Here is a 56993-nt window from a genome sequence, read left to right as displayed (position 1 = left end):
GATTTCAGCGCATCCGCTATTACGGTTTCCTGGGCAACCGCTACCGCAAGCAAAAGCTCGCCCGCTGCCGCGAACTGCTCGGAATGCAGCAATCCGATAGGCCGCCAAAACCGAAGGAAGGGCGCGATTATCGCGACAAGGTCGAGGAGCTGACCGGCGTTTCCCTGCGGGAATGTCCCTTTTGCCGTCAAGGGCAGATGGTGTGCATCGAGGTGCTCGCGCCCGTTGCGTCGCAAGACCCACCTTTTCCGGACACTTCATGACGGTCGGGCTTTTCCAATCATTGATCATTGTTCTTTCTATCTGCTAAGGTAGACAGCACGCATCCTATTATCACGCTTCCGACATCGGGCCTCCAAGCGCAGGCGTCGCCGGTCTTTCCGTCCGGAAAAACATGTCTCGATTAGAATATTTCGCCATCAAGACCGCATTCAGCATGTCCCAGAAGCCTCAGCGACGGCACTGTCCGCTGGGATGCAGCATCCAATTTCCATAGCAGCACCGGCGCGCTAGGCGGCTTCGTCCAACACGTTTTTAGCTTACCGGCGCACTCACAGCGGCGCACTTTGAAGCTTCGGTAACGCGCCGCCAATCTAAAAACGCTCTCTACTATGCCGACTTCTGGATTATGCCGACCATTGGCTCAAAACGGGCTCTGGCGGCGGTGATCGCTGCATCGGAGTCGGCATAATCACAGTGCCTCCAAAAATGCGAGAAGCTTGTCGTTCGGTCGAAAACGACCGGGAGTGGCGACCGTTGGAGCTGTCGCGGCCAGTGCGCGTTCCTTGATTCCCATATCCGCGTGTAGGTAGATGTGGGTGGTTTCGACCTGCTCATGGCCGAGCCAAAGTGCTATCACCGAGGTTTCAATTCCTGCCCGCAGCAGTCGCATCGCGGCGCTATGACGCAACACATGCATGCTGATGGTTTTCAGTCCCAACGACGGACAGGCGCGGGTGGCGATCTGAACGTATTTGGCGAGCCGATGTTCGACGGCGTCACGGCTGAGTGACGTCCCCGACTGGGTGACGAAAAGTGGCTCCGTCGGCTGACCAGCGCGCTCGGCGAGCCAAACACGCAGGAGGGCGACCATACCCGAGGTAATCGGTGTGATCCGCAACTTCCGTCCTTTCCCCATGCAACTGACATGGGCGCCAGTGCCGAGATGAACATCGCTGATGCGAAGGCCGATCAATTCTGACGCACGCAGGCCCGTTTGGGCCGCGAGCGTAAGCAAGGTATGGTCGCGCCGCCCGGTCCAGGTCGAGCGGTCGGGTGCGCGGAACAGCGCATCGAGTTCCGGTTCGATCAGGAAAGTGACGATCCTCCGGTCGAAACGCTTGCGTGGAATGGCAAGCACGCGTTCGATTATGGCGGCATGCTCGGGATGTCGAAGCGCTGCGTACCGGAACAGCGAACGGACGGCGGCAAGTCGAGCGTTGCGAGTGCGCGCACTATTCTCCCGCTGCTTCTCAAGATGGTCGAGGAAGGCGCCGATGAGCGGCGCATCAAGATCGTCGATGTCTAGCTTCGATGGTTCGACGTCTTTCCTCGCGGACGCGAAGACCAGCAGCAGCCGCAGCGTGTCCCGGTAGGCCGCAAGTGTATGGGGACTAGCTTGGCGCTGGCGGATGAGGCGTTCCGTGAAGAACGCTTGCAGGGTTGGGGCAAGTGCGGTCATGCGGCACCTCCGAGGTGCCGCTCCAAACGATCACCAACCAGCGTCAGCAACTCCGGCGCAGCTGAGAGATACCAGTATGTGCTGACAGGATCGACGTGGCCGAGGTAGGTCGACAACAACGCGATCCGGTTCCCCGGCTCCCGGCCATCTCGATATCCGTCAAGGATGGTATTGACGGCAAATCCATGCCGCAGGTCATGCAGCCTCGGACGGCATGAGGCAGAGCGCGGCTTGAGGCCGGCGACATCCACAATTTGACGAAAGACGGGCTGGACGCCCATGTAGCGGAACCTGGTGCCAACCGTAGTGACCAGCAGTGCCGGCGTATTCGACGAGTTTGCCGGACGGTCGTCTCGACGCAGATAATCAACCAGTGCAGCCACGGTGCTCGGATGCAGCGGCAATTGGCGAGACTTGCCGAACTTTGCGTTCCGAATGGTGAGTAGTCCAATGACGGAGTCAAAATCGTCGCGGTCGAGGCCGATCGCTTCCCCAACCCGCATTCCGGTCACTGCAAGCAAAGCGATCAATGTCCGAAATGTCGCCACTCGGTGCGGTGTCCGCAGCGTCCCGGCTGCGGCGATGAGGGCCGCGATATCCGACTCCGAATATAGGTAGGGGGTGGCTCGGCCTTTTTGCTGCACCAGCAAGTGTGTCGGGGGCACCTCGGTCGCGGGGTCGATCCCGCGCAGGTGTTTAGCGAAGCGGCGAACAACGGAAAGCCGGGCAAACGCCCAGGTTCGACCGCGCTTAGGGAGTGTCGCCCAAGCGAGCGCCGCCTCGGTTGTCAGATGATCTTCGCCGCGATCCTCGACGAAGGTGAGAAACTGACCGAGGAGCTTCTCGGCTCGATAGAGCTTAAAGCCGAGGGCGCGGCGAACCACAAAGTAGTCTGCGAGAGCCTTGCGGAGAGCGTTCATGCGACGACACCCGGCCAGGGGCGAGCGATCGACCGCAGAGCATCGCGATCGACCTTGGCATAGATCGATGTCGTAATGGCGTTGCGGTGGCGCAGGAGTTGTCCGATCTCGGGCAGCGATGCACCGCCGCGTAGCATCAGAGTCGCTGCGGTGTGACGCAGCCGGTGAGCATGGATCCGTTCAAAGCCGCACCGTTCGCCAGCGTGGCGAACAATCTGCGTTACCGCGCCAGTGGTGAGAGCGTGATGCGGAGCTGTGATCCGTGCAAACACCATTCGGCCTTGCGCGCTTGCGGGACGGCCGTGATGCAAGTAAGCCGCGATTGCTTCGCCGACATCTGCAGGTAATGGCAGTCGTTCGGAGCGATTGCCTTTGCTGTGGGCAATCACGATCTCGCCGCCTCGCCAATCGATATGCTCAAGTTGCAGTTTGGCGACTTCGCCTGCCCGCAAGCCCAGGCGAACAAGCATGGTCAGGACCGCGAAGTCACGACAGCCACTTCGGGTGCTGGTGTCGCAGGACGCCAGAAGGCGCTGCACTTGGTCAGCGGCCAATCCCTTCGGCAATCCGGTTAATCGCCGACCGGGAACGGTCGGTACCGCAGACACCAGTGACCGATCGATAGCGCCGTCGACGTAAAGAAAACCGAGTAGTGATCGAAGGGCCGACACCGTCAGCCCGGCCGTCCCAGGGCTCAGGCGAGGGCAGTTTGTCACCACAAAAGAAATGACGTCAGCCGCCGTCAGGCTTCGAAGGTCTAGAGTAAGGCCGTCCGGCAAGACCTTGGTTTGAAGGAAGGGGCGCATCAGTTCAATATACCGGGACGCTGACGCATTCCTGATGCCACGCTCAAGTATCAAGTAACCTCGGTATCGCGCCAGGGCCGCTTCAAGCACTCCGCTGACCGGGAGCGACGAAGCCGCCGGTGCGATCCCAAGACCGCGCAGGTAACCGAGGATCGGCTGCATCGCTCTGATAGAGCGAAGAATTTTGTCACCCGCTTCATGACGGCTGAGCTGAAACTGCCCTACTTCCTTTGCTCGTAGTTCCCCTACATCGAGCCCCTTGCTCACAAGCCAATTGCTCAGGCGGTTTAGCAGCAATAACTGAATGCGGGCCTGCTGTTGGCTATAGCCTTGTCTTGTCATGTGGTCGGCAAACCCGGTCGCGAATGCCGAAAGCGGACCCGAAACCCTAACTCGTGACAGATCAATCAACATGAAAGCCTCCCTTCAATTGGCAAGAGGGAGACTACACACCTGTGGGATCAATCGGATTATGCCGACTCCGACGCAGCGATCACCGCAGCCAGAGACAGTTCTGGGCCAATGGTCGGCATAATCCAGAGGTCGGCATAGTAAAGATTGCACATCGTTCAAGCTTCGGTCCGAGGATGGCGCGGTTGCCAGGCCAATTGTAGCAGGGTCGCCGGCGGACGCCGCCCCGCCTTGGCGCATTTACGGCAGCGCAGCCGGCTGGCGAGATCATGCACAAAGGTGGTCGGCGGATGCTTCATCGCCGCGAGGTCGACGTCGCTCGGCGTCTTGCACCGCGCGCAGCGGATCTCCAGCCAGGGAAAGCCTCCATTCACGGCCTGGTCGATGGTGGGCGATGGATCGATCGGCTCGCCGTCGCTCCACATCCGCTCGTTCCAGCTTTCACAGAGCAGCCTGTCGGCCTGCTGGATCATTGCCTCGCCCTTGCCCCGCGTCTCCGCCGATTGAGCCGCCAGGATGTTGGCCATCGCGCGTGCCTTGCCGAGCTCTTTCGCCAGAGCCTTTCGGTCGCCGCCCGACAGGAGCGTAGGGTGATACTTCGGGGCCATCCGGACATCCAGGCGCAAAGAGATCGGATCGGCGATATGGAAGCGGGTTACGGCGTCTCGAACGCCGGCCAGCACCCGTCTTCTTCATGCCTGCCGGTGCGCTGCTGGCAGGTGTTGTCGAGCAGCCGCTGCGCGACGTCCTTCCAGACCGCGTTGCCGCCATACAATCGGACTGCATCGGCAGTCTGGATTTCGACGGTCCGCTCGCAGCGGCGGCAGGAGACGCGCAATACGTGACGCTGAATTTCCGAAAGACGTCGCTGCCGAATCTGGGCCGGGGTCGCGCCGGCGCGAGGGTCTTTGAGGACCGATTCCCAGTATTCCGCCGGGAGGGGCGCATCTGGAGCAGCAGCGGAGGGGCTTGGCCTACGGGCGGCTTCAGCGGTCAGCTTTTCCATCTGCTTTGGGGTCGGCATGCGCCAGCTCGCGGGTCGGTCGGTCATTTCCGAATTAGAACATAAAGAGAACAAAAGTCGAGTCCGTCCAAGTGGTCGCGGAGAAAAAATCGTCCTGTTCAGAAGGCTGCAATGTCGGAACCAAGCCGGGCCATTCGTCTTGAATCCGGCATCAGTATGGAGTTCCCCGCCATGGCCCCCCGCGCGAACTGGAAAGGTTTTCTGCGCCTTTCCCTCGTCACCTGTCCGGTAGCGCTCTATCCGGCCACATCGGAATCCGAAAAGGTCTCGTTCAACCAGCTCAACCGGAAGACCGGCCACCGCATCAAATATGCCAAGGTGGATGCTGACACCGGCGAGGAGGTCGCCAACGAGGACATCGTCAAGGGCTACAAGGTCGACACCGACACCTTCATCGAGGTGACGAAGAAGGAACTCGAGAACGTCGCGCTGGAATCGACACGAACCATCGAGATCGACGAGTTCGTCAACCGCAGCGAGATCGACCCGAGGTACCTGATCCGTCCTTATTACCTGGTGCCGGACGGAAAGGTCGGCCACGACGCCTTCGCCGTCGTCCGCGAAACGATCCGTGAGATGAACAAGGTCGCGATCGGACGGGTGGTGCTGACCAACCGTGAGCACATCATCGCCCTCGAGCCGCTGGACAAGGGGCTGATGGGGACGCTGCTGCGCTATCCTTACGAGGTGCGTTCTGCGGAGGAATATTTCGACGATATCCAGGACGTCAAAGTCACCAAGGATATGCTCGATCTCGCCAAGCACATCGTCAATCAAAAGGCGGGCCATTTCGAGCCGGACAAGTTCGAAGACCAGTACGAAACCGCCCTCATCGATCTCATCAACCAGAAGCGCGCCGGTAAACCCATCACCGCGAAAGCGCGTCCCCGCGGCGAGAACGTGGTCGACCTGATGGACGCGCTGCGGAAGAGCATCGGGGGAGGCACGGCGGCAACGACAGAGGCGCCGAAGAAGTCAGCCAAGAAGGCGCGCAAGGCGGCGGCCGGGCAGAAGGAAATGCTGATGCCGATTGCCGGCAAGAAACCGGCCAAGGAAGCCGCGAAGAAGCCAGCGGCCAGACCGCAGCGGAAGTCAGCCTAGCGTGTCGTTCGGCATCCACTGACGCCAGACGGCCGTTACTTCGTGTCCGCGGCAGGGAGCGATATGGCTGCGCTGAAAACGATTTCCAGGAGATCGACGTTGAGCGCGGGCATTCTCGCATACCGCGAGGGCGCTCGCGGGCTCGAGGTTCTGCTCGTTCATCCCGGCGGTCCGTTCTGGCGCAAGAAGGATAATGGCGCCTGGTCCATTCCCAAGGGCGAAATCGATGCCGCTGATGGTCCGGAGCAGGTCGCGCGGCGCGAGTTTGCCGAAGAACTCGGCCCGAATGCTTCGATTGATCCACTCCAGCCGCTGGGGGAGATCCGACAGCGAGGAGGAAAGCGCGTCATCGCATTCGCCGGAGAAGGCCATTTTGACCCGGCTGCGCTGATCAGCAATACCTTCGATATCGAATGGCCGCCACGAAGCGGTCGACGGCAGAGCTTTCCCGAAGTCGACCGCGCGGAATGGTTCGATATCGAGTTTGCGCGGACGAAGTTGCTGTCCGGGCAGGTAGAGCTTCTCGATCGTCTTTTGGCGATCGCGGTTGAGACCGCCGGGAAATGACGTTTAGGATTGGAATCATTTCGGACACGCACGGCCTGTTGAGGCCCGAGGCGGAACGAGGCTTGACGGGTGTCAATCATATCATCCATGCCGGCGACATCGGGCGCCCCGAGATCGTCGACGCGCTTCGCCGGATCGCGCCCGTCACGGCCATCCGTGGAAACGTGGACAGCGGCGAGTGGGCCCGCGAATACCCCGACACGAAACTCGTGCGCCTGGCGGGAAAGTCGATCTACGTTCTGCACGACCTGAAGACGCTGCAGGTCGATCCCGGCGCCGGCATCGACGTGATCGTCTCAGGGCATTCCCACGTACCGAAGATCGACACGGTCGGCGGCGTTCTCTACCTGAATCCCGGCAGCGCGGGACGGCGGCGCTTCAAGCTGCCGATCACGCTTGCGACGCTTGAAGTCACGCCTGAGGGCATACAGCCGGAAATTCACGACCTTGGAGGCGACTGAACGCACCGCCGCGAAGGGATCGCTATTTACGCGAACGTTCTCGTTCGCGCACGACATCCTTCGCCCGCTTGTCGGACCTGAGTCCGAGGTAGATGGGCTGGCGCAGTTCGCCCTTGCCCGTCCACTCCGCGAACTTGACCTCGGCAACCAGCGAGGGCTTGACCCAGGTCGTGGTGGCCTCGTCCTTCACTTTGGCAGGAAATGGTGATTGAGGAGCCGTCAGCTTCACGAGCTTGGCATGGAGGTCTTCCAGGACCTTGTGGCTGAAGCCAGTGCCGACATGTCCGATGTAGCGCCATGCGCGGCCTTCCCGCACGGCGAGGACGAGGGCGCCGAAGAACGGCCTGGTGCGCCTGGGCGCCGTGAAGCCGGCGATCACCACTTCCTGCCGGTTTGCCGTCTTGATCTTCAACCAATCCGGGGTCCGGCTTCCGGACGAATACGCGCTGTCGGCGCGCTTCGCCATGACGCCTTCCAAACCCTTCCGCTCTGCCTCGGCGAAGAATTTCGTACCGTCCCCTTTGCGGTGAGCGCTGAAGGCGATCAGCTTGTCGCGCGGCAGAATCGCCTTCAGCCGCTTCTTGCGCTCGAGGAGAGGCTGCTTGCGCAAGTCCACTGCGTTCTCAAACATAAGATCGAAGGCGCAATACAGGAGCTTCGCTTCATGGCGCAGCGCGTTTTGAAGCAGCTGGAAATGCGAGAAACCGTCCTTTCCGATCGCGACGAGTTCGCCATCGATCACGGCGTCGCCCTTCACGCCCTCCAGCGCTTTGGCTACTTCCATATAGCTGCGGCTGATGATCTTGCCATTGCGGCTGTAGAGCGCAACCTTGCCCCGCCGGATTTCTGCGATCATCCGGAAGCCGTCGTACTTGTCCTCGAAAACCCAGCCGGGATCATCGAACGGCGCGTCGGTAAGTGTGGCGAGCATCGGCTGCAGGCGCTTGGGCAGGGTCGACGTCCGGCTCATTCGGGGCCAATCCTTAAGAGCAGGTTGCGAAATGCATGGACGTCCTCCAAGGATTGGGGAACGCTTCGAGGCCGCGTCGTGTTCCGCAGGCGTCGTGGCGTGCGCGACATTGACGATTGATCGGGGAGGGCGGATCAGGCCGATGGCCAGAAAACTGAAGACCTACCAAACTTCGCTGGGCTTCTTCGATCTGGCGATCGCCGCTCCGTCGATGAAGGCGGCTCTGGAAGCGTGGGGCGCAGACAGTAATCTCTTCCACCAGGGCGCGGCGAAGGAAAGTGACGATCCGGACGTCATTGCCGCGGCCATGGAGAAACCGGGCGTTGTTCTCAGGCGCGCCGTCGGATCCGACGGACCCTTCGGCGAACATGCCAAGCTGCCTACCGATCTTGGCGGTACCAGGCCAACGAAAGCCGCCCGCAAGTCGAAAGGTCCTGGGGCGAAAAGGCCTTCCTCTCGCCCCGTCGACAAGGCGGCGGAGCAAAAGGCCGCTCTCGCCTTCGAAAAGGAGCAATCGCGCCGCGAGCTTGAACGGGCGAAGGAAGAGGCCGCCAGGCGGAAGGAGCATGAACGCCGTCAGCAGGCGGTCGACAAGGCGCAGGCTGCGCTGGACAAGGCCGAGCAGGAGCACGCGAAGCAGGCCGCCGCCATCCAAGCCGATATCGAGACTCTTGAGAAGAAATCGCAAACCGAGCAAGCCCGCTGGGACAAGGAGAAGGCGCGATTGGAAGCCGCGCTGCGGCGCGCGCGGGGTTAGTTTCTGTGGCCGCACCCAAGCGTGAAGGCCAGCGACCCTTCGAGCGCTCATCGTTCGGGCTCTGGTACGCGTGCTGCGGCCTGGTTCACGGCGGCGCGGTCCCGCTGGTCCTCAGGAGCGAGCTCTATGACGGCTTGGTGTAGTTCGGCTGGAATCGTCAGTTGGCTTTCCAGGGGCTTGTTGGCCCACTGCCAGAAGCGGTCGAATGCATCCATCACAGGTCCTCCCGCAGGCCCCGGAAGAACGGGTGCCGAACCTTTCCCTCGGCCGACTTCGCGCGATACTCGATTTCGGCGAGCAGCTTTGGTTCGACCCAGATGCCCTTATGTGCGATCCGCTTGGTGTACGGCTGCGTCTTCCGGATCAGCGGCTTCAGTCTCTTCTGGAGGTCAGCGGCGGAAGTCTTGTCAAAGCCGTGGTCGACCTTGCCCGCATAGATCAGATCGTCGCCCTTGCGCCTGCCGACATAAATGCCGTCCCACTTCGTTCCATCGAGTGCGAAACCGGCAATGGTCAGCGTCTCCCGCTGGGCGCAGGTTTTCTTCACCCAATCGCTTGTACGGCCTTTGGGATAGGGACCGTCTCGTACCTTCGAGACGACACCTTCCAGGCCGAGCTTGCAGGCGTGTGCGAACATCTCGCGTCCCTCGATCTCGAAGCTTTCGCTGAACTGGACGTCGGTGCCATCGACGATCTTCCTCAGTTCGGCTTTCCTCTGGATCAGCGGCAGCTTCCGAAGATCGCGGCCATTCAGGTAGAGCAAATCGAACGCCACAAGCATGATGCTCGTCGACTTGCCCTTGAGCTCGTTCTGCAGGACCGAGAAGTCGGTAGTGCCGTCGGCGGCCGGTACCACGATCTCGCCGTCCACAACGGCCGAGTTCGCCTTGATCCGCCAGGCGTCATGGGCGACCTTCTTGAAGCGATGCGTCCAATCATGGCCGCGCCGGGTGAAAATCTTCGCCGCCTCGTTAGCCAGATGGACCTGAACACGGTAGCCGTCGAACTTGATCTCATGAATCCAGCGCTCTCCGGACGGCACCTTCTCGATCGAGGTGGCCAAGGCCGGTTCGATGAAGCCGGGGAAGGGCGCCTTAACGCCAAGGGCCGCCGGTTTTTGACGCTGAAACGCCACTGAAGCACTCCACGCTACACCGATTCAAATTGGCACAGTTTGAATCGTTCCGGAACCTGCGAGTCCCTGTTGCGTTGCATCGATCTCACAACAGGAGGTACCCATGGCGGCAGCGAAGAAGACGAAGACGGCGCGCGGGCGAAAACAGGACCGGGCGCGTGTGGCGGGCGGCCAAAAGTATGAAGTGGGGTATGAATCCAAGAAGACAGGACGGTCGGCGTCAGCGGTCAAGAAAGCTGTCAAAAAGGTCGGCAACAGCCGGAAGCGCATCGAGAAGCGTCTCGAACGCTAGGTTATTGCTCACCTTGATCGTCCAGCGCGTTACCTAGACCTCGGGTGGGCATTCGGGGCAGGTATCGCCGATCGAGTCCAGGACCTCGGTCAGCGCGCCGGCGGCCGCCTCGGGCGAAAGGCTTGGTGGCGGATCCTGGCGGGCGATTTCGAACGCCCGCTCACGGGCGTGCGGATCTGCGCGGTCCTGCATCCAGCCGTGGTACGCACACTGGCGGATCGCGCCTGCCTCCTGCAGAACGGCTATCGCCCATCCCCGTACCGTGCGGATCGCCGTCCGCCTCTCCTTGGTCATCAGCATCAAGATCGCTCCTCCGCGAAGGACGAATCCTTGCAGCCCTCGATTCGTTCCGGCTGCTAACACAGAGCAGGGATTCAAATCGTCGGGGCAGCTGCTTTTCCACGTGTTCCGCCGCCCTGTGTAAAACCAGCCACGCAGCAATCTTGTCTTCCTTGTCCGCGTCGCGCATGACGACTTTCAGCGCCTCGTCTGGCAAAGGGCGCTGCAACGCCCTTTGCCTCATCCCAAGGGGCGCGCCGGGACGAAATTTACGCGCTTTGCCGGCTGAACAGCCTGCCATTCAACGCGACCGGCGAAGTTTTAAAGAATGACGGCGTCTGGAAGGTTTATAAATTCACTTGGCAGATGGACGCGATTCTGTTCTGGGCTCGCTTCAAGGGACGTTGGTTGCGCGGCACGGAGTTTCATTTTCCCGAGCGGCCGGAGAACCTGCCGGCACTGAAGCCACTTGAGAATTGGCCAAAATCCGATCCGCGAGATTTGCGGTAGCTACAAGGTCGTTGGAATGCGTCGAACCTCTGTCGCATTGATTCTCGCCATTCTGTCGAGCGTGGCCTTGGCTGACGATTTTGCCGGACAGGCCAGCGTGATCGACGGCGACACGTTGGAAATGCATGGAGTGCGCATCCGGCTTTGGGGTATCGATGCACCGGAGAGCAGTCAGCTGTGCCGCGGCGAAGACAGCTTACAATATCGTTGCGGTGCGCAGGCCGCGAACGACCTTGACGCCTTCATTGCCCGCCGTCCCGTCAATTGTGTTCCAGTCAGCCTCGACCCGTATGGCCGCACGGTCGCGACCTGCTCGGTCGCGGGCAAGGATCTCGGTGAATGGCTTGTACGCAACGGTCTTGCGCTGGATTGGCTCCAATACTCGAAGGGCAGGTATCACGAAGCTCAGCGCGAGGCTGAGCGCGCGGGCCGAGGACTCTGGAAGGGCAGCTATGTCGAGCCGTGGCTCTATCGTGCATGCATCCGCGCAAGCGGAAGGCCGTCCGCCTGTTCGGACGATGCAAATGCCCATCCTTGAGGTGATCCCAGCAAGGCGCCAATCCACAAGGTGGGTTGGCCAATCACCGCACTTGGGCAGGTGGCTCTGGCGCGGTTTGGGCGACTCACGCTACCCATCATTCCCAATCTCACTGCACAATGGGAATGAAATGGTTGCAGCCACCCGTGAATTGCCGGCCTCTGGTTACTTGCTTGAAGTGGACGGCCGGCTCAAAGCCGAATTTACAACCAGAGACGGCGCCAGGGCAGGTGGCGAAGAACTAAAGAAGCGTTTTCCCATGCTTCAGATCAGGATTTACGACGCGCAGACAAATGCGCGCGAGGAAATCTAGGTCCTCCGACTCAAACCTTGGTGGAGTTCTTCCGCTTGCGCGCGTGCGGCTCCGCCGCATCGGGCTCTCGGTGCACCGAGCCGCTTTGCGTCTCGGCCGTCCGGCTTCGATCCCTCGCGCAAGAGCTGCGGAGCTCCTCGCCGGGGGCACTCGGAAAAGGGGCCCGCCGTCATGAAGTATGCCGGCGTCGCTATCAATGCCCCGTTCCCGGGTACCCTTTTAACCGGTCTCGTCGCTGCACTCGGTCCCGCGTGCCGCCTTCGGCGTCGCTATGCTCACGCTCCTGCGGGTGCCATTTTCCGTTGAGGCGATGCGCCCTTGGCGCACGCCTGGTCGGGGCCTCCGGCCCTGCACGTCAATACCAAGTCCCATGAAGAGTCGGACGAAAGGCAGGCCGCCCCGCAGATTTCGCATTCTCTCACTTGGAGGCCTGAGAGTAAGAGTGCCGCGCGGTTTTGCCGTGACGGGTTACAGGCTGCGAGAGAGGCTCGCGGCGCCCGTCGCGGAGATCCGCGATGTCCAGACACTATCCTCGGGCGCGTACCGGTGAGGACCGGAGGAGCCTTTATGACGAAATCACCAACAAGATCATCGCCGAGCTGGAGGCTGGCCGCGTGCCGTGGGTGCAGCCTTGGGGCACCGCGGCGGCGAAGGCGCCTTTGGCCATGCCGAAAAGCGCAGCGACCGGCCGTCAATATAGCGGAATCAACATTCTAATCCTCTGGGGGGCCGCGACTGAGCGCGCTTTCACAGGTCAGAGCTGGCTTACATTCCGCCAGGCGCTGTCGCTCGGTGGTCACGTCCGCAAGGGCGAGCGCGGCACGACCGTCGTCTATGCCGACCGCTTTGTGCCGGTCGACGAAAAGCGCCGCGCGAGCGAGAACGGTGAGGAAGCGCAGCCAGTTCCATTCCTCAAGCGTTTCACAGTCTTCAACACCGATCAGTGCGACGGCCTGCCTCCAGAGATCGCAACGACGCCGTCGCCTCCGCCTCCAAGCTTGATCGAGCCACGGGTCGAGCATCTGATCAAGGCGACCGGCCTCGACTTCCGCATCGGCGGCAACCGGGCCTTCTATATGCCTGCGGAAGACTATGTGCAGGTGCCTCCACCGCAGGCCTTTTTCGAACCGATCAATTGGCATCGAACGGCCTTGCACGAGCTGGCGCACGCCAGCGGCCATCCATCGCGTCTCAACCGTGACTTGTCGGGCAGCTTTGGTACCAAGAAGTATGCGTTTGAGGAGTTGGTTGCGGAGATCTCGTCTGCGTTCGGTTGCGCGTCACTCGGTATCGTGCCCACGGTGCGACACGCCGATTATATCGGCTCGTGGCTTGACGTGCTGCGCGAGGACAATCGTGCAATTATCCGGGCCGCTTCCCAGGCCAGCAAGGTCGCGGACTACCTTGGCTTTCTCCCAGAACCAGTTGTCGACATGATGACGGAGGATCAGCAGGCGGCGTGAGGTTCTGCCCGGTAGCCGCGGGCACAAGAGTAAGAAGGGCTGGGTCGTTTCCGCGACGGGTTGGACGCCGAGAGAGAGGCTCTCGGCTGCCCGTCATGGAGAATCGATATGACGAAGACTGTCCAAAAGATCACGCTGTCCCCCTCACGTGACATTCCGTTCAACAAGCTGGTCCTCAGCCAGTCCAACGTCCGGCATGTGAAGACGGGCATCTCCATCGAGCAACTTGCCGAAAGTATCGCGCAGCGTACGCTCCTGCAAAGTCTCAACGTGCGGGGGGTTGTGGACGCCAAAGGCAATGAGGCCGCCATGTTCGAGGTGCCGGCCGGCGGCCGGCGCTATCGCGCGTTGGAACTCTCGTAAAGCAGAAGCGCATGGCGAAGACGCAGGCGGTTCCTTGTGTCGTGCGCAAGGGGGGCATTGCTGAAGACGACTCGCTTGCAGAGAATGACGAGCGCTTAGGGCTTTTAGGTTCTGCCAACAACTTGTCCTGTTAAGTTCGCGGGCCTGTCATCGTCATCACTCATATTCGCGGGCATTCGAGGAGGGCACACAGACGTCCGGGTCAAGCGTTCCCGCAGTGTAGCGAGGACAACGCTTGACGCGGCGGCGACACCACAAACTAGTCAAATGGTTGCAGGCGAAGTCCTGCAACCCTGCCACGTGGCGAACGGGAGAGCGCGAGGGGAACCCCTCGCATTCAAAGAGAAGAGTGCGCCGCAGGCGCTCCGCTTAGATAACAACCGGTTCGGGAAGCTGTCTTCTTTGTTGCTGTACAGGGAGTTGCGCCCAGCGCGGTGTCCTTTGCCGTTTCGAACGGCTAGGACCAAAGAGGACAGTATGGTGCGGATCATCAAGGCGGCGATGGGCTATGCCGCAATCCCAGCCGGGTTTCCTATACTGGTGTCGGAACGGATGGCGATTATTGAGCCGGCATTCGCCTGGCTGATGGAGCTGGCTACGATTCCGGGCCGCTCGCATGCGGCGGAAACGATACGGACCTATTGCGAGCACCTGCATGATTGGTTCGACAGTCTGGAACAATCTGGTCTCGACTGGCGCGCGGTGAGCGAGGCGGAGATTGCGGCCTGGCGCAATCGCATGCTGTCGCAGCCGAGTCCGCATACGAAGCGGCCATATGCGCGGTCGACCGTGAATGATCGGGTTCGTACGGTCTGCCGGTTTTATGCCTGGGCGCAGGGACGCGGCTGGATCGAGGCCTTGCCGTTCCACTTTGTCGACGTGCGGGTGGGCCCTGGCCGGCGACAATCGTTCCTTGCGCATGTCGATGCGCGCCATGTCGTGGCGGCGAACATCCTGACAGTCGCCGAGCATGAGCGCTTGCCGCGACCATTGCGGGTCGATCAGTTGCGCCGGATCTTCGCCCAGTTGGAGATGCCCTACCGCCTGATGGCGGAATGGGCGCTGGCGACGGGATTACGGCGCAAGGAGCTTTGCGGCTTGGCTGTCTTCCAGGTCCCGGAGACGGCACATCTCGATGACGAGGACCATCCGCTGGTCGGCGTGCCCTTGACGATCACCAAGGGCGACAAGCCTCGCACGATCTACCCACCGATCCGCCTGGTTGATCGCACGCAACGCTATATCAACGAAGTGCGCACGCCGCAGGTTCGAGCATTGCGTCGCCAACGGTCGGATTATCGACCACCATCGGCGCTCTTCCTCAATCTTCAGGGAAATGCGATCCGCAAGAGCCGATTGACGGCGGTGTTTGCGGAAGCCTTCCCGGCCGCCGGTGTGGCGGGTTCGCTGCATTGGTTGCGCCATACCTTTGCGATGACCATGCTGGTGCGATTACAGCGACAGGCATCAATCACGCCTGACCTCAATCCGCTGAAGATCGTCCAGGTCCTGCTGGGGCACAGTTCGATCCAGAGCACGGCGATCTACCTGCGCTGCGTCGAGCTGAATGCCCGGGAACTCGCCGACAGCATCGACTATCTCTACGGCGAGTTGATCCCCGATGACCGGTAAGCGTGAGCGTATCGACCGGCGTCTATCGGCTGCGTCACCGATCGTGCTGGAGCAGCCGGCCGATACCGTCGCCGTCTTCCGTGACGGTTGGGGCGAGGTCGCAAAGCGCTACGATCTCGGCAAGCTTGGTTTGCCGACAGACATTGCGATGCTTCTGGCAGACGCCTTCCGCAATCATCATGCCGCATCGAGTTCTGAAACGCTGCGTCATTGCTGGATGGCGCTGCGCATCTTCGCGCGCTTTGCGGTGGAGGACGGGCATGTTCTTTCTGCCGGGGATCTGACCACCGCAATGGTCGGGCGCTATGTCGCCTGGCTGGATCAACAGATCGCGGGACAGACGAACAAGCCCTGGTCGAAGGGGTCGCGGGCGAATGTGCTGATGCAGCTGCGCCAGATGATCGACTGGACCAAGCGTCGGCATCCAGCCCGGTTGCCCGGGCGCATCGACTTCCCCTGGCGGGCCTGGCCGAACCGCAATGCCGATTCCCGCACACGCCTTGGCGGAGACGACCTTAAAGCCATTCTTCGCGCTTGTTACGAGGAGATCGACGAGGCTTGGGAGCGCTTCGAAACGGGGCGAAGGATCCTCGCCACGAGCGGACCGGTTGATGGTGTCGATGCTGAACTTTGCGACCTGATCCGGGCGCTCGCCCGGGTGAATGACGGGGTCCTGCCATCGCGCACTCTCGCGATCCGAAGCCAGGTCAACATACCGGCAGTCGCGCGTCATGGAGGACTTCGTCATCTCGGTGGCTATCTTCACCTGACCGGAGAAACGGTCGTTGCCTTCTTCATCGCCCTTGCGATCCAGACGGCAGGCAATCCGGACGCGCTGCGGCTGATCACACGCGAATGCCAGGTGGCGCATCCACTCGATGAGCATCGCGTCATCATCGAGTGGGCCAAGCCCCGGGCCGGACGGATGATTAAGCGCGCGCAAAGACGATCCTTCGATCGCCATCGCCGGTATGCCGCGCCGAACCTGATCGACAGGCTGTTGGCGATGACGGCGCCACTTGTATCTCGAGCCGGCCGACAGGATCGAAATCGTTTGTTCCTGGTGAAGAGCGAGAAGAAGGACACAGTCACGCTCATTCCCGAGGCGACATTGTCGCACGCCGTGAAACCGTTCGTCAGCCGTTCGAACGCTCGGATCGCCATCTGGAATAAGGCAGCACCCGAACGGGCACGGCCTTTGCTGCCGGAGTTTGCCGCCGTGCTGCTTCGAGGCAGCGTCGCCACCGAACATTACAAGGCATCCGGCGGCGATATCGTCGTGACACAGGACGTGCTCAATCACGCTCGCGTCGACACGACCGAACTTTACATCAAGGGGCCGCAGACGCGCCGTGTCCAGCGCGAGGCCATCGCCAGATTGCAGGACCTGATGCTCGGCTGGATTATCGGCAGGGAGACCGACACCGGGGATCATCCGGCGCGCGAGCGGATTGCCCTGGGTGCCAACGCGAGTGCCCCGTTCAGCCATGATTGTCTCAATCCGATTGCGGGGACGTCACCCGGCTCGATGGCTGGCAGGGTCTGCCGGCACTTCGGCGGATGTCTGCGCTGCCCTGGACTGGTCATCCCGATCGACGCGGAACACATGGCGCGCGCCAGACCTGATCCGACCATCTCGACGGATACCGCCCGGGCGGCAACCGGAGTGACTTCTCGCTCGACTGGGGCTTTATCCTTGCTGACGACAGCCGGTTCAGCGAACCGCACTGGACAGATTGGCGAGAGGCGGCAAAGCTGTTCCTGTGGAGCCTGAAGCTGGACCCGCCGCCCGGCCGTCGCAATGTCCATGAGGCAACCATCGTCTCCGTCTTCAAGGATTTGCGGATACTGATCCGCTGGATGGCAGCGCAAGGATATCGGCGCTTCGTCGATCTCGATCGCGACGCTTGCGAGCGGTTCTTAGCATCGATGGCGACGCGCCCGGGCAAAGAGATGGATAAGCCCCTGAAGTCGGGGACGTTGCAAAAATACGCCAACCTGCTGACACGTCTTTACCTGCAGGGGGCGAAGTTCCCGGAAGTGGCGATCGCTGATCCGTTCCCGGGCATTGGGAAGCCTGTGCTCCGTCATGATCGCGGTTGGCTGCCCTATACGCCCGATGAGATCGCCGTCCCGCTTGTCTCGGCAGCGTTGCGACTGATCGGAGCCCCGGCTGATGATGTCATCGCGTTGCAGACGCTGGCGCAGACCGTTTATGACGATGCGCTTGCGCAGGGGATCAGCCAGACGAAGGCTGGCTTCATCGTGACCGACGCGATCGCCGCGTTCACATTCTCGACGTTACCCGGCGAGGACGCGCCATGGCATGCCGCACCTGTCAGCAGCACCAAGCAGGTGCGGTATCTTGTCGATCGCATCTACGACGCCTGCTTCGTCGTCATTGCCTATCTGATCGGCGCCCGGGTCTCGGAGATTATCGGGCTTCAAGTCGGCTGCATCGAGCAGCATCCGTCAGGTGATGGCAGCGAACGCTTCGCCTATCTCGTTGGCCGGATCTACAAGACAGCACGCGGCGCTGATGGCGAGGCCCATCGCTGGGTCGCGCCGCCGCCGGTCGAACGCGCCATCCTGGTCATGGAACGGGTGTCGGCCCGCTTGCGCGCCCAAAGCGGGCGGCCCGATCTCTTTCTGGCGATGGCCAGCAACGGCCTTATTGGTCCCGCCGCCCGGATTAATTTGCCCGTCGTCTCCGCGATCATATCGCGGTTGAACAACCAGTTGGCGCCGTTCATCGCTCTGCCGCATCATGAGGGTGAGCCCTGGCATCTGAACACGCATCAGGGCCGAAAGACCTTCGCCCGCTTCGTCGGCAAGCGCGACCGGACCGGCCTGCATGCGCTTCAGGCGCACTTCGGTCATGTCACCCGTGCGATGACCGATCGCGGTTATGTTGGGACCGACTTCGCTCTCGACGATCTTATCGATCGCCATGCTCAGGAGGAAACGCGCGCCGCCCTCGAAGAGGTGCTGACGGCGACAGCGCTTGGCGGCAAGGGCGGGCGGATGATTGCCGCTCGCTCGCAGTTCCGGGGACGCACGCGTGACGGCGATGTCCAGGCCTATGTCAGCTTCCTTATGAAGGAGACCGACCTCAGGCTCGGGGTCTGTGACTGGGGTTATTGCGTCTACCGTGTCGAAACCGCTGCCTGCTTCGGCGACGAGCGGGGACCGAACCCTGTGCTGAGAACCGAAAGCACCTGTCTGTCCTGCGCCAACTTTGCCGTCACGGCCAGGCATAGGCCGGTCTGGCAGGCGCGCCGGGATCGCAATGCTGGCCTGCTCGATCACCCCGGGGCTGGACCCCATCAGCCGGAAAGTTGCCGAAACGCGCATTGCTGAATGCGATCGCATCCTCGGCGATCTCGATCACGGGAAGGATGGTCGCGATGGTGCGTAAATCCAGCGAGATGCCGGCGCTGACGCCGCACGAAAAACGCCTGCGCAACACGGATCGCAAGCTGCGGGAAGCTCTGGAGCGCCTGGTTAAGGGACTGCCCACACACCCGGACCTGCAAAAGCGATCCTACCGTCTGACCGTTGCCACGCTCGCACGTGAGGCGCGTGTCGGCCGCAACGCGATCTACACCAATCATCGTTCGATGATCGACGAGTTGCGTCGCGCCAGCGATCGCAGGATCGTCCCCGAGAAGCTGGCGGCCTGGGAAGACAAACTCGCCCAGCAGCGCGCTCTGATCCAGGTCTTGCAGATCGAGGAGCGGCGTATGGTGACGGAAAATGCCGTCCTGCTGAAGCGCATCCTCGAAGCCGAAACGGAGGTTGAGCGGCAGAAGCGTCATAATGCCCGCCTGATCACTGAGCGCGATCGCGCCATGAAGCCGGTGGCCCTCCCGCGCGGGCCAAAATCCTGACGTCGTTTACGATTGCCGGTTCGTGTCGCTGCGCTCGTCGAAGGACAATTGTCGCCCCATCCATTGCCTGCGACAATCATGCGCGGCATGATCTGCGGCATGCTTGACCCCTTCGATCCAGATAGCTTCATTGTGCGCGCCGAGGTTCATATCCTTGGCATCGAGCCCAAGATCAGCCGCACTCTCGAACTGCCAATCACTCTCAACCTCGCCCAACTCCACGAGGTGCTGCAGGCCGCCTTTGGCTGGACCGACAGCCATTTGCATCAGTTCAATATTGGCGGTCTTATCTATGGAGCCCCGGAGTTCGATGAGGACGGTCTGTCCGACAGCCGGACCTTCGAGGCGACCGAGGTCAGGATGATCGACCTTCACTTTCCCTACGATCCCGAGGAAAACCCTCTCACGATCCTCTACGAATACGACTTTGGCGATAATTGGCGTCATCTGCTGCGCTTGGAGCGAGTCGCACGCGAGGAGAGCGCCGAATATCCTCGCTGTATCGCCGCCGCACGCTCAGGACCTCCCGAAGACGCTGGTGGGCCTTCAGGCTATGCCAACTTCCTCGAGGCCTGGCTCGACCCCGACCATGAAGAACACAAAGCCATGCATCGATGGGCTGGCGGCAAGTTCCACCCGGAGTCCTGCAATCTCGACGACATCAACAAGGCTATCGCCAAAGCACTACGCTTATCAAAGGGCGACTATCGCTTCCGTCGAGAAAGCCATCGTGATTGACACCAAACGGCAACGCTTCAGCGCCAAAGATACACCCAAAATGCAAGGCGTAACCAGAAAGGTAAAAGAATCAACGCCATGCAGCTAACAGGACAGTTGACGCATAACCTAAGCGCTGCATCCGCTCGATCAGTTCCGAGCCTTCCAGACCTTGAGTGGCGCCGGATTATCCGACGAGGATATCGCTGCCCGGCACTTCGTGAGACCGGCCGTCGTGAAGCAACGACTCCGGCTGGCGTCCGTGTCGCCAAAGCTGCACGACGTCTATGCCGAAGACGGCATGACTCTCGAGCAGCTCATGGCCTTCTCTGTTACAGCCGACCACGCCAGGCAGGAGCAGGTCTGGGAGAACGTCAGCCGATCCGGCTATGACGAGCCCTATCAGATCCGGCGAATGCTGACCGAAAATACCGTGCGCGCGTCCGATCGCCGCGTTCAGTTCATTGGGCTGGATGCTTACGAGCAGGCTGGTGGCGGCGTTTTGCGGGATCTGTTCTAGCACGATGATGGCGGCTGGCTCCAGGACGTTGCGTTGCTGGACCGTCTCGTGACAGAAAAGCTCAAAGCCAAAGCCGAGACGATTGCAGCCGAAGGCTGGATGTGGATTTCGGTCGCCGTTGATTTCCCCTACGGCCACACTGAGGGTCTGCGCGAAATCGAGGGTAAACCTGTCGATCTCTCCCCAGAGGAGCAGACCACCATCGAAGCACTCAACTCGGAGCAAGCCAAGCTCCAATCCGATTATCAGGATGCCGACGAGTTGCCCGATGAGGTCGATCAGCGTCTCGGGGAAATCGAGGCGGCACTGGTCGCGTTCGAAGACCGGTCGATGATTTACGTTCCGGCCGAGATCGGCCGCGCTGGCGTCTTCGTCTGCATCGATTCCGAAGGCCGCCTCTCGGTGGATCGGGGTTACGCCCGGCCGGAGGACGACGTGTCGGCAGACGATCCTGATGTCGGGCAGGGCGCCGACACACAGTCGATCGAGGGGAAGGCGGCTGGCACTTCCGTCCAGCGCACGGTCATCGCGGTGGCTGGCGGCGCTACTGATACGGAAGAAGATGATGAGGACGGGACGAAACCTCTGCCGGATCGGCTGATCACCGAGCTGACAGCGCATCGCACGCTGGCGTTGCGGGATGCGCTGGCAGAAAATCCTGCGATTGCGTTCCAGGCGGTGCTGCACAACTTCGTGCTGACGGCTTTTTACCGGTTCGCATCGTCCGGGAGCTGCCTTGAGATCGGCCTTCGCACGCCGACCTTTCCGGCTCAAGCGCCTGGCTTGAGGGAAAGCGCGTCTGCGAAGGCGGTTGAGGCGCGGCATGAATCCTGGAAAGCACAATTGCCGACGGCCGAGAACAATCTCTGGGGCGCCCTCACAGCCCTCGATGGCGACGAACAGGCATTACTGTTCGCCCACTGTGCGTCATTTGCGGTCAACGCCGTCTATGAGCCGGCTAGCCGTTACAATCAGGGCCGCGTCTCCGCCCACGGCGTTCGCACGCGACTGGACCAGGCCAACGCCCTGGCACGTGCCGTCGGCCTCGACATGGTTCAAGCGGGGTGGAAGCCCTCCGTCGACAATTATCTCGGCCGGGTCACCAAGCCTCGCATTCTGGAGGCAGTGCGGGAAGCCAAGGGCGAGTCGTCGGCGCAACTGATCGACCATTTGAGAAGGCCGACATGGCCAAGGAGGCTGAGCGTCTTCTCGATGGTTCGGGCTGGTTGCCGGAGCCGCTGCGTCTTGTCGATCCCAATGCGTCGTCAGTGGAGCAGGAGAGCGAAGCGGGCCCGCTGCCCGAATTCCTCGGCGAAGACAAGGATCGGGACAACGCGAACGACGATGATCCGCAACAGGTCGACGCGGCTGAGTGACATCGTGGAAGGGACGGCTCCGGCCGTCCGGCAATTGCTTGGGGACCGGTGTGTCGCGCCGGTCCCCATTCTTATGGGCGAGGGCTGAGAGGGAGAGCCGGGCCGGAAAGGGTTTGAATCGCCGGGGTCTCAAGGAGAGCGACGGGCGGTTCGACCCATTCCTGCTCTCCGAAAGAACCTCTGTCATGACCGAATCTCTTGCCGGCGACGCTGCCACCGCGCCGCTCTCGATGCGCGCCGCTGCAACTCTCACCTCCGCCGCCGTCAGGGCCGCGCGGCAGCTCGTGATTGATCTCGAGCGCGGCCGTCGCATCGATGCCGCTGTCCTGCGTAGCGCCATGGAAGCTGCCTTCGGCGCTTCCGACGCCACGGGCGTCTGGAACTGGAAGACCGCCTATGATGTTTGCGAGGCGGCAACCGTTCTGTTCCTTCGCAAGTTTGGCCCGGCTATCCGTGTCAAGGCCGGCTCGACGGCCGCGATGCTGCCGATGCTCGCGAGAATCGCGCGCTGTCTGCCGACCCACACGCGGCGCTCGGAGGACATCCAGGCCCTTCAACAATTCTCGACGCCGATCCCGCTTGGGCTCGCCGCATGCACCGCGGCCGGCATCACGCCGTCCGATCGCGTTTTGGAGCCCTCTGCGGGGACCGGCACGCTCGCTATCTTTGCCGATCTTGCCGGCGGCGCCTTGGTATTGAACGAGCTGGCCGAGACCCGCGCGGCGCTGCTCGACCAGCTGTTTCCCAATGTTAAGGTCACGAGGTTCGACGCCGCCCAGATCGACGATCACCTCGAAGCGAGTGTTGTACCTAGCGTCGTCCTGATGAATCCGCCGTTCTCGGCACTAGCAAACGTCGATCGACGGATGGCGGATACGGCGCTCCGGCACATCGCTTCTGCCTTGGCGCGTCTTTGCGACGGCGGGCGTCTGGTCGCCATCGCCGGCGCAAGTCTTACGCCGGACAATCCGGCATGGCGAGATGCCTTCGTTCGCCTCCAGGAGCGCGGACGGGTGGTGTTTTCTGCCGCCATCGATGGCCCGGTCTATGCGAAACACGGAACGCAGACCGACACAAGACTGCTCGTGATCGACAAGCAGCCTGCCGCAGATCCGAAGGTCTTTGAGGCCTCGCTGGGTATGGCGGGCGATGTTGCCACGTTGCTCGACTGGGTGATCCAGCATGTGCCCCCGAGGCTGCCCATTGCCACCCCCGTCGTGGTCGACGTCATCAGACGCCCCGCGACGTTTCGGCCCGCCGGCGCCTTTGCACCCAGCCCATCGTCCACTTCGGGAGACAGCGCGCCAGAGGGCGTCGAACTCACCTACGAGACGGTCGAGTGGACGCCTCCGGAAGGCGCTCGACTCACCGATGCGCTTTATGAGGAATACGCGCTGCAGGCGATCCGTATTCCGGACGCGCACGCGCATCCGACCAAGCTCGTGCAGTCCGCCGCGATGGCCTCGGTCGCGCCGCCGAAGCCGTCTTACCGGCCACATCTGCCGGCCAACTTCGTGGCGGATGGCATCATGTCCGACGCCCAGCTTGAGAGCGTCATCTATGCCGGCGAGGCGCATTCCGAGTTTCTCGCGGGCTCCTGGACGGTGGATGCAACCTTTGATGTTGTGGCCGCCGCGCGCGACGATGCAGAAAGTGGCGTCCGGTTTCGCCGCGGCTGGTTCTTGGGCGACGGCACGGGCGCGGGCAAGGGACGGCAGGTCGCCGGTATCCTGCTCGACAACTGGCTCAAGGGCCGCCGCCGCGCGGTCTGGATCAGTAAATCCGACAAGCTGATCGAGGACGCGCAGCGCGATTGGTCCGCGCTCGGCATGGAGCGGCTGCTCGTGACGCCGCTGTCTCGGTTTCGTCAGGGCACGCCGGTCCGGCTTTCGGAAGGTGTCCTATTTACCACCTACGCTACGCTGCGCACCGACGAGCGTGGCGACAAGCTTTCGCGCGTGCGGCAGATCGTTGAATGGTTGGGCTCCGAATTCGACGGAGTGATCGTCTTCGACGAGAGCCACGCGATGCAGAACGCGGCAGGCCAGAAGGGCGAGCGGGGCGACCAGGCGGCCTCCCAGCAGGGGCGTGCGGGGCTCAGGCTCCAGCACGCGTTGCCGAATGCCCGCGTCGTTTACGTCTCGGCGACCGGTGCCACGACGGTCCACAATCTAGCCTACGCCCAGCGGTTGGGCCTTTGGGGAGGCACCGATTTCCCGTTCGCCACCCGCGCCGAGTTCGTCGAGGCGATCGAGGAGGGCGGCGTCGCGGCGATGGAAGTGCTCGCGCGCGACCTAAAGGCGTTCGGTCTCTACGCGGCGAGGTCTCTATCTTACGAGGGCGTCGCCTACGAGCTCATCGAGCACCAGCTCACGCCAGAGCAAGTACGCATCTATGACGCCTACGCCGGCGCGTTCAGCGTCATCCATAACAATCTTGATGCGGCAATGCGGGCCGCGAATATCACGGGCGAGACCGGCACGCCAAACGGTCAGGCCAAATCGGCCGCGCGATCCGCGTTCGAGAGCGCCAAGCAGCGCTTCTTTGGCCACCTCCTGACCTCGATGAAGACGGCGTCGCTGGTCCGCTCGATCGAACGTGATCTCGACGCCGGCCACGCCGCCGTCATCCAGATCGTCTCGACCGGCGAGGCGCTGATGGAACGCCGGCTCGCCGAGATCCCGACCGAGGAGTGGGGCGATGTCCAGGTCGACATCACCCCACGCGAATATGTCCTCGACTATCTCGCCCATTCCTTTCCGGTCCAGCTCTACGAGCCCTTCACCAACCAGGAGGGTAATCTTTGCTCCCGGCCCGTCTATCGCGATGGCCAGCCGGTCGAAAGCCGAGACGCTGTCGCTCGCCGCGACCGCCTCATCGAGAAGCTCGCCTCGCTGCCGCCGGTGCCCGGGGCGCTCGATCAGATCGTCCAGCGCTTCGGTACCGATATGGTTGCTGAAGTGACCGGTCGCTCGCGCCGCATCGTTCGCAAGGGCGATCGGCTGGTGGTCGAAAACCGACCCGGTTCGGCCAACCTCGCCGAGACCTCGGCCTTCATGGATGACGTCAAGCGTATCCTTGTCTTCTCCGACGCGGGCGGCACGGGGAGAAGCTATCATGCCGATCTCTCAGCCCGGAATCGCCGCCTGCGGGTCCACTATTTGCTCGAGCCCGGCTGGAAGGCGGATGCCGCGATCCAAGGGCTCGGCCGGACGAACCGGACCAATCAGGCGCAGCCGCCGCTTTTTCGTCCCATCGCGACGGACGTGAAGGCAGAAAAGCGGTTTCTCAGCACCATTGCCCGCCGGCTCGACACCTTGGGAGCGATCACGCGCGGCCAGCGGCAGACCGGAGGGCAGGGTCTGTTCCGGCCCGAAGACAATCTGGAAAGTCAGTACGGCCGTGACGCGTTGCGCCAGCTTTACACGCTGCTGGCGCGCGGAACGGTCGAGGGCTGCTCGCTTGAGAGATTTGAGGATGCGACCGGTCTGAAGCTCACGGATGCCAATGGGTTGAAGGACGAGTTGCCGCCGATCACGACCTTTCTGAATCGCTTGCTGGCGCTCACGATCGATCTTCAGAATATCCTGTTCACTGTCTTCGAGCAGCTGTTGACCGCTCGGATCGAAGGCGCGGTTGCCTCGAGCAGCTATGACGTCGGGCTGGAAACGCTCCGCGCCGAGAGCTTTGTCGTCACCGACCGGCAGACGATCTATACTCATCCGGGCACTGGCGCCGAGACCCGGCTTCTCACGATCACCCAGCGCCAGCGCAATCATCCCGTGAGCCTGGATGATGCTCTTGCTCATCTTTCCGATCCACGCTCCATCCTGTTGATCAATGAGCGCTCAGGACGAGCCGCGGTGCAGGTCGCGGCTCCGAGCTTCATGCTTGATCACGGGGAGATCGAGCAGCGCGTCCGCCTGATCCGGCCGATGGAGCAGCATAGCGTTCCCTTGAAGATGATGGCGGAAAGCCATTGGGTCGAGGCGGACCGTGAGCGTTTTGCCGCAGCCTGGCTGGCGAAGCTTGCCGAGATCCCCGAGTTCACGGAAAGCACGATCCACGTGGTGGCCGGCTTGCTGCTGCCGATCTGGAAGCGGCTGCCAAACGAGTCGACCCGCGTCTATCGGCTGCAGACCGACGCGGGCGAGCGGATCATCGGCCGCAAGGTCTCGGCTAGCTGGGTTGCGAATGTCCTTTCGGCTGAGGCGCCGGCGTTGATGCCGGACGCTGCCTTTGCCGCGCTCATGGAGGGGCGGACCGTCCTCGAGCTTGCGGAGGGGCTCCAGCTTCGCCGTGTCCGGGTGATGAGCGCACACCGCATCGAACTGTCGGGCTTCAACGACACGATGCGCGATCGCTTACGGGCTTACGGCCTCTTTGGAGAGATCATCTCCTGGAAGCTGCGCATGTTCGTGCCCACCGACCCGAGCGGCGTCGAGATCCTGTCGAAGATGCTCGACCGCTATCCGGTCGCGCGCATCAGTGAGCGGGAGGCCGCCTGATGCCCCGCAAGCCTTGCGAGCTAGCACGCCGCCTCGCGCGCGAGGCCGAGGCGGTGTGCCGACACTATCTCTCCAATGGCAAGCGGGAGGGGCGGTACTGGCTTGTGGGCGATGTCCACAACACTCCGGGCCGCTCGCTGTTCGTGCGGCTCCAGGAATCACGGAAGGGACCCGCGGGCAAATGGACCGATGCCGCAACAGGCGAGCATGGCGATCTCCTCGACATCATCCGCGAAAGCCTGGGCTTGCGTGAATTCCGCGAAGTCGCCGAGGAGGCGAGGCGTTTCTTGGGACTGCCTCGTACTGAACCGGAACTCGTCCCGAAACCCGTTCGTCCGTTAGCACCGGCTGGATCGCAAGAGGCGGCGAGACGGCTCTTTATTATATCGCAACCGATCGAGGGGACGCTGGTCGAGACATATTTGCAGCGTCGCGGGATCGCCCACGTGCACCATGGTGGCAGCCTGCGTTTCCATCCGCGTTGCTACTATCGGCCGGACGAACACCTGCCAGCCGAGACCTGGCCGGCGATGATCGCCTGCGTCACGGATCTCGAAGGCAGGATCACTGGCGTGCATCGCACCTGGCTCGACCCAGACGGCTTTGATCGCATTCGGCTGGGCAAAGCTCCGATCAATACGCCACGACGCGCGATGGGCGATCTCCACGGCAACGCGGTTCGCTTCGGCGTGGTGGACGACGTGCTCGCTGCCGGCGAGGGAATCGAAACCATGCTGTCGCTGCGCTACGTGCTGCCGAGCATGCCGATGGCGGCTGCGCTCTCGGCCAATCACCTCTCAGCCATGGTGCTTCCGACTGGGCTGCGCCGGCTCTACATCGCCCGCGATGTCGATGCCGCTGGCGATGCGGTGCACGCGACCCTCAGCCAACGCGCAGTGGACGCCGGCATTGAAGCAATCGCGCTGTCGCCCCGGCTGGGCGACTTCAACGAAGATCTGCATGTCTTCGGTCTCGATGCCCTCCAAGCAGCGTTGCGGTTCCAGCTCGTGCCAGAGGACGTCGTTCGCTTCCTGCATTCCTCGAGGGTGCCCGCGGAATAGCTCCCGGTGTTCGATCGACGTTGATGGGCCAGTCATAGGCGAGGCCAATACCGGAAGAGGACGCGAGCTCGGCCTTCTAGAGGGCGATCGGACGGCAAGCGGAGCGGGCCGGCAACGGCTGCGGCCGGCTATTTTCCGCCGCGCGCTAGCGATGTGAAGACACATTATTCGGTTGGCCGCGCGCTTTGCATCGCGAAGCAAAATAGCCGGCCTCCGCCATCCTCCGCTGCCGCTTCGGCCCTTTCGGGTTCTGGCCCGCTCCGCCCGCCGTCAGAGGATCGCCACGAAGGCCGCGATGGTCGCGGCCGATCCGGCAAAGGACCTCTTCCCATGACCGACCATGACGACATCGAACCGCCGCATGCATCTTCTCCGACCGACCACGTCATCACCGAACTCCAGCTCTTCGGCTATCGTCCCTTCGACGACCAGCCCGATCCAAGACCGCTCCCCGAGGGCAATATGATTGGCGGCGCCGTCGCTGATATCTTCGACGCCCTGGTCGCGACCTTGAGCGAAACGCGGCTTGAGCCGGACCTTGACGATCTGCTCTGGTCGACGGTCAACCTGTTCCATCGTGCCGTCGAGCGCGTCGAACGGCAGCTCGATAACAACGAACAAGCGCAGCATAAGAGCCAACGCGAGCAGAATGGCTCGGAGGTGCGATCTGTCGAACTCGAGCGCCTGACCGCCGAAGGCCTCACGCTAGTCGAACGCCGCAACTGTCTGGAACTCTTCCGCGACCAGGCCATCGAACAATTTGAGGTCAACACCGGCGCATCCTGGCGCCCGCGATCGGGATCATTGGTCAATCACCACACGCTCACCGCGGCAATGATCGACTCCCGCGACTTCATTGCCGCCAAACGCCGCGCCGAGACCGAGGTCTTGTTGCCACCAGGACCGAAAATCGCACTCACCGGCGGGCTCGACTTCAATGACCACAACCTCATCTGGGATCGCCTCGACAAGGTTCATGCCAAGCACCCCGACATGGTCCTCCTGCATGGCGGCTCTCCTAAGGGCGCCGAACTGATCGCCTCCAAATGGGCGACCAATCGCAAGGTGCCACAGATCGCCTTTAAGCCTGACTGGACGAAGCACGCCAAGGCGGCGCCGTTCAAGCGCAACGATGCGATGCTCGAACTCCTGCCGATCGGCGTCATGCATTTCCCGGGCACGGGAATTCAGGACAATCTCGCTGACAAGGCGAAGCGGCTCGGCATCCCCGTCTGGAAGTTCGGCGGCGCATGAGCGCCGTCTACTCGCCTCCAAGACGACCAAGATGGAGTTGCGCGCCGCAACTCCGCCTCGTTTCGATTTTACGTCCGAAGCCGCGCCGCGGTGGTGGTGGAGGCGCGACCAATACGTCTGTGCATTGGAGCCACCGCCATGCTCGCTCTTGGGCTTGTCCTCAACACGCTCGCCATCGGTTTGTTCTGCTGGCTGATCTTTGCGCTGGCGGTCTATGCCTTGCCGTTTTTCGTTGCACTCAGTGTCGGAATGTCGGCATTTCGTGATGGCGCGGGCGTCTTCGGCGCATTGCTTATCGGAATTGTTTCTGGCGCGCTGACGCTTGCCGCTGGTCAGCTCGCCCTTGCCGTTAATCGGTCCTTGACCTTGCGCGTCGCGATCGCAACCGTATTCGCGCTCCCTGCGGCGATCGCCGGCTATCATCTGGTGTTTGCCCTGTCGCAGATCGGGGTGCCCTCGCTGGCTTGGCGCGAGGCCTTCGCTTGCGCAGGTGCGGCTTGCATCGCCGGCACGGCATGGGCGCGTTTGACCCTTCCCGCGAGGACCCGCCCGTCGGAGTCGGCCGGGGTGGTGGAGAATACACCTCGACCAGTTCTTACAGCCGCCACGCACGAGCGATGAGGCTTCGTCGCCATCAGGTCCAGCAAGCTCGCACAGAGACCAGGTTGAACGAGAGGGCGTCGAGCTTGAGCGAAAGGTACCCGCGTTTCTCCTCGAAGCCTGCAAGCAAGCCCCACCAATCTCTGTCTGGCCCGCATAGCTGCGGTGGGGCGCGCCGCGCTCGATCATTTCTGCGGGGACGATACCGCCCTTTGCGGCAGATTGTTTCTCCTTCTACGCCGACCCGTACCGACCTCTTGCTCAGCACACCGAGATTCGCCAAGTCTTCTCCTTAAGATTGCGGTTCAGCACGCGGACGCACGTGGCCTCTTTGATGGCTTGATCTGGCCCAAGAGCGGCTGCGCCTCGATCGTCTGAGCCGCAACGCCGTTCGAGCGACTTTCTTCCCCTGGGCTTGCGCCCATTCCTCGCGAGACAAGAAAGTCGCTCCAACGGCGTCCTCCGCTGCGCTCCGGCCCGCCAGCGGGTGCGTCGCCGATCGTCTTCGGCCTTTAGATCGCCATCGAGGCCGCGGTGGTCGCGGGCTCGAAACACAAACAGGAGAAGTAACATGGCTAACATCGGTTCGTTCAAGAAGGTCGGTAACGAGTTTCACGGCGAGATCGTCACCCTGAGCCTTCAGACCAAGGGCGTCCGCATCGTCGCCGAAACCAACCGCTCCAGCGACAACGCGCCCAGCCACCGCATCTACGTGGGCCGGGCGGAGATCGGGGCAGCCTGGTCGAAGCGCTCCGAGGAGGGCCGCGACTACCTCTCGCTCAAGCTCGACGATCCCTCATTCAACGCACCGATCTACGCGAACCTGTTCGATGACGAAGGCGGCGAGGGGTACACCCTGCTCTGGTCGCGGCCGCGCAAGAACGGCGAGTGAGACTCGCTCTAAAGCCCCGCCCGAGTTGATCGGGCGGGTTCCTTTTGGAGCCTAAAGTCGAAAACATCAACGCTGCCGCTGCATCGGCGCAGTCGATTTTCGTGATTTCGCGTTCTTATCGGCGAGTGCTAGGGAGGTCACCGTGCTGCCAAATTCCGTCAGTTCCTCGACGAGATCGAGGCCGCTGTGCCGCGCGAACTCGACGTCCATCTCGTCATGGACGCCACGCATAAGTCCGCACTGATCCAACGATGGATGGCTAAAAGGCCGCGCTGGCACGTGCACCTGACCCGACCAGTTCGCATGGCTCAACCAGGTCGGACGCTTCTTCGCTCTCCTCACGGATAAAAAGATCAGGCGCGGCGCAGGCTTGCGACCCTTAGGCGAAGTCCTTCGGTGTCGTCGCTCCTCTGGGTGGCTGAACAGAGCCTTCAGCATAAGTGAACACCCTAGCGTCGCCGCCCTCCGGGCAGACATCACTTCGTTTATTGATCGACACAACGTCGATCCCAAACCGTTCCGATGGAGGAAGTCCGCCGATCACATCCTTGCCTTCATCGAACGCTTCTGCCGGTACAATGCCCCGACAAACACGATGTGACGTTGCGATCTTGTTCAGGACAGGGCCTTCTATTCCGCCGAACTGCCGCTCGATGCAGACCTTGAAGTCCGTGCCCATGCCTCTTGTGCTTCCGCTTCGGTCCTTGCTTGAGTGGAGGCTGAAAGCACGCGGCTGTCTGCACCGGACCGAGCATGCGCCGTCATGACAAGGCCCGCTGTCCACAGGCGGTCGGGAAAGTTCGGGACAAGGTGCGGCGTGAAATCCATCGAAGAAGGTGGCCAAGATGCAGGATTTAGCCGTGAACACGCACCTCATTGCATTAAGTAACATCACAGAGTTGTTATAGTCAGCTTGAGCAATCACGCGCGGTCGAAGAAAGCATGTTCAGGGGATTGATATCTCGGCGAATCTCGGAGCGTCGATCCTCATTGGGGTTCCCGTTCTAGTAGCTTTGCAACCGAGCGCAAGGTCTAGGCGAGATGGAAGAGGTATTTTGTACGAAACGCTCCACTGAAGCCGAGACACCACACTCAGGTGGGAAACGAGATTGTTTGTTCACTATGTACTGTGTTTGTCGGAGCAAATGCGCCCAAGTCTGCCATTGCGTCTGCTCGAGGTGGGGCACGACCACTCGGCGGGGAGTGAGCTGGCAAGCCAGCCTACCGCCCCGCGTGAACTGGGGAAAAACTTCATCTGGGGATGCCGGCGGGCTGAAGAGTAAAGCGATTAGATAATCTACGTGAATGGGCAGCGCCTGGGGTTGATCGCTACAGGAGGGGCACAGGCCGATCTTCTAATGAAAGCCAAAGCGGTTGTGGGCGTGAAGCTATCGGTCCGACTCTACTTCATCGAGAGCCTCATCTGGTGCTTGTAGTATGCTCATTCGGAAAACTGGTGCAAACTTTGCGCGAACGCGGCCCGTGGATTTGGATCATGCCTTAATTTCGCCGGGACGGTGAGATGAGCAAGTTCAGCCAGGAAAACGTACTGAGCGTCCATCACTGGACCGACAATCTCTTCAGCTTCACCACGACCCGGAATCCGTCGTTCTGCTTCCGTAGCGGTGAATTCACCATGATCGGGCGCAAGGTCGACGAGAAGCCGCTGCTGCGGGCCTACAGCCTCGCCAGCGCTCATTACGAGAACCGGTTGGAATTCTTCTCGATCAAGAGACCGGATGGTCCCTTAACCTCGCGTCTGCAGCATCTGAAGGAGGGTGACGAGATCATCGTCAGCCGCAAGGCGACGGGGACGCTGGTCATCGATAATCTCGAGGACGGGCGCAATCTGTATCTGATCGGCACCGGCACCGGGCTTGCGCCGTTCCTGAGCGTGATCAAGGATCCCGAAACCTATTTGCGATTCGAGAATGTCGTGCTGCTGCATGGCTGCCGCCGCGTCGCCGAGCTCGCCTATGGCGAGATGATCACGGACAAACTGCCGCGCGACGAACTGGTCGGCGACTTCGCGCGCTACCAGCTGATCTATTATCCGACCGTGACGCGCGATCGCTTCTATAACCGCGGCCGGGCCACCGATCTGATCGTTTCAGGCAAGCTGTTTGCGGATATCGAATTGCCGGAACTGGAGCCGCAGCATGACCGCGTCATGATCTGTGGCAGCCCCGGCTTGGTGCGCGATGCCCGTGAGTTATTGGTGGCGAAGGGCTTTGTCGAAGGGAATCAAGGCAAGCCGGCGCAATTCGTGTTCGAAAAAGAGCTCGCAGAACGAAACAGGTTCGTCTTCGGAGAAGGGGGGGCACATGAACCATGACGACAAAGTACGAACCGCCATGAAGCATCGACGATGACAGACGAAGAGCGCGAGCTAGAGCGCTGCAAGCAAGAAATTCTTCGTCTCACACAGCTGGTTGTGTTTCTCAAACGGCAGGTTGTGCAGCTTTCTGAAATCGTCTTACGCAACGTCGTAAAGAGCGTCGGGGGCGGAAAGTCGGAACGCTCGTGAGTCTGTGAGCGACGCTGAAGTAGCGCGCTGTTTCCCAGCAGCGTGGATCCCTCGCTTTGGGCGGCAGGGAGCGGCCCCGCCCTTGCGCTCATCGGGAGCGGGCTCTCAATTTTCAGTCGGAGGCGCGGTGCATATGAGGACTAATGTTCAACCGTGACGGTGACTTTGGCCTCAACTTGCGGCCTATCACTACGCTTTGCTTGTCCCGTTGTCCCTGTTGTGCAGCATTGGTCAACTTCTAACAGGGGCCAATCTTGAGCTTTCTCTTACCCGCGGATGAGAGAGCATCGGGTACGTTTTTTGATAGATTGCGCGCGCCAAAGCGAAAGAGTGGCGGAGCGATCAAGCGGAACCGCTAAGGGCCAGCCGGGAACATGGAGTTGCAATAAAGTCATCTCCTCTTATGCGGATTTGGCGAGACAAGGCTGGGGCGATTTTAAGTGAGTGCGGCCTGATTGCGGCCGGGATTTCTGCTACTGTTGGCCTTGCGCTGACTGTTCTTCACCAACCGCAATGTAGCTTGCAGTTCTTCACCTTCACCAAACTGTTCGACGCGCCAGCTCGAGAAGTTGGATCTCGTACCTGAACCCAGCAATAGTAGGAAAGGCGAATGACCGTCAGCAAGTATCAGTTCAGGCACGAGCTGCGGCTGTTGATCGACACGCAGATCAGCTCCTCGAGCACGTTCGAAGACTACGTGCTAGTCACACGGGAGCTGGAAAAGGCGAAGAACAGGCTGGAGCTGGACGCTGAGAAATTCCCGGACGAGGAGGTCGACGCCTGTGAATTATAGCGCCGGCCCGAGTGCTTAGCACTCGTTGATCAATCCTCGGGCGGAGGCTGTGTTGGAATGGTAAAGCCCGCCTTTAGGCAGCCTATTGTGACCATGGTCTTGAAGCCCTAATTTCCGGTCCTCATAGAAGAATTGCCGGGTAAACGGCTCATAAGCTTGCTAATTGGTGCGCAGTATAATCGCGAGATAGGCGCAGTGTGGTCAACGCGCTCCGAAGGAAGCGCGCGAATACCTCTCACACGAGCTTGACGATCCTCCTCGACGCGCCGATATACGCGAACCTGTTCGATGACGAAGGCGGCGAAGGCTACACCCCTAGGCGGAGCTTCGTGTTCAAGCCATGCAGCAACTGCCGAGCAACCGGAAACAAGCGTCTGGCCGAAGTCCTTTCATTTTTGCTTCGGCGTCTTGGTTCGCTCTTTGCAGAATTCCTCATCAGACAACACGAGATCGACGTGGCTAAGGCCTAATGTGCTCGCGAGTTCGAACAGCGTCGCTACCGTGGGATTGCGCCGGCCACGCTCTAAATCGCTGATGTATTGCTGAGTAAAGCCGGACGCCTCGGAGATCCGCGTGCACGCTTCACGTCGGTTGTGGCGCGCTATCACCGGCCGCGCCCCAGGACCCCCCTTTTATCAGCTTTCGGCGCAGCGGCGCGAACGATTGGCCTTGGCGCTGTGCGCGCTCGATGGGCACTTGGATGGCGCTTCTTATCGCGTCATCGCCGAAGTGCTGTTCGGCCGAAAACGCATCCCTGAACGCGCCTGGAAAACCCATGAGCTGCGCAGCCGGACCATCCGCCTGTTGCAAGCCGGCTTGGCTCTGATGCGCGGCGGCTATCGCGCATTACTGCATCCCTCATCTCGCAGGGAGTAGAGCAGGGGTGCCGAAAACCATCGGTCCATCTTCGACATCCCCCTGAGCACTCCTACTCCGTCATGGTGACCGTCGACGCGCGACCGAACCCGGTCGCGCTCCAGACGACCACGGAGCCTCGCAAATGCCCGATCCGAACGCCGGCTTGCCGCCGCGATACCTGCGCACGCCCGAGGCGGCGCGCTTTCTCGGACTGTCCGGTCGCACCCTCGAAAAGCACCGCACCTATGGCACAGGCCCGACGTACCGGAAGCTGGGCGGCCGCGTTGTGTATGCGCTCGAAGACCTGACGGCGTGGGTTGACCGCGGCGCCAAAACGTCCACCAGCGATCCTGGCGCAGGCACAGTCCTGCCCGCGAAACGGCACACGCCGATTCCGTATGCGGGCAAGGAGCGGCGCTGACCTATGCCCGACAGCAACTCAACTGTATCCGGGAGGCGGCGGTCAGAGCGCGACCAACTCGATCTGTTTCGCGCGCTTCCTGGCGATCTCGCTGCACGGGACGCGCAAGACTTGATGGCGTATCCGTTCTTTTCGCTAGCAAAGTCGAAGCGGATCGTCCCGATCGACTTCCGCGCAGGCACCATCACCATCCGTGTCGAAGCGGTGCCGGAACATGGCCTGGCCACGATCTGGGACGCGGACGTTCTGATTTGGGCTGCCTCACAGATTGTCCAGGCCCGTGATGCCGGGTTGAAAACCTCGCGCCTGATGTCCACCACCCCCTATGAGATCCTGACCTTCGTCGGCCGCGGCGGCACCAGCGTACGCGACTACGATCGCCTCAAGGCTGCGCTCGACCGATTGCAATCAACCAGCGTCATGACCTCAATCCGGCAACCGACAGAACGGTCGCGGCATCGCCTCTCCTGGATAAACGAATGGAAACACACAAGCGATGTGCACGGGCATGCCCGTGGGATTGAGTTGATCTTACCCGATTGGTTCTACACGGGCGTTCTAAACGAATCGCTCGTGCTGACCATTGACCGCACGTATTTCGATCTGACCGGTAGACTGGAACGTTGGCTCTATCGCCTCGTCCGCAAGCACGGGGGTCATCAGCATAGCGGTTGGAGCTTCGGGCTCGTGCACTTGCATGCCAAGTCCGGGAGCCTCGCGCCGCTGAAGCACTTCGCCTACGACCTGCGCCAAATCGTGCATCATCAGACCTTGCCGGGCTATCGGCTGGCTATCACACACGACCTGAATGGCGAAGAACGATTGAATTTCGCACCCGTCCAGATCGACCCGCCTACGCGGCGATTGCGAAAGCGTGGCCTTATCAGCCCTGCGGGGGATAAGCTGTGAATTCGCTCGTGTTATCAGGGACTGGAAGACTCGTGCCATCGGGGACCCGATCCGCGTGCTACCGAGGACCGAAATCGCACCTAAAACACTGCGACGCCAATCTTTCCAGCTCTCTTAACTTTACTAACGTACTGACACTAACGTCTTGTTGTGAATCAGTGCGTTGTGAACAAGTTAGCCGCGCGGGCAACGAGGATGCCTCATGCGCTTACTCTCTCACGCGCAAGACCTTCCTGCAATGCGATTCTTGTCACGAGCGCACGCGCGCGGACGCGATCGCGCGCAAAATCACGCGATCAGCAGCATCGTTGTCACCACCGCGTTACGCTCGTTCGTTTCCGTTGCGCCAGCTCGCTCGTCGAGGAGAACTCGCTAAGGTCCGTGGTTGGCACGGCCGCTACCACATGCCGGAATCTGGAGAATGGGCGGTCAGGCTAACCAGCGCCGTGCTTGATGGCTTCAAAAGTGTGCATGAAGCCGCTGGCAGCAAAAGTAGCGATCTCACCCAAATCCCCGTCTGGTTGGGAGACGCCGCTCCACCGTGGCGGAAGAAGCCGCTCGTGGAAACGGCCGGGTCGCGGAGGCCCTCAGGCCACCGCAGCGAGCCGGCCGCGCTTCACGCCCGCGCCAAACCGGAAGGTCGTGCCATCGATCCAGATCTTGTGCAGCAGCACGGCGAGCGCGCGCGCCACCGCGGTCGCCGCGCGCTTCAGCCCCTTCTTCCTGGCCAGCCGCAGGCCCCACAGCCGCAGCTTAAAACTCTTCGGAATGCGCGTGAGGATCGCGATCGCCGCCTCCTACGGGATCGCTCGCGTCAGCTCATCGCCGCATTTGAAGATGCTGCCGATCCGGTCGATCTGGCCGGATTGATAGCGCCGCGGCGTCAGCCCGAAATGGGCGCCAACATTGGTCGACTTCTTGAATCGCGCCGGATCATCGACGGTGGCGCGAAACGTCAGCGCCACGAGCGCGCCGACCGGGGGCACCGTCATCATCCGTCGCACCGCGCTGTCGCTGCGCGCAGCCACCAGCGGCAGGCGATGCAGTTTTGTCAGCAGCCGCATGGCGTTGCGGGCGTCGAACAGCGGGGCGACGATCGGTTCCAATTCTCTCTTTCCGGCCATGAGCTCGCGCACCCGCGCGTCAAAACGGCCGACCGAGATCTCGCCGACCTTGAGGCCGAACGGGCGCAACAGACCGCGGATCATGTTCTCCATGTCCAGCATCTTGCCGCGCATCGCCTTGCGCCCGACCAGCGGCGCGCGCAGCGGCTGTGCGCTCTCCGACTTGACATGAACCGTACGGAACCAACCGGTCCGCATCATCTGCGCAATGCCTTTGGCGTTACGGTCGGTCTTGTTCAGCATCGCGTTCAGCGCCGCCTTGGCGTGCCGGCTCTCGATGCAGATCACGGCGCGGCCCTTTTCGGAAAGCGCCGTGAACAGCCACGCGCTGTACGAGAACGCTTCCAGGCCGACGCGCTTGAGGTGGATTCCCCATTTCGCCAGGAACAGTTCGATCGCGTCCGGATCGGTGTCGAGTGTCGCTTCCTGGACGACGTTATCGTCGCCGTCCATCACGCAAACATTCGTTGCCTGCAGCGACACGTCGAGCCCTTCATAAAATTCCGTCGTTCAACTCTACCATTCTCCGCCGGAACGCGCCGCCCGTTCCGTTCCCGGATTGTCGCGAAGCAACATGTCCGCAATCCGGCCGGCGAGGGGGACACAAGTCACTACCTCGGAAAACCTGCAGTGCTTTCGATTCCTTCTAACGAATTGGAGCCCCGCCGATGTGATCCTTCAGCAGGATTGCTGCAAGCCTTCGGCGACACGATCCATCGAAGCGTCATTACAGTCGTCCTGCCGACGCAAAGGCTTCTCGCACGATGCGCGGTGATAGCCATTCTCGGCACGTCCAAAATCCCTCTCAACAATATGGAGCAGTCAGGTGAGCGACCTCACAACTGTTGAGCTGTTGTGGCTCGAGAAGCGCATCGAAAATCGAATCCGGTTCGGTAAACCTGCATCAGAGAAGATCGTTGATCATCACCGGCGCATTCTCTCGTTTTTGCCCGGCAGCATCTTCGCGTTCGTGCGCTGGACGTCCAACGACTTCGGAACCATCCTGTCTCGGATCGACATTTTACGCGCCGTCGCGCCAGGCCAGCGATACTCAACCGTGCCTTGGGTCAGCCCCGGCGGCGAAAGCCTGCTGCGATTAGCTGGTTGGCCAAAGGTCGAACGCGGTCTCCAGTTGATCGACTCCGTAGAGTCACTGGGCATCGATCCTGCCGATGCAGCCCCCGAGTATTGGCATCACGCCCACAACCGTCTTTCTGTCAACGAAAAGCCACGAGCTTATACCCGTGCACGCCACCAAGCGTGGCTCCATCGGCGCAGGATGGCACTCTGATGGAACGGTTGGGGAACATTCTTGCGATGTGTGGGGCCACAATGCTCGCGCTCTGGCCAGTCAACAACACCTCACCATTGTACATCTGGAATGCCTCGGACAGCGTGCCGATCGGGGTCTATCGCTTGCAAGAGGCCGGACCATTGTACGTCACTGAGCTCGTGGCGGTTCGAACGCCAGACCCGCTCGCGACTTTTCTCGATCTCAACGGCTATTTGCCAAGCGGCCTTCCAATGCTCAAGCGTGTGCTGGCGCTGCCCGGCCAAACCGTCTGCAGAACGGGCCTCGCAATCATCGTCGACAGCATACACATGGGCGAGGCAAGCGAGCGCGATCGTCGAGGCCGGCCGTTGCCGGTCTGGCAGGGCTGCCGGGTCATTGCTGAGGGCGAAGTGTTTCTCATGAACTGGCAGTCGGCGGACTCGCTAGACGGCCGATATTTCGGACCCCTGCCGAGATCGGCCGTCATTGGGCGAGCGCTCCCGGTGTGGACCAGAGAGAAGTGACAATGCCGGCTCTCCCCAGTTGGCCTGTCATTTCTCCATACGGCCGGTCGCAACATCGTTCCTCCGTCTCGGCCAGCTTCTTGAGAATAGGCGCGCATTGCCCCAGGATTAGGCGGCCTCAAGGCCGGCTGGGAGAAACTTTATGCTTGGCGGCAGTCCGCACAATGCGATGTGGGGCCACTGCTTGCTTTTTGGGAATTCTGCTGACGTTCGGACCGCCCTCGAGCGCCAGAGCGGAGGTCGCATCGCGCGCACCAACTGCGCACTCCATAACCCTGCTTCGTAGCGTTGCATACGCCGCGTTCGTGACCGAAGCCTCCCACCGGTTCGCGATCCCGGAGCGTTGGATCGATGCCGTGATGCAGGTCGAAAGTGGCGGTAATGCGCACGCCATATCGCCTCGAGGAGCGCTCGGGCTGATGCAATTCATGCCCGCGACCTGGGTCGAACTGAGCGCTCGTCACGATCTCGGTATCGATCCGTTTGATCCGCACGACAATATTATAGCTGGGGCAGCGTACATCCGCGAGATGCTCGACCGGTTCGGATGGGGAGGGTTTCTTGCAGCCTACAATGCGGGACCGAAGCGGTATGACGAGCATTTGGCGACAGGTCGATCGCTTCCAGAAGAAACGCAAACATATGTAGCCAGACTCGCAGCATTGATCGGAGTTGAGCAACCCAACAGCCGTGGTTCGGCCGCCAGACGCGTGGTCCTGTGGCAGCAAGCTCCAGTTTTTGTTGAGCGATCTGGCAGCTCGTCCGCTGCCGACAACTTTGCATCAGGAGTGCGCACAGTGAATCCGTCGAAGGCAGCGCCTAAAGCTGTTGCCCGTGCACTTGTACCTCGCGCGACGGGGCTGTTTTGGCATCGATCAATCAAGGTGGAGTCTCCATGATAGCAATCGGATTTGGTCGCATGGCCTCGAAGGTTCTCGCATGTTTGAGAATGGACGGGAGGAAGCAGGGGGGAGCCGACCGCCGAGGGCAGGATAAAAGCCGCAAGGTGCGGCCGGTCGGTTGTGCGAGAAACTGTACGGATTTCAATGATCGACTAAACATTGCGGCGACTTGGAGCAAAGTTCAGCTTTCCCCAAGGCGCTGTTCTTACACGGTTTTCGATGCCTTGCGGCGGCCGGAATGACGCGCGACGATGATCTTCGGATCCGTCCCGGCCGTATCCGTTCCACGCGCGCGCCCCGGACAAAGCCATTTCTGGCGCAGGTGCTCACAGCCGCTCAGAAGGCCGGCGGCCTCTCGCGAGGCAAGGATGGCCACGGCCGAAAGTTTGGACGCGGCCGCGCCGCGAGCATCGCTGCGGCACGGCTCCTCAACGCCCGCGGCCGCGGCGCTATGGTCAAGGCGCGGGTGGTGCGGCGGATGCGTTCGCCGGGCGCGTTGCGCAACCATATCGGTTACCTGCAGCGCGACGGAGTCACACGCGGCGTTGCTCCGGGCAAACTATTCGACGCTGCGGGGGATGATGCGGACGGTCGCGCCTTCGTCACGCGTTGCGAGGGTGACCGTCATCATTTTAGGTTCATTGTCTCGCCTGATGATGCTGGTGAACTTGCCAGCCTGCGTAGCTTCACCCGGGAGCTGATGGACCAAGCCTCGCGCGACCTTGGCACACGGCTTGACTGGCTCGCGGTCGACCATTGGAATACCGAGCATCCGCACATTCACATCCTCGTGCGGGGCCGTACCGATGACGGTGCCGACCTCGTCATCAGCCGCGATTATATCGCTATGGGCTTACGCGCCCGCGCCAGCGACCTTGTCACGCGCGAACTTGGCCCTCGTTCGGAGCTCGAGATCCGCCAGAGCCTTGAGGCGGACACGACAGCCGAACGCTGGACCAGGCTCGATCGGACGCTTGCCCGGGAAGCGGGGACAGCGAACGGCGTTATCGATTTGAGGTTCGAGCGGGAGGCCGGGCGCGATCCATTGCGGGAAATTCGGATCGGGCGGATGCGGACGCTCGAGCGGCTCGGCTTGGCGGAACCTGGGGGCCCCGCGGTCTGGGTTCTGGCCGCCGATGCGGAGGCGAGATTGCGCGCGCTTGGCGAGCGCGGTGACATCATCAAGCGGCTGCACAAAACCCTCACGCGGGACGGCGCCAGCCGCACCCCCGCATCCTGGGCACTCGAGGGCGAAACTCATGGCGAACCGATCGTTGGCCGTCTCATCGCGCGCGGGCTTGATGACGAGCTGAAGGGCACAGCCTTTGCCATTGTCGATGGGATTGACGGGCGCGTGCATCACGTGAAGCTTCCTGACGTCGAGGCGGCCGGCGATGGGCCGATCGGTGGGATTGTGGAACTGCGCCGGTTTGCGGACGCCCGTGGTCGAACACGGATTGCGCTCGCGGTTCGCTCGGAGCTCGTCCTGGACCAGCAGGTCGCGGCGGATGGTGCAACGTGGCTAGACCGGCAGCTCGTTGCGCGAGATCCTGCCGAGCTCTCGCGCAATGCGTTTGGCGCGGAGGTTCGTGCAGCACTTGAACGGCGCATCGATGTTTTGGCCGACCAAGGGCTCGCCCAGCGCGATGGTAACAAGGTCCGGCTAAGCCGCAACCTGATCGAAACCCTCCGCGATCGCGAACTCGACGTCGTCACACGACGTCTCATGGAGGAAACGGGGCTTCCGCACTCGTCATCTGATGTAGGTGAGCAGATTTCGGGGGTTTATCGTCGACGCCTGTCACTGGCCTCGGGGCGCTTCGCGATGATCGACAACGGCCTCGGGTTTCAGCTTGTGCCCTGGTCGCCTTCGCTCGAGCGGGAGTTGGGAAAACAGGTCAGCGGCATCGCCGGTCCAGGCAGCGTCGACTGGGACTTCGGGCGCAAGCGCGGCCTGTCGCTCTGACCTGAGGTCCTGGCGCTGCACTGCGCCCAATTGCAGGGCAGGGAAGACTTGATTGCCTCGCGTGGACTGGTCGAGGCGGAAAAATGGGAGAGGAGCGATAGTGAGCAGCGAATAGCGAATGGAGGGTCCACCGTTCTGGAACTATCTCTTCATCGCCTCCGGGTTCGCTCGACCTTGGTGGCGCTCGATCATCGGCTGGACGCAGCTGTGTGGAAAAATGCGCCGTTCACCCTTAGGTCGCTGAGACCCTCAACGGCTAAATCGCACAGCAGAACCCTTCGAATCTAGATGGCCATCCCGTGTAGTGGAAACGGCATGGGGGCCTTCGATCTTTGATCGGAAGGTGTCTGGCTGTGGCATGATGGCGGTGACGATACTTCCTTGCGTGCTGGTCTCGGATGCCGATGGTCAGATGCTCTGCAGAAGAATCCGGCGCTTCGCGCACCGACCACCAGAGTCCAGTTTGCTGGACCCAGTTGTGGGCGTGTCATCGAGCGGGCGAATAACGATTTCAACCTGCTCGATTTTGATCCGGAGGCATTCGCGCGAGGTTATCCGCGTAGGCAGGCCGGCGAGCAATCGGACAGCTCCGGGTCCGCAAGCCGGCTTTGACAGCGGATAGCCGAAGTGCAACTCGATTCGCGCAATGAAGATTTGGCAAACGCCAGTTCGCCTGTCCCGGTTTCCAGAGAGACCGCAACAGCTGACGTACAACATCCAAGCATCTGGCTGGCCAAGGGCATCAACAGGCGACCGGCTGGAGGAGGACTCGCTCGATACGATGTGCGGGAGTATCTAGATGACCGTCGGCCCGGCAGTGTCGTCCCGTCGGGAATAAGCTCCTGCCGGGACGCTCCCCGCATGATTCTTGTACTCCGCGACCCCGCCTCCCGCCGATTTAATCCGGGAACGCCCGCCTCATCAATAACGTGTTGTGGCACGCCGCAGGCTCTCTTGATCGCGCGCGCTTGACGGAGAGCTTAGGACAGACGCGAGCTAGCCTTCCGGGCATCTATAACCCGGAGCCTCGCTTCGCGAAGGCCGGCCGGTTCGCCCCGAGCGGCAGCACGGTACGAGTTGATTGTCTCATCACCCAAGCGCCTATCACGCGAAGCTGGTTGGGACGGTGCTTTGAGACGGCCTGTTCTACGCGAGGGATCTTTCTCGGCCCAAACGCGGCTTGCCGATCTGACCCGCCGATCCCTTCGCTAGGGCGCGCGCGACTACGAAAAGCATAAGCCTCTGATTGTAGCCAACAGGTCGATCGTGTCGATGTCGGCAAGCCATGTCTGCGACAAAAATCATCTGGCATCAGGTGATCCTGGTTTGCCTAATCGCGTTCACCTTCGCGTGGGCAGCGACCGAATGGACCGCTTGTCAGCTTGCGTTCCAGCCACAGCTTGGACCGGCCTGGTTCAGGTTAGGGACCTGGCCCGTCTACCAGCCGTTTGCCTTCTTCATCTGGTGGTTTGAATTCGACGCTTACGCGCCCACGATATTCCTCCAGGGGGGGGCCATTGCCGGGAGCGGTGGGATCGCGGCAGTCGCCGCCGCAATGGTGCTTTCGGTCTTGCGCGCGCATGAGGCTCGCGATGTCACGACTTACGGATCAGCGCGTTGGGCCGATACGCGCGAGGTCAAACGGGCGGGGCTGCTAGGCAACGATGGCCTTGTGCTCGGGCGTTTCGATGGTCGATATCTTCGCCATGATGGGCCTGAGCACGTGCTCTGCTTTGCGCCTACCCGTTCGGGCAAGGGAGTCGGCCTGGTCGTTCCAACTCTTTTGACCTGGCCGCGTTCGGTGATCGTCCACGATATCAAGGGCGAGAATTTCCAGTTGACCTCGGGATGGCGCGCGCGCTTTGGAGATGTAATCTTGTTCGACCCGACGAACGCGGCAAGCGCCGCCTACAATCCCCTTCTTGAGATTCGCCGTGGTGATTGCGAAGTACGAGACGCGCAAAATGTCGCGGATATCCTGGTCGATCCCGAAGGGGCGCTCGAGCGCCGCAATCATTGGGAAAAAACCAGCCATTCTCTGCTTGTCGGCGCTATCCTGCATGTCCTCTACGCTGAAGCTGACAAGACACTTGCCGGGGTTGCCAGATTCCTTTCGGACCCGTGCCGCCCGATCGAGGCCACCCTGAATGCGATGCTTGCGACCCCTCACCTTGGTGATCGCGTCCATCCCGTCGTCGCTTCAGCTGCGCGAGAGCTGCTCAACAAGAGCGAGAACGAGCGGTCGGGCGTGCTGTCGACCACAATGAGCTTCTTGGGCCTTTATCGCGATCCGGTCGTCGCTAAGGTCACCGCGCGGAGCGATTGGCGCATTCGCGATCTCGTCGACAGACCGCAGCCCGTTTCACTCTACCTCGTCGTGCCGCCATCCGACATTGTCCGCACAAAACCCCTGATGCGGCTCATCCTCAATCAGATCGGACGGCGCCTGACCGAGAGCCTGGATCCCGACCGGCGACGTCAAAAGCTCCTCCTGATGCTCGACGAGTTTGCAGCTCTGGGCCGCCTCGATTTTTTCGAGAGCCAGCTTGCCTTCATGGCGGGCTATGGCATTCGCAGTTTCCTGATCACTCAGAGCTTGAATCAGTTAGAACGCGCCTATGGGCCGAACCACGCGATCCTCGACAATTGTCACATCCGGATAGCCTTCTCCACAAATGACGAGCGCACCGCTAAGCGCGTCTCGGATGCGCTGGGGACCGCGACCGAATTGCGCGCCATGAAAAACTATGCCGGGCATCGCTTAAGCCCCTGGCTTGGACACTTGATGGTGAGCCGCCAAGAGACGTCCCGTCCGCTCCTGACGCCTGGCGAAGTCATGCAGCTCTCATCGAAAGAGGCGATTGTGATGGTGTCGGGCCTCCACCCGCTGCGTGCCACCAAGGTTCGTTACTACGAGGACCCGCAATTTCAGAAGCGAATCTTCAAGCCCGCTAAAGCAGGAACAATTCTCTTGTCCTCGCGCCCGGATGAGGACTGGTCAGGGCACCCACCCCCTGCGCCCTCGATCGAACTGCTTGCGCCTCGGCAGCGAAAGCGTGGCGATCCGAACGGGGGGCTGCGGCGCGAGCCAGAATTGCCGCAGCACGAGGAGATCGAAATCAAGGCGCCGCTCGCGGAACATGAGTTCGATGCTGGTCCCGATGAGCCCGACGCAGATGCGGTCCAGGCACAAGCGCTAAGCCGCGCAATGCAGGGATTAGCGCGCGCGACCAGCCTCGACCCTGACGATGGCATGGATCTCTGAGTGGGCCAGATCGGTGAAAAAGATTCAGCTCAGTGTCTACCTTGATCCGCAGACATTCAGAACCCTTGATGTCTTCGCGGAGCGTCGTGGCCAGCCCAAGTCGCTGGTCGCAGAGGCCGCGATCGCGTCATTTCTTTCGCCTGACGATTCCGACCGACGCGAGGCGGCTATTGCCAAGCGGCTGGATCGGATCGCACGGCTGCTCGAGCGTCTCGAGCGCAATGACAGCATCACGCTCGAGACGCTCGCCCTGTTCATTCGCTTCTGGTTGACATCGGTGCCGGCATTACCAGAACAATCCAGTCCAGCCGCTCGCGCCAAAGGCGCGGAACGTTATGATCGATTCGTTGAAGCGCTCGGCCGAAGGCTTTCCAGCGGATCAACCGTTCTGAAAGAGGTGAGCTTGGATTCGAACGCCGCAATTCCAGAGTAATTCAATAACCGCCGAGCGGGCGGGCGATGCAGGACTACAAGGGAATTTGCGAGGGTGCTCGCGCCGAGTACATTTCGGCCGCAAACAACGATAGAGCCAAATCGAACGGAGCGAGCGCGTTAGATCGGGACCGACGGCAGATATCTGAGGGTAGCGCATGACATGAATGCTGAAATCTGAAGCGAGTTGAGACGAGGTCCGGCCTGCATCCGAGCTGCCGCTCAATGGAGTAACGCTGCTTGCTTGAGCAAGCGGAAGCCTCTCCAGAGTTCCGGAAGGTCTTCTGAATAGTTGCCCTACCAGTTTTTGCGGATTGCATCGCAGGTCCTCTGTGTTAGCAATCCACGTTGTACGGTCTTACTATGCGAACATCCTGTCGAAAAATGCGAGAACTTGCACTGCCCCACACTTCAGCAAACTGGTGCGACGTTATCCGTTTACGTCAGATTGCGATCAGGCAACGCCTGAGACCGCCTGCAATATGTTTCCACAATTCCAAAGTAACGGAACTAAATCGTCCCCTTTCGATGGAAGGGACAACTGGGCCACGAGAAGCACATTTGGCTTGGAGCCGTTGGATGAGGCCCAATTCCCCCGGATGGCGACGATGGCCAAGCATCCTCATACTAAGATCAATCTGATCCGCTCTCTCGCCTCACGACAAGACGGCGTTACACAAGCAGAGTTGCGCAAGGCCACGGGATGGAAGCTTGTCCCGATGCCCCTGATCGCCAAGCGGTGCAAGATGAAGCTGATTACCAAACGTGAGAAGGGCAACGTCACTCGCAACAATGGTAAGATCGCCAGCAAGAGCGGCCACTTCACCACGTACTACATGATGGCGCATGAGTCGACTAAGGCAGTAGCCGACGCGACTACCGACACAGTAGGCAGAAAGCCTTATCCCTCAATGCATAAGCCAAGCGATGCGGAAAACGCGTCATGAGCCAAAGTCCTGCAGGGCATTGCGCAGCTATCCGGACAGCGAGGCTTGGCTATTGCCGCTTTTCGCGCCGGCTATCCCGCTTCGGAGGAAAGCGCGAAACTGTTATAGCCCATTTCGATGCCAATGCCGAAATCGCGAAACTCGGCTCGCTCGCGGAAACAATGCAGCAGAGCTTTGACGTCTTAAGCGTCAATCTCCCTAGATCCTATTTCAATGTTCAGAACGCGTTGCCTCTCGCGCGCAACCGAAACGCGATCGGCTTCACGGCTTCTTTGTCCGATCAGGTCGGAATCGCGGGAACATCGGCCGTATCGGCATCCAAGGCCGCACTGTGCAACTTGACGCGAGCGCTTGGCGCCCAACTGATCCGCCGAAGCGTTCGGGTAAACGCCGAGAGCTCGGACATCATCGAAAGCCCGCTGTTTAGGAAGATCGGCATTTCCGAGGCCAGCGTGCAAGAACGCGGAACGGTCCTGCTGGAGCAGATAGCCGCGAAACACTTCGGCAAGCCACGGAAGATCGCTGCGCGTGAGCTTCCTCGCTTTCGGCGACGCATCCTACATCACCGGCATCGACGTGGCTGTCGATGGCAGACGCACACAGCCCTGAGTCCAACAAGCCCTGCCGATGTGCTCGAAGAGCCCCCCGTGAGAGTCATCCGTCGTCCTCTACACCAGTCCAGTGCAGCGCTCGGATACTCACAATGAGCAGAAGAAGAGAATGAGAAACATCGTCAAGGCAGCCGCCGTACAGATCAGCCCCGTGTTGTACAGCCGAGAGGGGACAGTCGAGAAGATCACCAAAAAGATTCGCGAATTGGGCAAGAAGGGGGTGCGTTTCGCCACGTTTCCCGAGACCATCATTCCGTACTACCCGTATTTCTCGTTCGTCCAGCCGCCCTTCACGCTTGCCAAGGAGCATCAGAGGCTGCTTGAGCAATCCCTTACGGTACCCTCTGCGGAGACGCATGCGATCGGCGATGCCGCCAAGGACGCCCAAATGGTCGTTTCCGTCGGCGCCAACGAGCGGGACGGAGGATCGATCTATAACACTCAGCTCCTGTTCGATGCGGACGGCACGCTGATCCAGCGTCGCCGCAAGATCACCCCCACCTATCATGAGCGGATGGTCTGGGGCCAAGGCGACGGTGCCGGCCTTCGCGCCGTAGACAGCGCCGTCGGCCGGATCGGCCAGCTTGCGTGCTGGGAACATTATCTCCCACTGGCAAGATACGCCTTGATTGCCGATGGCGAGCAGATCCACTCCGCGATGTACCCCGGCTCGATCTTCGGCCCTCTTTTCTCCCAGCAAACGGAAGTGAGCACCCGACAGCATGCCCTTGAATCGGCCTGCTTCGTCGTCAGCACAACCGCATGGCTCAACGCCGACCAACAAGCCCAAATTGCCAACGACACGGGCGCTGCTATCGCTCCGATTTCGGGCGGTTGCTTCACCGCTATCGTTGCCCCCGATGGTCAATTGATAGGCGAGCCCCTGAAGGAAGGTGAAGGAGAGGTGATTGCCGATCTCGACTTCATCGAAATCGACGGGCGCAAGAGAGTGATGGATGCAAGCGGTCACTACAGTCGCCCTGAACTGATCAGCCTCCTGATCGACCGGACACCTTCTTCGCACGTCCATGAACGGATTGTTCCCCCCAGGAGCGTGGCGACTACCGGCCTTCACCGCGAGGGCCGTGCTCTGACGCCGCTTGAGAGTTAATGGTCCTCCCCGCCAGGGCCGGAGATTGGTGCATCCCGGCTTCGACCCGAACGGCCGGAGATACAGGTAATCGTCCGAGAGTCACATCTGCAAAGAGAAGGAGCTAGTTTGCAGCAGGGCCATGCGGGCCGCTCGGCATGATCCAGACCGATTCTCTATTGGAGAAATGCCCAGCTGCGGAGCCTCGCCGAGGCCTTCAGCCTACAGCGCACCTCGTCACTGCAGCGGCAAGTTCGCTTCAGGTGTTCGACTGTTACGCTGACCGCCGCATCGCCCATCCTTGCAGCGCCCCGCCTCGAGATCTGGATGTTGCCTCGATGAGGATCCGCTCATATCGGGAGGCCACATCGTCAGCTCGAGACGGCTCGTCATGGCAGGTCTTTCCGAGTGGCGCCCAACGGCGGTGGGATCAGGTCCAGGCGATCCTCGCCGGGGAAGCTGGCGGCTGAAAGTGAACGCGCACTCAAGCTACGGTGATCTCCATGCAAGGGCATCCAGCATCCTGCGCAACACGAGCGCCCATCCGGGTTAGGAATTTCATGGAGGACGATAAAACCAGATTACTCGCCGAGAAGGTGCCCACGCTTGCGCTCAACGATCCGGACCCGGCCCCGCGGCTTGAGAACTGGGCCAAAGAATACGAAAAACTGTGTCCTGGACCCAGCCTCCAGACGCGATGAACATTCATAACTGCCGCCGCACGGTGCTCCGGAAGGCGCCGGCACGCTCTCAGTAAACAACCGCAGTTTCAGGGCGCAGTATCCAGGCCTATGCTGGCCGGATGGAGCAATCAGTACTTTTCAGGTGCCCGCGCACGGGCATGAACGTGCAGCAACTGCTGACAGGACTGGAGCAGATCGGTCCCGATACTCATCTGCCGGTCGTTTGTCCGGCATGCTCCTCGGTCCAATTCGTGAATGCCTCCACCGGCAAGCTGCTCGGCGACCGCAGTGCGGTGAGGGCGGTCGAGGGGTGACATCCGGCATGCTCACTCCGGTTTGGGTGCGCATCCTTTCCCGGTGTAGTTCGTGTATCGTCCCTGGAAAATCCAGCGCCTTGGAGGGGTGATGCTTGCTGCCGCTGCAGGCGTCGCAGTCGACCTCGCTGCCGGCGCTCTTCGTCAAGCTTCGCCAACATCGGAGATGGCGCTCACGGCTGGCACGGTGCGGGGCATCGGCAGCGTGCGTTGAAGATTGCGGCTGGCCGGCGAAGGTTTGCCCAGCTTAGCATCGTATTTCTCGGCCAGCACCAGAAGCCGCTTTCGCGTGAACGGGTCGGCCTTATCGGCCAGATCGCGGGCCCGCTGTGCAAAGCTCTTGTAGAACTCGCCATCCATGATGTGCCCTCGCTCAACGCTACCAGGATTGCACTTAAGTACATCGACGGCTCCGACGTCAAGGCGGGCGAGCAGGGTGGACCTTTCGCAGAATGTTCTGCGACGAGCCTGTAGCAGCCGATCTGGCGCAAGTAAGCTCGCCGTCGGCAGGGGCAATTCACATGTCAGTCCTCCATCGGATCCAGAAGCGATGCCCGGAGTGCGGGGGGACCGATGAATCTCCTGGCTGGCGAGGGCGGGCACAACGAGCGCTACGTCTGCAGCCATAGCGAGGGAGACCCGTTGCGCGATCCACCCGCCTGCGGCCGACAGTTCCCCTGAGGCCGCCTGACAAGTGAGTGGTCGCACCGGGCCAGCAGATACGTTTCAACGGCCGTGGGCCGGGCTCGACGCGCGGCACGCGAACGGTTGTAAGTCCTATCGCACGCTGGTGATGCATGCCGAAAATCGGTGAGGCGCAGGTGTATTTGGTCGCGCGCATGAGCTGGTGCGCTTCTTATGAGGCGCATCACCCCCACAGGAATAACGCCGGTGCGTCCGCGGGGGTCGTTCGCGACGTCGGGGGCGCGAGGGCGCCATCTAGATTGCGCCTGCGCCTCTTTTTTGGATCGGTAACTTTGTCGATTTCAAGTAAGCGGGCACGCACCGTCCGCGAAATCCCTCGTCTGTCGGCGACCTGACTGTCTAGAGGGCAAGAGGCTACGAGACGTCTGGCGCTGGTCTTTAGGAGTCCGCCGTTTCTTTCTTTCGGTACGCCAGACTGCGACAAGAATGTCCCCGCGGTTGAAGCGGCATGCGGTCTCGGCCCTTTTGTCGTGCGTCATCGCAGGGCGATTCATCCGTTTCGACCGAACATCCAGACCACGCGCGTGCAAGCGCGGGCGGTGTGCAGTCGCAGAGAGAAGGAAGCTGGAGTATGCAGATTAGCGGCGAGCGCCGGGGAGAACCGACCTCAAGTCGGAATGATGCTGAGGTGGACGCGCAGCCGAGTCCAAGCGAAGCTCAGCAGACCAGAAAGATAACGATTCAACTTTCTGAGTGCATTTTCCAGCGACTCCAAGCCGCGACTGACCGTCCCGGTATGGGCAAGAGCGTCGTCGTCGAGGCGGCTCTTGAGCGCTTCCTGGATCCGGCGCCGCCTATAGAGGGTCTTGTTTACGAGGCGATCGAGCGAACGAATGAGCAGGTGCTCAGTCTGCGGACGGACATCGCGATGATCGCGGAAATAGTGGCTCTCCATGCGCGATACCACCTCACGCTGACGCCGCCGATGCCGCCATCCAAGCAGGACGAGGCGTGCGTACTCGGGTTCGAGCGCTTCAAGGCGTTTGCCGAGCAGGTCGATCGTCGCGTACGGTTTGGCCGGCCCTTGCTGCAGGAGGCAATTGATCGCTCGGGAAATTCCAGCCGATCCGGGTCTGAAATGGGCGGCGGAGCGTCACGCGCCGTTCCACGAGCGCCAGTTGAAGAAGAACCGCACTGTGTGGCCGTCGTAGGTGAAAACTCAGAAGCGTGTGCTGTCGCCGAGGAGGGCGGCAGCAATATCAACTTTCGACAGCTGCCAAACGCCTTGTGTTAAAGCCAGTGGCCGCGTTCCGAGCAACACGCGCAGCGATGCCGCTGGGCTGATATCAGGCGAGAAGCCGGTCAACCGGGGTTGGAGCTGGCGGATCATCTCTTGCGTGTTCCTTCCCTTTGCCGCGGGATATTATCTTTCCTACCTGTTTCGGATGATCAACACGCTCATTTGTGGCCGCCTCGCCTCTGAATTGGAGCTTGGTACGGCCGATTTGGGGCTGTTGGGCTCGATCTACTTTCTGGTCGTTACCGGCAGCCAGATTCCGATGGGCATGCTCTTGGATCGCTTCGGTCCGCGCCGAGTCCAGGGTGCGCTCTTGCTGCTGGCTGCCGCAGGCGCTGCGCTTTTCGGATTATCGAGTGGATTTCTTTCGCTTCTGGTTGCTCGCGCGATGATAGCATTTGGCACCGCAGCTTCCCTCATGTCTGGCCTGAAAACAGTCGTGCTCTGGTTTCCGAGAGAGCGCGTGGCGCTCGTCAACGGCTGTATGATCATGCTGGGTGCTCTGGGCGCGGTAACGGCAACCGCACCAGCCGAGGCATTGCTTAACTGGATAGGCTGGCGCGGTCTATTTGAAGTGCTTGCCGCATCCAGTGCCTCCGCGGCCGCTTCGATCTATTTTTTGGTTCCAGAGCGAGAGGCAACTGCGAAGAGCCCTCCAGGGACAGTCAGCCTGAAGACCGTCTATACGGATGGACGGTTTTGGAGAATTGCGCCGATTTCTTCAACATGTATCGGGTCCGCGTGGGCCCTGCAGTCCTTGTGGGCAGCGTCCTGGCTGAGCGATGTGGAAGGGTTGGACCGAAAAAGCCTTGTCACACAATTGCTCGTCATGGCGATAGCCCTAAGCATTGGCGCATTGCTGCTCGGCGTGGTCGCCGATTCGCTGCGCCGGCATGGCAAGGACATTGAAACGTTGCTCGCAATCATAGCTGCTGTGTTCATTGCAGCCGAACTCGCGCTGATATTGCATCCGCCATTCCTGTCGCTACCGTCGTGGATCATTGTGGCGATGGTCGGATCAGCAATCGTCCTCAGCTACGCGATCATCGGAGATTACTTTCCAGCTCAATTGATCGCGCGCGCAAACGGCGTGCTCAACGTTCTGCATTTCGGGTGGGCTTTCCTCGTCCAGTACGGGACGGGGTTAATTCTCGAGCAATGGCCGGCAAAGGACGGACACTACCCCTCAATCGCGTATCAGACGGCGTTCAGTATCAATGTTGTGCTGCAGCTGGTCGCCCTGGTCTGGTTCATCGCCCCTTGGCTCAAAGAGTTGAAATGGAAATCTGAGATCGCCGTCAAGCGCAAGTCGACGGGCCAAAGCAGGTCAGTTCACGTCGCGATCCCGAGCGCCGAAATGGTTATCCTGGAAACCGATCAAGATGTGGAGTGGTGAACTCGGCCTTCTGCATGACTTCCCGCCTCGTCGGTCTACAGGCGCGTTAAGAACGTCCGGCCGACTGATTGCCTAAGAAGCTCCAAACAGCTGGTCGGATATGCGACAAGCGTCGCAAGGTCGACAGGAATGATACGCAAAATGCGTAATACCAATGAGCGATGGCTGGCATGCGACTTGCTATTGTTCTCCGCAGAGCCAGGTAAAGCGAATTTGAGCAATGACCAGTCTGACTGAGAGCGCAAGTCAAGTCGGTGCGGAGAATGTGCTGAGAGTCGGTTCGCCGGCTCCCTCCATCAAAGTTGAGGACTGGCTACGTGGCCATCCCGTTACAACGTTCGAACCTGGGAAAGTATACATCATCGAGTTTTGGGCGACGTGGTGCGGACCATGTATCGCCTCGATGTCGAATTTGGTGATCCTGCAAAGCAAATACAGGAGCAACGGAGTTGAGGTGGTGGGCATCGCGGCTCACGAACAAGCTTCGACGGCAGATGAAGCGCGAGCCGGCTTGGACGCTTGGTTGTCGAAGAGCTTGCCAAATCTGAACTTCGCGATCGCATTCGACTACTCCGGCGAAATGAACAAGCTTTGGATGGATCCCAGCTTTTCTGTCGGGATTCCCTCGTCATTCGTGGTCGATCGTGACGGCCGCTTCGCCTTTATCGGCCATCCGACGCAACTCGATAACGCGTTGCCCGAAGTTCTGAACGGCTCCTGGGCAGTGAGCGACGAAGCCAAAGCCCTGGATGCGGAGAGGATAACCACGGGTCGACGCAGAAAGCGCGAACTATCGCAGAAGCGAGCGCTGGTGGAGCCGATCTTTGCCAGACTTGAAGCCGCCATGAATAGTAAGGATTGGGCGGCAGCCCTTTCAGGGGTTGAGGAGGCACTCGCTGCGATGCCGGACGATGTCACCTTCCGTGGGCTTCATGCGGAATTGTTGCTTCACAAGATACGCGACATGCGGGCCGGCCTGGCGGTATTGCGCCAATTGGTTCGCGATGCGATCGACAAGAAATCCGTGGTTTGGATGAGCGTGGCCATCCGCCAACTCTTCGACCCCGCGAAAGACTACTCCGGTTTCCCACATGCCGAGCGCTTTGCCATGGGCAGGGACCTCTCCGAACACATCCTGGCGGCGAATCCGCCCCAAGGCAGCGAGGGCGCGAAGTTCCTCTCGTACGGGGCGGTCGCTCAGTACTACTACGAGACCGGTAACAGGGATCGCGCGATCGAATTGGTCGAGGTGGCGCTGAAATGGCTGGATGCAGCGCCTGCCTCGGATGTAGCGAAACGGGATCTCGTGCAGTGCTCCCTCCAGGCCTTGGCGAGCTACAGGAGTGACAAGCTCTGTTACGAGGAGTGTTGTTCGACACCGCAAAACACAGCTCCCGAAAAGCCGCAACCGGGATCGCCAAGGGAGGCAGCGTGAGCAATGCTGCTGGCCATGTCCTCTCGGCCCTTGTGGTTTTGCGATCGAAGTCGATGCCTTTGGGAATGTCGGGGCATTCACCTGAAGTGAGGATAGGACGAGTGAGGGGTGAACGCAGGCGAGCCGCACCACCACAAGTTCTTTATGGTGAATGTTTCTTCAACGTACGTCGCGATCCGGCGCGATAGCGGCGAGAATGCCTGTCCAGGTGAAGAGTGGTCGCCGGCTGCTAAAGGTGGCGTCTTATAAGATGCTGGTGGCATCTTCGAACAACCAAAAAAGATAGAAATGGGTGGTGACGCTGATGCATTCCAACTCTCAAGGAAGCTTTCTCAAGTTTTTACCGCTGGTTTCAGAAGGGATTCAGGACTTCGTTTCGCGTTCGCCGCAAGCCCATTCGGGAGAGACGGCAAACCGTGGCAACGGACGGGGTTGTTTAGAGTGGTCAGTGCCCTGTGCGCGCCGCGCCAAGGGAACACTGAGCGAGGCCGTGCCTTCATTGTCACCCCTCTTTGGTACCACGGCGCCGGGTCGAGCGTGATGTACAATCACCGCCAGCGCCGCTCTGTCAAAGCCGCCGCCCTGTTCCAGCCATCTCGCCCCTGGTACAATGTTCTTTATATCCAGGTACTCATCGCGATCCTGATTGGCGTTCTCGTTGGCTGGTTGTGGCCTGCTGTGGGGACGAACAGCTGGGTCAAAGCGCTTGGTGACGGATTCATCAAGCTGATCAAAATGGTGATCGCGCCGATCATCTTCTGCACTGTTGTGTCCGGAATTGCGCATGTTCAGGATGCACGAAAGGTCGGCCGAGTCGGCGTCAAGGCGCTGCTTTACTTCGAGATCGTGTCAACCTTCGCGCTGATCCTGGGTCTCGTGATGGGCAATCTCGTTCAGGCCGGCCATGGGCTCGCTCCCAGGGCTGATGCCGCGGCGGTAGCCAACTACGTCAAAAGAGCAGAAGGGCAGAAGGCGGTCGATTTCCTTCTCAATATTATTCCGGATAGCGTAGTTGGCGCTCTGGCCCGAGGCGACGTGCTACAGGTGCTGCTGTTTGCCATCCTATTCGGGTTCTCGCTGATGGCGCTTGGCGAGCGGGGTGAGCGGATGCGCAGTTTGGTCGACGATGCTGCACACGCGGTGTTTGGTGTCATTAGGATCGTAATGAAGGCAGCGCCAATCGGGGCGTTCGGCGCCATGGCCTACACTATCGGCGAATTCGGACCCTCCGCGCTCGGTAAACTCATCGGCTTGGTTGCGCTGTTCTACGTGACAGCCGGGCTCTTCGTGATCATTGTGCTTGGTCTGGTCGCGCGCTTGGTCGGTTTTTCTATTCTAAAGTTCATCGTCTACATCAAGGATGAGCTGCTGATCGTGCTCGGAACGTCGTCGTCCGAAAGCGCGCTGCCGCAGTTGATGGAAAAACTCGAACGGCTGGGCTGTTCCAAGCCGGTCGTTGGCCTGGTGGTGCCTACAGGATACTCTTTCAATTTGGATGGGACCAACATTTACATGACGTTGGCAACCTTGTTCATCGCGCAGGCGCTCGGGGTCGATCTCGACTTCGGCCAGCAGCTCACGATACTCGTTGTGGCGATGCTCACCTCGAAGGGCGCAAGTGGTGTTACCGGTGCCGGGTTCGTCACCCTGGCCGCAACGTTGACCGTGGTCAGTCCTGACCTCGTCCCGGGCATTGCGATCGTATTCTCGATCGACAAGTTCATGAGCGAGGTGCGCGCGCTTACCAACATCATCGGGAACGGTATTGCCGCGGTGTTTGTGTCGTGGTGGGAAGGTGAGCTCGACCATGTCTCGCTACACGCGCAGCTCAAGTAGATCTGCGATCTCAGCTCGGCCATTGCGGACTAGAAATCACTCTTTGAATGCCTACATTCTGCGTTGGCAATCGTCGTGCAGTACTGGGCCAGCCTGATTCCAGGGGGAATGGTGCAGGGTCATTAACTCACGGTGGTGCACCAGACCAGCGTCGGCATTGGTGCCTGCGGCAGCCCGCCGGCTGATGTGGTTCATTATCCCGGGTTTGAGCTTCCTCAAAAAGCGGGAGCTCAATCGTGCCCATGCGAGGGAGCGACAGTGGTTCAGGAGAAGCAACGGAGCCTGAGCAAACACCGCGACCGGGAGAGGCGTAAAAATAGTAAGCTCCGGATCATTGGTCATTGCTGATTTCTCGCCTCGCCGCCGAGGGGTCGGCGCGTCAAGCCGGCGCTCTTTTCAAATGTTCCTTTCTCTACGCTAGACTACGAACGGCATATTCCCTTTGTTGCGGTAACACACGACCTATCTTTTATTTGCCTTCAGATGAGGGCGCCGAAGCGGCCTCAGCAGCTTGGGGCAAATCGTGGCGATCCATTCTTTTGATTCAGAAGCGAACTTGCGCGGAGCGCGTATGCTGCGTACCGCGTTGGGGCCCGCCATCGCAGGGTTTTTGGAAGATCCGGCAATCGTCGAGGTGATGCTCAATCCCGATGGCCGACTGTGGATCGACCGACTGTCGAGCGGCCTTACGGATACTGGCAAGAATATATCCCCCTCTGACGGAGAGCGAATCATCCGCGTGGTGGCTCACTACGTGGGTGCCGAGGTTCATCCCGGGAGCCCGCGGATTTCTGCCGAGCTGCCCCAGACGGGGGAGCGCTTTGAGGGGCTCCTGCCGCCGGTCGTTGCTGCGCCAACATTTGCGATCCGAAAGCCGGCGGTCGCCGTGTTCAGCCTCGAGGATTACGTCGCAGTCGGCGTCATCACGCCGGATCAGGCCGGTGCATTGAGGGATGCAGTTTGCGCGCGCAAGAACATTCTGGTCGCCGGCGGCACCTCGACCGGCAAGACGACACTGACCAATGCCCTTCTCGCCGAGGTGGCTAAAACGACTGACCGTGTCGTTCTCATCGAAGATACGCGCGAGCTTCAGTGCTTGGCGCCAAACCTCGTGGCGCTCCGCACGAAGGACGGCTTGATCTCGCTTTCCGACCTGGTCCGTTCGTCGCTTCGTCTGCGCCCCGATCGAATTCCCATTGGTGAGGTGCGCGGAGCCGAGGCGCTCGATTTGCTCAAGGCCTGGAGCACAGGACATCCGGGCGGAATCGGCACGATCCATGCCGGAACGGCGCTCGGGGCGCTACGCCGACTCGAGCAGCTGGTCCAGGAAGCTGTCGTCACAGTCCCCCGGCCGCTTATCGCCGAAACAATCAACGTGATCGCGGTGCTCAGCGGCCGCGGCGCCGAACGCCGCTTGAGCGAGCTCGCCCGCGTCACCGGCTTAGGAGCATCAGGTGATTACAGCCTTTCTGCAATTGGAGACCGGTCATGACGATGCCTTCATCTCTCCGCCGCGCCAGCATTCCGGCCACGGCAATTGTGACCCTTTGGCTGAACAGTATCCCGGCTTGCGCCGCTGGCTCAAATATGCCGTGGGAGCAACCGCTCAACCAGATTTTGCAATCGGTCGAGGGTCCCGTCGCCAAGATTATCGCGGTCATCATCATCATCGTAACCGGGCTCTCGCTCGCATTTGGCGACACG

The 56993-nt window shown here is 60.9% G+C and carries 52 protein-coding genes and 5 pseudogenes (2 of these 57 only partly in view); 43 read left to right on the top strand and 14 right to left on the bottom strand.

Features of this window, described 5'->3' with window-relative positions; all coding sequences use genetic code 11:
* Positions 1-263, top strand: partial view of an IS91 family transposase gene (locus IVB18_RS43365; protein ID WP_247986200.1) — the 3' portion only. The gene continues 943 nt to the left of window position 1, outside the view; only the last 263 of its 1206 coding nucleotides appear in the window; the start codon falls outside the window, past its left edge; the stop codon is at positions 261-263.
* Between the two features lie 428 nt (positions 264-691).
* Here the strand turns inward: IVB18_RS43365 and IVB18_RS43360 are convergent, their stop codons facing one another.
* The 5 genes from IVB18_RS43360 to IVB18_RS43340 form a co-directional block, all read right to left on the bottom strand.
* On the bottom strand, positions 692-1681 hold the full coding sequence (locus IVB18_RS43360) for a tyrosine-type recombinase/integrase (protein WP_247986199.1): 990 nt from the start codon (positions 1679-1681) through the stop codon (positions 692-694).
* Positions 1678-2601: a tyrosine-type recombinase/integrase gene (locus IVB18_RS43355; protein WP_247986198.1), complete on the bottom strand. Its 924-nt coding sequence runs from the start codon at positions 2599-2601 to the stop codon at positions 1678-1680. Before IVB18_RS43355 ends, IVB18_RS43360 begins: the two co-directional genes overlap by 4 nt.
* The gene (locus tag IVB18_RS43350) at positions 2598-3821 is read right to left on the bottom strand and encodes a site-specific integrase (RefSeq protein WP_247986197.1); all 1224 of its coding nucleotides are present in this window, start codon (positions 3819-3821) and stop codon (positions 2598-2600) included. Before IVB18_RS43350 ends, IVB18_RS43355 begins: the two co-directional genes overlap by 4 nt.
* Positions 3822-3976: 155 nt before the next feature.
* Positions 3977-4426 (bottom strand): hypothetical protein, encoded by a 450-nt coding sequence (locus tag IVB18_RS43345; protein ID WP_247986196.1) that lies wholly within the window; start codon positions 4424-4426, stop codon positions 3977-3979.
* Positions 4427-4473: 47 nt separating this feature from the next.
* Complete coding sequence (locus tag IVB18_RS43340; RefSeq protein WP_247986195.1) at positions 4474-4869, bottom strand: hypothetical protein; 396 nt, start codon at positions 4867-4869, stop codon at positions 4474-4476.
* 144 nt (positions 4870-5013) lie between these two features.
* On the opposite strand from IVB18_RS43340, the gene IVB18_RS43335 reads away from it, so the two are divergent.
* From IVB18_RS43335 to IVB18_RS43325, 3 genes are all read left to right on the top strand, one after another.
* The gene (locus IVB18_RS43335) at positions 5014-5943 is read left to right on the top strand and encodes a Ku protein (protein ID WP_247986194.1); all 930 of its coding nucleotides are present in this window, start codon (positions 5014-5016) and stop codon (positions 5941-5943) included.
* Between the two features lie 63 nt (positions 5944-6006).
* The gene (locus IVB18_RS43330) at positions 6007-6510 is read left to right on the top strand and encodes an NUDIX domain-containing protein (RefSeq protein ID WP_247986193.1); all 504 of its coding nucleotides are present in this window, start codon (positions 6007-6009) and stop codon (positions 6508-6510) included.
* The gene (locus IVB18_RS43325) at positions 6507-6971 is read left to right on the top strand and encodes a metallophosphoesterase family protein (RefSeq protein WP_247986192.1); all 465 of its coding nucleotides are present in this window, start codon (positions 6507-6509) and stop codon (positions 6969-6971) included. The genes IVB18_RS43330 and IVB18_RS43325 overlap by 4 nt, the downstream gene beginning before the upstream one ends.
* Before the next feature lie 22 nt (positions 6972-6993).
* On the opposite strand, the gene ligD (IVB18_RS43320) is transcribed toward IVB18_RS43325, so the two are convergent.
* The gene (gene ligD, locus IVB18_RS43320) at positions 6994-7941 is read right to left on the bottom strand and encodes a non-homologous end-joining DNA ligase (RefSeq protein WP_247986191.1); all 948 of its coding nucleotides are present in this window, start codon (positions 7939-7941) and stop codon (positions 6994-6996) included.
* A gap of 142 nt (positions 7942-8083) precedes the next feature.
* Between ligD (IVB18_RS43320) and IVB18_RS43315 the strand changes: the two genes are divergently transcribed.
* Complete coding sequence (locus tag IVB18_RS43315; RefSeq protein WP_247986190.1) at positions 8084-8698, top strand: cell envelope biogenesis protein TolA; 615 nt, start codon at positions 8084-8086, stop codon at positions 8696-8698.
* Between the two features lie 47 nt (positions 8699-8745).
* Here IVB18_RS43315 and IVB18_RS43310 read toward each other — a convergent pair whose 3' ends face one another.
* Both IVB18_RS43310 and ligD (IVB18_RS43305) read right to left on the bottom strand, forming a co-directional pair.
* Positions 8746-8913: a hypothetical protein gene (locus tag IVB18_RS43310; protein WP_247986189.1), complete on the bottom strand. Its 168-nt coding sequence runs from the start codon at positions 8911-8913 to the stop codon at positions 8746-8748.
* Positions 8913-9833, bottom strand: coding sequence for a non-homologous end-joining DNA ligase (ligD, locus tag IVB18_RS43305; RefSeq protein WP_247986188.1), 921 nt, complete (start codon positions 9831-9833; stop codon positions 8913-8915). Before ligD (IVB18_RS43305) ends, IVB18_RS43310 begins: the two co-directional genes overlap by 1 nt.
* 103 nt (positions 9834-9936) lie before the next feature.
* Between ligD (IVB18_RS43305) and IVB18_RS43300 the strand changes: the two genes are divergently transcribed.
* Positions 9937-10125: a DUF3606 domain-containing protein gene (locus tag IVB18_RS43300; RefSeq protein WP_247986187.1), complete on the top strand. Its 189-nt coding sequence runs from the start codon at positions 9937-9939 to the stop codon at positions 10123-10125.
* Between the two features lie 33 nt (positions 10126-10158).
* Here the strand turns inward: IVB18_RS43300 and IVB18_RS43295 are convergent, their stop codons facing one another.
* Entirely contained in the window at positions 10159-10425 is a 267-nt protein-coding gene (locus IVB18_RS43295; protein WP_247986186.1) for a hypothetical protein, read from the bottom strand.
* A 505-nt stretch (positions 10426-10930) separates the two neighbouring features.
* Here IVB18_RS43295 and IVB18_RS43290 point away from each other — a divergent pair.
* The 15 genes and pseudogenes from IVB18_RS43290 (at position 10931) to IVB18_RS43220 (ending at position 30041) form a co-directional block, all read left to right on the top strand.
* Entirely contained in the window at positions 10931-11452 is a 522-nt protein-coding gene (locus IVB18_RS43290) for a thermonuclease family protein (protein ID WP_247991872.1), read from the top strand.
* A gap of 130 nt (positions 11453-11582) precedes the next feature.
* On the top strand, positions 11583-11765 hold the full coding sequence (locus IVB18_RS43285; protein WP_247986185.1) for a hypothetical protein: 183 nt from the start codon (positions 11583-11585) through the stop codon (positions 11763-11765).
* A gap of 515 nt (positions 11766-12280) precedes the next feature.
* Positions 12281-13228 (top strand): zincin-like metallopeptidase domain-containing protein, encoded by a 948-nt coding sequence (locus IVB18_RS43280; RefSeq protein WP_247986184.1) that lies wholly within the window; start codon positions 12281-12283, stop codon positions 13226-13228.
* A 108-nt stretch (positions 13229-13336) separates the two neighbouring features.
* Positions 13337-13695 (top strand): annotated as a pseudogene (locus IVB18_RS43275) (ParB/Srx family N-terminal domain-containing protein); the annotation flags it as partial.
* Positions 13696-13858: 163 nt separating this feature from the next.
* Positions 13859-15223 (top strand): site-specific integrase, encoded by a 1365-nt coding sequence (locus tag IVB18_RS43270; RefSeq protein ID WP_247986183.1) that lies wholly within the window; start codon positions 13859-13861, stop codon positions 15221-15223.
* A gap of 43 nt (positions 15224-15266) precedes the next feature.
* Positions 15267-16997: a hypothetical protein gene (locus IVB18_RS43265; RefSeq protein ID WP_247986182.1), complete on the top strand. Its 1731-nt coding sequence runs from the start codon at positions 15267-15269 to the stop codon at positions 16995-16997.
* Between the two features lie 179 nt (positions 16998-17176).
* A complete protein-coding gene (locus tag IVB18_RS43260) occupies positions 17177-18583 on the top strand; it encodes an integrase (RefSeq protein WP_247986181.1) in 1407 nt (468 codons plus the stop codon).
* Positions 18584-18621: 38 nt separating this feature from the next.
* The gene (locus tag IVB18_RS43255; protein ID WP_247986180.1) at positions 18622-19113 is read left to right on the top strand and encodes a hypothetical protein; all 492 of its coding nucleotides are present in this window, start codon (positions 18622-18624) and stop codon (positions 19111-19113) included.
* 87 nt (positions 19114-19200) lie between these two features.
* Positions 19201-19851 (top strand): plasmid pRiA4b ORF-3 family protein, encoded by a 651-nt coding sequence (locus tag IVB18_RS43250; RefSeq protein ID WP_346731045.1) that lies wholly within the window; start codon positions 19201-19203, stop codon positions 19849-19851.
* 115 nt (positions 19852-19966) lie between these two features.
* Positions 19967-21726: pseudogene (locus IVB18_RS43245) on the top strand (DNA-binding protein).
* A gap of 185 nt (positions 21727-21911) precedes the next feature.
* Positions 21912-26234 (top strand): bifunctional class I SAM-dependent methyltransferase/DEAD/DEAH box helicase, encoded by a 4323-nt coding sequence (locus IVB18_RS43240; protein WP_247986179.1) that lies wholly within the window; start codon positions 21912-21914, stop codon positions 26232-26234.
* Complete coding sequence (locus IVB18_RS43235) at positions 26234-27295, top strand: toprim domain-containing protein (protein WP_247986178.1); 1062 nt, start codon at positions 26234-26236, stop codon at positions 27293-27295. Before IVB18_RS43240 ends, IVB18_RS43235 begins: the two co-directional genes overlap by 1 nt.
* Before the next feature lie 330 nt (positions 27296-27625).
* The gene (locus IVB18_RS43230; RefSeq protein ID WP_247986177.1) at positions 27626-28549 is read left to right on the top strand and encodes a DUF2493 domain-containing protein; all 924 of its coding nucleotides are present in this window, start codon (positions 27626-27628) and stop codon (positions 28547-28549) included.
* Positions 28550-28687: 138 nt separating this feature from the next.
* Positions 28688-29170, top strand: a complete 483-nt coding sequence (locus tag IVB18_RS43225) for a hypothetical protein (RefSeq protein ID WP_247986176.1) — start codon at positions 28688-28690, stop codon at positions 29168-29170.
* Positions 29171-29720: 550 nt separating this feature from the next.
* A complete protein-coding gene (locus IVB18_RS43220; RefSeq protein WP_247278035.1) occupies positions 29721-30041 on the top strand; it encodes a DUF736 domain-containing protein in 321 nt (106 codons plus the stop codon).
* Positions 30042-30107: 66 nt separating this feature from the next.
* Here IVB18_RS43220 and IVB18_RS43215 read toward each other — a convergent pair whose 3' ends face one another.
* Positions 30108-30251: a hypothetical protein gene (locus IVB18_RS43215; RefSeq protein WP_247986175.1), complete on the bottom strand. Its 144-nt coding sequence runs from the start codon at positions 30249-30251 to the stop codon at positions 30108-30110.
* A gap of 169 nt (positions 30252-30420) precedes the next feature.
* Positions 30421-30720 carry a hypothetical protein gene (locus IVB18_RS43210; protein WP_247986174.1) on the bottom strand — a complete coding sequence of 100 codons (300 nt, stop codon included), beginning with the start codon at positions 30718-30720 and terminating at the stop codon, positions 30421-30423.
* A gap of 843 nt (positions 30721-31563) precedes the next feature.
* Between IVB18_RS43210 and IVB18_RS43205 the strand changes: the two genes are divergently transcribed.
* The 3 genes and pseudogenes from IVB18_RS43205 to IVB18_RS43195 all read left to right on the top strand — a co-directional run.
* On the top strand, positions 31564-32376 hold the full coding sequence (locus IVB18_RS43205; protein WP_247986173.1) for a ferredoxin--NADP reductase: 813 nt from the start codon (positions 31564-31566) through the stop codon (positions 32374-32376).
* A gap of 802 nt (positions 32377-33178) precedes the next feature.
* Positions 33179-33361 carry a hypothetical protein gene (locus IVB18_RS43200; protein WP_247986172.1) on the top strand — a complete coding sequence of 61 codons (183 nt, stop codon included), beginning with the start codon at positions 33179-33181 and terminating at the stop codon, positions 33359-33361.
* A 183-nt stretch (positions 33362-33544) separates the two neighbouring features.
* A pseudogene (locus IVB18_RS43195) lies at positions 33545-33675 on the top strand (DUF736 family protein); the annotation flags it as partial.
* A gap of 75 nt (positions 33676-33750) precedes the next feature.
* Here the strand turns inward: IVB18_RS43195 and IVB18_RS43190 are convergent.
* Positions 33751-33918 (bottom strand): annotated as a pseudogene (locus IVB18_RS43190) (helix-turn-helix transcriptional regulator); the annotation flags it as partial.
* A 16-nt stretch (positions 33919-33934) separates the two neighbouring features.
* On the opposite strand from IVB18_RS43190, the gene IVB18_RS43185 reads away from it, so the two are divergent.
* The 3 genes from IVB18_RS43185 to IVB18_RS43175 all read left to right on the top strand — a co-directional run bounded on the left by IVB18_RS43185 (position 33935) and on the right by IVB18_RS43175 (position 35549).
* Positions 33935-34237 carry a DUF2285 domain-containing protein gene (locus IVB18_RS43185; protein WP_247986171.1) on the top strand — a complete coding sequence of 101 codons (303 nt, stop codon included), beginning with the start codon at positions 33935-33937 and terminating at the stop codon, positions 34235-34237.
* A 124-nt stretch (positions 34238-34361) separates the two neighbouring features.
* Positions 34362-34640 (top strand): helix-turn-helix domain-containing protein, encoded by a 279-nt coding sequence (locus IVB18_RS43180; protein WP_148742779.1) that lies wholly within the window; start codon positions 34362-34364, stop codon positions 34638-34640.
* A 3-nt stretch (positions 34641-34643) separates the two neighbouring features.
* Positions 34644-35549 (top strand): replication initiator protein A, encoded by a 906-nt coding sequence (locus tag IVB18_RS43175; protein WP_247986170.1) that lies wholly within the window; start codon positions 34644-34646, stop codon positions 35547-35549.
* Positions 35550-36136: 587 nt separating this feature from the next.
* Here the strand turns inward: IVB18_RS43175 and IVB18_RS43170 are convergent.
* A pseudogene (locus IVB18_RS43170) lies at positions 36137-37156 on the bottom strand (IS110 family transposase).
* Between the two features lie 343 nt (positions 37157-37499).
* Here IVB18_RS43170 and IVB18_RS43165 point away from each other — a divergent pair.
* The 10 genes from IVB18_RS43165 (at position 37500) to IVB18_RS43120 (ending at position 48680) form a co-directional block, all read left to right on the top strand.
* Entirely contained in the window at positions 37500-37964 is a 465-nt protein-coding gene (locus tag IVB18_RS43165) for a DUF2840 domain-containing protein (RefSeq protein WP_247986169.1), read from the top strand.
* Between the two features lie 26 nt (positions 37965-37990).
* Entirely contained in the window at positions 37991-38470 is a 480-nt protein-coding gene (locus IVB18_RS43160; RefSeq protein WP_247438981.1) for a S26 family signal peptidase, read from the top strand.
* A gap of 305 nt (positions 38471-38775) precedes the next feature.
* On the top strand, positions 38776-39369 hold the full coding sequence (locus IVB18_RS43155; RefSeq protein ID WP_346732596.1) for a lytic transglycosylase domain-containing protein: 594 nt from the start codon (positions 38776-38778) through the stop codon (positions 39367-39369).
* Positions 39370-39610: 241 nt separating this feature from the next.
* A complete protein-coding gene (locus tag IVB18_RS43150) occupies positions 39611-41338 on the top strand; it encodes a DUF3363 domain-containing protein (RefSeq protein WP_247986167.1) in 1728 nt (575 codons plus the stop codon).
* Between the two features lie 1285 nt (positions 41339-42623).
* Positions 42624-44603, top strand: coding sequence for a conjugal transfer protein TraG (locus IVB18_RS43145; RefSeq protein WP_247986166.1), 1980 nt, complete (start codon positions 42624-42626; stop codon positions 44601-44603).
* 13 nt (positions 44604-44616) lie between these two features.
* Positions 44617-45036 (top strand): CopG family transcriptional regulator, encoded by a 420-nt coding sequence (locus tag IVB18_RS43140; RefSeq protein WP_247986165.1) that lies wholly within the window; start codon positions 44617-44619, stop codon positions 45034-45036.
* 607 nt (positions 45037-45643) lie between these two features.
* Positions 45644-45982, top strand: coding sequence for a hypothetical protein (locus IVB18_RS43135; RefSeq protein ID WP_247986164.1), 339 nt, complete (start codon positions 45644-45646; stop codon positions 45980-45982).
* Positions 45979-46689 carry an SDR family oxidoreductase gene (locus IVB18_RS43130; protein WP_247986163.1) on the top strand — a complete coding sequence of 237 codons (711 nt, stop codon included), beginning with the start codon at positions 45979-45981 and terminating at the stop codon, positions 46687-46689. The genes IVB18_RS43135 and IVB18_RS43130 overlap by 4 nt, the downstream gene beginning before the upstream one ends.
* Before the next feature lie 13 nt (positions 46690-46702).
* Positions 46703-47704, top strand: a complete 1002-nt coding sequence (locus tag IVB18_RS43125; RefSeq protein WP_247986162.1) for a nitrilase-related carbon-nitrogen hydrolase — start codon at positions 46703-46705, stop codon at positions 47702-47704.
* An 820-nt stretch (positions 47705-48524) separates the two neighbouring features.
* Positions 48525-48680, top strand: coding sequence for a hypothetical protein (locus tag IVB18_RS43120; RefSeq protein ID WP_247986161.1), 156 nt, complete (start codon positions 48525-48527; stop codon positions 48678-48680).
* A gap of 144 nt (positions 48681-48824) precedes the next feature.
* Here IVB18_RS43120 and IVB18_RS43115 read toward each other — a convergent pair whose 3' ends face one another.
* On the bottom strand, positions 48825-49040 hold the full coding sequence (locus tag IVB18_RS43115) for a hypothetical protein (RefSeq protein ID WP_247986160.1): 216 nt from the start codon (positions 49038-49040) through the stop codon (positions 48825-48827).
* Positions 49041-49956: 916 nt separating this feature from the next.
* Between IVB18_RS43115 and IVB18_RS43110 the strand changes: the two genes are divergently transcribed.
* The 6 genes from IVB18_RS43110 to IVB18_RS43085 form a co-directional block, all read left to right on the top strand.
* A complete protein-coding gene (locus IVB18_RS43110) occupies positions 49957-50619 on the top strand; it encodes a hypothetical protein (protein WP_247986159.1) in 663 nt (220 codons plus the stop codon).
* Between the two features lie 151 nt (positions 50620-50770).
* The gene (locus tag IVB18_RS43105; protein ID WP_247991871.1) at positions 50771-52018 is read left to right on the top strand and encodes an MFS transporter; all 1248 of its coding nucleotides are present in this window, start codon (positions 50771-50773) and stop codon (positions 52016-52018) included.
* A 220-nt stretch (positions 52019-52238) separates the two neighbouring features.
* Positions 52239-53453 carry a TlpA disulfide reductase family protein gene (locus IVB18_RS43100; RefSeq protein ID WP_247986158.1) on the top strand — a complete coding sequence of 405 codons (1215 nt, stop codon included), beginning with the start codon at positions 52239-52241 and terminating at the stop codon, positions 53451-53453.
* Between the two features lie 540 nt (positions 53454-53993).
* On the top strand, positions 53994-55289 hold the full coding sequence (gene dctA, locus IVB18_RS43095) for a C4-dicarboxylate transporter DctA (RefSeq protein ID WP_247986157.1): 1296 nt from the start codon (positions 53994-53996) through the stop codon (positions 55287-55289).
* 571 nt (positions 55290-55860) lie between these two features.
* Positions 55861-56781, top strand: a complete 921-nt coding sequence (gene trbB / locus IVB18_RS43090; protein ID WP_247986156.1) for a P-type conjugative transfer ATPase TrbB — start codon at positions 55861-55863, stop codon at positions 56779-56781.
* Positions 56778-56993, top strand: partial view of a TrbC/VirB2 family protein gene (locus IVB18_RS43085; protein WP_247986155.1) — the 5' portion only. It continues 111 nt past the right edge of the window; 216 of the gene's 327 nt are visible here — the first part of the coding sequence; the start codon lies at positions 56778-56780; the stop codon falls past the right edge of the window. Before trbB ends, IVB18_RS43085 begins: the two co-directional genes overlap by 4 nt.

It is taken from the genome of Bradyrhizobium sp. 186 (genome assembly GCF_023101685.1).
In the GTDB taxonomy this organism is placed as follows: domain Bacteria; phylum Pseudomonadota; class Alphaproteobacteria; order Rhizobiales; family Xanthobacteraceae; genus Bradyrhizobium.
The sequence above is the reverse complement of the archived record's forward strand: the minus strand, read 5'-3'. Positions and strand labels throughout refer to the sequence as shown.

Coding starts and splice junctions, on each gene's coding strand:
- IVB18_RS43360 (WP_247986199.1), bottom strand. CDS start 1,681: ATGACCGCACTTGCCCCAACCCTGCAAGCGTTCTTCACGGAACGCCTC.
- IVB18_RS43355 (WP_247986198.1), bottom strand. CDS start 2,601: ATGAACGCTCTCCGCAAGGCTCTCGCAGACTACTTTGTGGTTCGCCGC.
- IVB18_RS43350 (WP_247986197.1), bottom strand. CDS start 3,821: ATGTTGATTGATCTGTCACGAGTTAGGGTTTCGGGTCCGCTTTCGGCA.
- IVB18_RS43345 (WP_247986196.1), bottom strand. CDS start 4,426: ATGGCCCCGAAGTATCACCCTACGCTCCTGTCGGGCGGCGACCGAAAG.
- IVB18_RS43340 (WP_247986195.1), bottom strand. CDS start 4,869: ATGACCGACCGACCCGCGAGCTGGCGCATGCCGACCCCAAAGCAGATG.
- IVB18_RS43335 (WP_247986194.1), top strand. CDS start 5,014: ATGGCCCCCCGCGCGAACTGGAAAGGTTTTCTGCGCCTTTCCCTCGTC.
- IVB18_RS43330 (WP_247986193.1), top strand. CDS start 6,007: ATGGCTGCGCTGAAAACGATTTCCAGGAGATCGACGTTGAGCGCGGGC.
- IVB18_RS43325 (WP_247986192.1), top strand. CDS start 6,507: ATGACGTTTAGGATTGGAATCATTTCGGACACGCACGGCCTGTTGAGG.
- ligD (WP_247986191.1), bottom strand. CDS start 7,941: ATGAGCCGGACGTCGACCCTGCCCAAGCGCCTGCAGCCGATGCTCGCC.
- IVB18_RS43315 (WP_247986190.1), top strand. CDS start 8,084: ATGGCCAGAAAACTGAAGACCTACCAAACTTCGCTGGGCTTCTTCGAT.
- IVB18_RS43310 (WP_247986189.1), bottom strand. CDS start 8,913: ATGGATGCATTCGACCGCTTCTGGCAGTGGGCCAACAAGCCCCTGGAA.
- IVB18_RS43300 (WP_247986187.1), top strand. CDS start 9,937: ATGGCGGCAGCGAAGAAGACGAAGACGGCGCGCGGGCGAAAACAGGAC.
- IVB18_RS43295 (WP_247986186.1), bottom strand. CDS start 10,425: ATGCTGATGACCAAGGAGAGGCGGACGGCGATCCGCACGGTACGGGGA.
- IVB18_RS43290 (WP_247991872.1), top strand. CDS start 10,931: ATGCGTCGAACCTCTGTCGCATTGATTCTCGCCATTCTGTCGAGCGTG.
- IVB18_RS43285 (WP_247986185.1), top strand. CDS start 11,583: ATGGTTGCAGCCACCCGTGAATTGCCGGCCTCTGGTTACTTGCTTGAA.
- IVB18_RS43280 (WP_247986184.1), top strand. CDS start 12,281: ATGTCCAGACACTATCCTCGGGCGCGTACCGGTGAGGACCGGAGGAGC.
- IVB18_RS43270 (WP_247986183.1), top strand. CDS start 13,859: ATGGTTGCAGGCGAAGTCCTGCAACCCTGCCACGTGGCGAACGGGAGA.
- IVB18_RS43260 (WP_247986181.1), top strand. CDS start 17,177: ATGGATAAGCCCCTGAAGTCGGGGACGTTGCAAAAATACGCCAACCTG.
- IVB18_RS43255 (WP_247986180.1), top strand. CDS start 18,622: ATGGTCGCGATGGTGCGTAAATCCAGCGAGATGCCGGCGCTGACGCCG.
- IVB18_RS43250 (WP_346731045.1), top strand. CDS start 19,201: ATGATCTGCGGCATGCTTGACCCCTTCGATCCAGATAGCTTCATTGTG.
- IVB18_RS43240 (WP_247986179.1), top strand. CDS start 21,912: ATGACCGAATCTCTTGCCGGCGACGCTGCCACCGCGCCGCTCTCGATG.
- IVB18_RS43235 (WP_247986178.1), top strand. CDS start 26,234: ATGCCCCGCAAGCCTTGCGAGCTAGCACGCCGCCTCGCGCGCGAGGCC.
- IVB18_RS43230 (WP_247986177.1), top strand. CDS start 27,626: ATGACCGACCATGACGACATCGAACCGCCGCATGCATCTTCTCCGACC.
- IVB18_RS43225 (WP_247986176.1), top strand. CDS start 28,688: ATGCTCGCTCTTGGGCTTGTCCTCAACACGCTCGCCATCGGTTTGTTC.
- IVB18_RS43220 (WP_247278035.1), top strand. CDS start 29,721: ATGGCTAACATCGGTTCGTTCAAGAAGGTCGGTAACGAGTTTCACGGC.
- IVB18_RS43215 (WP_247986175.1), bottom strand. CDS start 30,251: ATGGACGTCGAGTTCGCGCGGCACAGCGGCCTCGATCTCGTCGAGGAA.
- IVB18_RS43210 (WP_247986174.1), bottom strand. CDS start 30,720: ATGGGCACGGACTTCAAGGTCTGCATCGAGCGGCAGTTCGGCGGAATA.
- IVB18_RS43205 (WP_247986173.1), top strand. CDS start 31,564: ATGAGCAAGTTCAGCCAGGAAAACGTACTGAGCGTCCATCACTGGACC.
- IVB18_RS43200 (WP_247986172.1), top strand. CDS start 33,179: ATGACCGTCAGCAAGTATCAGTTCAGGCACGAGCTGCGGCTGTTGATC.
- IVB18_RS43180 (WP_148742779.1), top strand. CDS start 34,362: ATGCCCGATCCGAACGCCGGCTTGCCGCCGCGATACCTGCGCACGCCC.
- IVB18_RS43175 (WP_247986170.1), top strand. CDS start 34,644: ATGCCCGACAGCAACTCAACTGTATCCGGGAGGCGGCGGTCAGAGCGC.
- IVB18_RS43160 (WP_247438981.1), top strand. CDS start 37,991: ATGTGTGGGGCCACAATGCTCGCGCTCTGGCCAGTCAACAACACCTCA.
- IVB18_RS43150 (WP_247986167.1), top strand. CDS start 39,611: ATGACGCGCGACGATGATCTTCGGATCCGTCCCGGCCGTATCCGTTCC.
- IVB18_RS43145 (WP_247986166.1), top strand. CDS start 42,624: ATGTCTGCGACAAAAATCATCTGGCATCAGGTGATCCTGGTTTGCCTA.
- IVB18_RS43135 (WP_247986164.1), top strand. CDS start 45,644: ATGGCCAAGCATCCTCATACTAAGATCAATCTGATCCGCTCTCTCGCC.
- IVB18_RS43130 (WP_247986163.1), top strand. CDS start 45,979: ATGAGCCAAAGTCCTGCAGGGCATTGCGCAGCTATCCGGACAGCGAGG.
- IVB18_RS43125 (WP_247986162.1), top strand. CDS start 46,703: ATGAGAAACATCGTCAAGGCAGCCGCCGTACAGATCAGCCCCGTGTTG.
- IVB18_RS43120 (WP_247986161.1), top strand. CDS start 48,525: ATGAACGTGCAGCAACTGCTGACAGGACTGGAGCAGATCGGTCCCGAT.
- IVB18_RS43115 (WP_247986160.1), bottom strand. CDS start 49,040: ATGGATGGCGAGTTCTACAAGAGCTTTGCACAGCGGGCCCGCGATCTG.
- IVB18_RS43110 (WP_247986159.1), top strand. CDS start 49,957: ATGCAGATTAGCGGCGAGCGCCGGGGAGAACCGACCTCAAGTCGGAAT.
- IVB18_RS43105 (WP_247991871.1), top strand. CDS start 50,771: ATGATCAACACGCTCATTTGTGGCCGCCTCGCCTCTGAATTGGAGCTT.
- IVB18_RS43100 (WP_247986158.1), top strand. CDS start 52,239: ATGACCAGTCTGACTGAGAGCGCAAGTCAAGTCGGTGCGGAGAATGTG.
- dctA (WP_247986157.1), top strand. CDS start 53,994: ATGTACAATCACCGCCAGCGCCGCTCTGTCAAAGCCGCCGCCCTGTTC.
- trbB (WP_247986156.1), top strand. CDS start 55,861: ATGCTGCGTACCGCGTTGGGGCCCGCCATCGCAGGGTTTTTGGAAGAT.